Genomic DNA, 56,110 nt, shown 5'->3' with positions numbered 1-56,110 from the left:
TAGTTATTTGATGGAGATAGTCTTTCCTAATATTTTTTAGCCTTCTTCGTGTTTTTAGAACAAGGTGTTCTAACTTTTTAATGTTGTTAGTTTTTCTGTAACGGTGTTCACCTCCCTCTGTTTGTATTTTATTTAACTCATATTTTTTAGATAGTTTTCGTTGTAATCGTTTTTGTTTTTTCTCTAACTTCTTAACTTTCCTTGATTTATTTATGTTTTTGTACTTTTGTCCTGTACTTATTGTAGCTAAATCTTTTACTCCTAAATCTATACCTATACCCTCTGTATATTCTTTATTCTTATTTTCTACTTCTTCTACTCCTATTGTTAAGTACCAATTAAGTCCGTCAAATGTTACCCTTGGGTTGTAGTATTTAATATGATCACCCGTTGGTATTCTACCTTTTTCTGCTAGTTTAATCCAATTTAGTTTTTGCTTATTGCTTTTTTTAGAGGTAGTGAGTTTCTCTAGCTTTACATGGGTTTGGGTTATCTTTATTTTTTCTATATCTTGGTAGAAACTTTGTTTATTTTTTTTCTTACTTTTAAATTTTGGTGGGTTTGCCCTTCCTTCAAAAAAGTTTTTATATGCTATACAGGCATCCTTTATTGCTTGTTTGGTTATATTGTTTGAGTAATTATTAAGCCATGAATATTCTTTTGTCTTTTTTAATTCGGTTAATATTTTTCTAAGTTCCCTATCATTTAAAAACTTACCACCGTTATTATAATTCTCTTGTTCTGTAGCTAAAGCCCAATTATTGCCCATCTCGATACCCCTGCACATTCCTTTAGTTTAGTTTTTTGTTTATTGTTAGGTAAAAGCATAACTTTATAGGTTTTAATCATTAGATTTATCACCCCCTAACAAATTTATATTTGTAAAGTAATTGTAGATATTTAGATTATTTTATAAATATAGTTTAACTGTTAAAAGCCTCCTTGAGCATATTATATAACAAACATATGTTCTATGGCAAATGGAAAATTTTAAAATGGGGGGATTTTTTATGGTAGATGATATTTATTTAGGTTTAAAGGAAGTATTGGATAAGGTAAATAAATATGAAGAAGATTATTATCAATTAAAAAGTAGGTTGATTGAAGCAGAGACCAAATTGGCTTTAAAAAAAACTGAGTTGATTAATAGTAAAAAAATAACAGGTAGAAATGATATGTTTAGAGAAGCACAGCTAATTCAATTTAATTTTTATATTTGATTTTTTTTTTTGCCTTAAAAAAGGAAGTCACCCTGATTTTGTAGAATAATTTAATAAATTCAGCTAAAACGGGGTGATTAATTTGTTTGCTACAGTTAAAAGTTGTGGATTACTAGGGCTTGAGGCTAACTTAATAGAGGTTGAAGTAAATATTTCTCCAGGACTTCCAGCCTTTGAAGTTGTAGGATTGCCAGATACAGCAGTTAGAGAAGCAAAGGAAAGGGTAAAAGCAGCTATTATAAACTCTGGATTTAATTTTCCTTCACAACGGATTATTGTTAATTTAGCCCCAGCTGATTTGAAAAAAGAAGGGCCTATATATGATTTACCTATAGCTTTAGCAATTTTAGCGGCAACAAATAATTGGCCTAAAGAATTATTGGAAGATATAATAGTTTGGGGGGAACTTTCCTTAGATGGTAGAGTACGGGGAATAAATGGGCTTTTACCAATGCTAATCCATTTAAAAGATAAAGAAAAAGGGAGTTATATTTTACCTGATGCCAATAAGGAAGAAGGAGCTTTAGTTAAAGAAATAAAAGTTTATCCCGTAAAAAATTTAAAAGAAGGGGTATATCACATACTAAAAAAACAGGTAATTGAACAATTTAAGGCAAATATCCCTTTAGAAGAAATTAAAAATCCAGGAGATTTTAGTGAAGTTAAAGGGCAAAAGGTAGCTAAACGGGCATTAGAAATTGCTGCGGCAGGAGGGCATAATATCCTTCTAATCGGCCCACCCGGTTCAGGCAAATCGATGTTAGCTAAAAGATTTTCAACTATCTTGCCCCCATTAAATTATGAGGAAATATTGGAAGTATCTAAAATCTACAGTGTAGCGGGGTTATTAAGAAAGAGGGGTTTAATAAAAAATAGGCCCTTTAGGGCTCCCCATCATACTATTTCTTATGCAGGTTTAATAGGGGGAGGAACGGATTTTCAGTTAATTGCCGCTATGAATCCATGTCCTTGTGGATTTTATCGATCTATGAATATAGAGTGTACTTGTTCAATGGGGGTAGTTGAGAAATACCGCAATAAGATTTCTGGGCCTTTATTGGACAGGCTAGATTTACATATAGAAGTACCACCCGTTAATTTTGAGGAATTGATGAATAATAATATTAAAGAAGAAAGCTCTAAAACTATTTTACAAAGAGTAATAAAAGCTAGAGAAGTTCAGAAAAAGCGTTATAAATACTTAAATATAAAGGAAAATAGTCAATTAACAGGTAAATATATTGAAAGATATTGTAAAATTTCAGATGATGCTAAAAAATTATTAGAAGGGGCATTTTATAACTTAGGATTAAGTGCTAGAGCTTATGATAAAATCTTAAAAGTAGCGAGAACAATAGCTGATTTAGGGGAAAAGGAAAATATCGATGTTAATCATATAGCAGAAGCTATTCAATACAGAAGCTTAGATTTAAAGTAAATTTAGTAAGGAGTTGTTAAAGGTGATTAAAAGAAGTTTAGAGTTTGCAAGACAACTAGTATTTGAAAGTTTAAGGGATGGAGATATAGCAGTAGATGGTACTGCAGGAAATGGTAATGATACATTATTACTAGCAAAGGGAGTTGGAGAAAAGGGGAAGGTTTATGCCTTTGATATTCAACAAGAAGCATTAGATAATACATATAAATTATTAGTTAATAATAAACTAGAAAGTAGAGTAGTTTTAATTAAAGAAAGCCATGATTGTTTAAAACAATATTTGGGTAATCTAAAGGCAAAGGCTATAATGTTTAATTTTGGATATTTACCAGGAGGAAATCATAAAATTATAACAAAACTGGAATCTACAATCCCAGCCATTGAACAAGGCTTAGAAATTTTGCAAAAAAATGGCATAATGTCCTTAATGTTGTACCCTGGTCACTATGGAGGGAAGTGGGAAACTGAAGGTGTGATAACCCTTGCTAAAAACTTAAATCCTAGGCATTATACGGTACTACACTATAACTTAATTAATTTGCAGAATTTTCCGCCTCAACTTATATTAATTCAAAAGAAGATTTAATATATAACAAAAACAAAGCTCACCCTCTGTTATACATCACATATACTGTATTAAAAAGGAGGAGGAGGGTGAGGATAATGTTCTTAAAATTAAAAATAATTGATAGATTATCTTTAAAGGGGATCCCTAATTGTGTAGTAGAACTAAATTGGGAGGATTTTACAGTAAAATATTGTTGTAATGGTGATGTAATTGTTGGTTTGCCTAGAAATTGTGCCAATTATTCCATGAAAATTACTGCCCCCATGTATAAAAGTATTATTTATAAAATGGAAAAAGTAGATAATAATGAACAGGTGGTAGATCTAGAGTTTTTAGATATTTTAGATGAGGATCCTGTAACTGCTTAAAGGTTAGGGGGAGGGACTATGAATTGGCCCAATTTAATAACATTATTTAGGTTGTTTTTAATACCAATTTATTTAACCGTTTTACCTAATATTAGTTACTCATATAAACATTTTTTTTCCCTTTTTATTATTACAATAGGTGCTTTGTTGGATATTTTAGATGGATATATTGCGAGAAAGTATAGTTTAGTAACTGATTTAGGAACTGTCTTAGATCCATTGGCAGATAAACTCCTTTTGGTAACCGTTGGAATTGGGTTATGGTTAAATGAAAAATTGCCTTTATGGCTAATAATTTTTATAATGATCAGAGAAGCTTTTATGATTCTTGGAGGTCTAATTAACTATCTCTACACTAAAGTTGTTATATCAGCTAATTTTTGGGGCAAATTTAACACTTGCTATGTTTATCTTTTAATAATTAGCTATATTTTTAATTGGTCAATAAAAGAATATTTAGCTATAGGTTTTATTGGAATAGTTTTATTAACTACTGGCATATATTTTAAGATTTTTTTATCTAAATTAAAGTTAAAGAGGGTTAATATTTATAATAATGGGGATAAAATAAAGGGTTTTTAAATTTATTGTAGAATTAAATAATATGCCTAAGGGGAAGGCTGAAGGTCTTCTCCTTGTTATATAACAAAATATAAAGGACATAAAGGAGGTTAGAATTTTGGAAACAAAGGATTTTTTACGAGAAATAACTGAAATTATGGGAGTTTCAGGATATGAACTTAAGGTGGGTCTTAAGATAAATGATTACTTCCATAGATTATGTGATCAGACTAAAATAGACAAATTAGGTAATGTTATTGGTTATAAAAAGGGAAGTGGTAATGGGCCTAAAATTATGTTAGCTGCTCATATGGATGAAATTGGTTTAATGATAACAAAAATTGAAGAAGGGGGATTTTTGCGTTTTACATCGGTAGGTGGTATAGACCCCAGAACTTTGCCAGCTCAAGAGGTAACTATTTACGGGAAAGAGAAAGTATATGGTATTATAGGGGCTAAACCACCCCATTTGACAGAACCTGAAGAAAGAACTAAAGCTATAAAAATGTATGATTTATTTATTGATACTGGATTATCGGAAGAGGAAGTTAAAGAAAAAATTGGAGTTGGAGATATTGGGGTAGTTAATAGAAACTTATTAGATTTAAAAAATAATTATGTGTCAGGTAAAGCTCTAGATGATAGGGCAGGGGTAGCAGTAATAATTGAGTGTTTAAAAGAATTAAGAAAAATGGTACATACTGCCGATGTTTATGCTGTAGCAACAGTTCAAGAAGAAGTAGGTTTAAGGGGAGCTATGGTAAGTAGTTATGGGATTGTGCCAGATATAGGGATTGCTATAGATGTTTGTTTTGGTGATATGCCAGGATTATCTGAAGAATACACTTCTAAATTAGATGATGGTCCAGTTCTCGCTATAGGTCCTAATATCCATCCAAAAGTATTTGAAGGCTTGAAAAAAGTTGCAGAAAATTGGAATATTCCTATTCAGCTAGAAACAGCTCCCGGTCATTCAGGTACTGATGCAGGTGCTATTCAAATAGCAAGGGGTGGTATTGCTACAGCAGTGGTTTCTTTACCTCAAAGGTATATGCATACTTCTGTAGAAACCTTGGCTATACAAGATATAAAAAAAGCAGGGAAACTATTAGCCCTCTATATTGCCAATTTGGATAAGAAGGGATTGGAGGAATTAAAATGCTATTAGAAAAGCTTTCAAATGCCCATGGTGTAGCAGGTAATGAAGTAAAAGTAGCAAAGTTATTAAAAGAGGAATTGGGGCCCTATGTAGATGAATTTCAGTCAGATTATTTGGGAAATTTAATTGCCATTAAAGGTAAAGATAAAAAAGGTCCTAAAGTAATGATAGCTGCTCACATGGATGAAATTGGTTTAATGATCACATCTATTGAAAGAAATGGATTGTTAAAATTCAGACCAGTGGGAGGAATAGATCCAAGGGTTTTAGTATCAAAGACTGTACAAATAGGGGATGATTTAATTAAAGGAGTAATCGGAGCAAAACCTATCCACTTACAAAAACCTAGTGAAAGGGAAGTTGCTTTGAGTTTTGAACAACTTTTTATAGATATTGGGGCTAAAAGTGAAGAAGATGCTAAAAGATCTGTAAAGTTAGGGGATTATTGTTCCTTTGATACTCAATTTGCTAAAATAAATGATCAATTATATAAAGGTAAAGCTTTTGATGATAGGGTAGGTTGTGCTATTTTAGCTGAGATTTTAAAAAGTGATTTTCCTTTCCCAATTTATGGAGCTTTTACTGTACAAGAAGAGGTGGGATTAAGGGGAGCAACAGTAGCTGCTTATACAGTCAATCCAGATATAGCTATTGTTTTAGAAGGGACTTCTGCTTCTGATGTCCCTGAAAGTGTAGAACATAGGTTTTCTACCCGTTTAGGACATGGGCCAGCATTATCGGTAATCGATGCTTCAATTATTGTACAAAAAAACATTTTGAAAGAGGTAGTAAAAATAGCGGAAGCAAATAATATACCTTACCAATATCGTCAAACAGCTGTTGGTGGTAACGATGCAGGGAAAATTCATTTAACAAGGGAAGGGATTCAAACCTTTACCATCTCAGTACCTTGTAGATATATCCATTCTCCCGTATCCTTAATGAATGCCCAAGACTTTGAAAATACTACTAAATTAGTTAGTGCTATTTTAAAAGAAATTTCTGAAGGAGGTTTAATATAATGGAATTATTGAAACGTTTATCAGAAAGTTTTGGACCCTCTGGTCATGAAAAAAGGGTAGCTGATTTAATTATTGAAGAAATTAGAGACTATTGTGATGAAATCTTTGTTGATAAACTAGGTAATGTTATTGCACTAAAAAAAGGTCAAAGTGATAAAAAAATCATGTATGCCAGCCATATAGATGAAATCGGTTTATTAGTTACATACATAGAAAAAGAAGGTTTTTTAAGATTTACTAATATTGGAGGGGTTTCCCCTTATATTCTTTTAGGTCAAAGGGTAAAATTGGATTGTGGAATTATTGGAGTTATAGGCAGTGAGAAAATAACAGATATTCCAAAATTAACTTTAGACAAAATGTTTATTGATATTGGAGTTAATTCAAAAGAGGAAGCAGAAAAGTTAATAAGTATTGGGGAAGTTGCAGTAATTCATAGGGAATTTGAAAACAAAGGTGATAAAGTTATAGGTAAAGCTTTAGATGATAGGGCAGGTTGCTGGGTATTGATTAACGCATTAAAACAAATTAAAAACCCTGAACATAATTTATACTTTGTCTTTACCGTGCAAGAAGAAGTTGGATTAAGGGGAGCTAAAACGGCAGCTTATAGGATAGACCCAGACTTAGCTATAGCTGTAGATGTCACAGCAGTAGGTGATACCCCTAAAGCTCATAGGATGGCTGTTGAACTTGGTAAAGGGCCAGCTATTAAGATTAAGGATATGTCTATAATGGTTCATCCTATGGTTAAAGATATGTTGATTCAAAAAGCAAAGGAATTATCTATTCCATATCAACTAGAAGTCCTTGAATTTGGTGGCACTGATTCTGGAGCTATCCACGTTTCTAGAGAAGGGGTATGGGCAGGTGTTGTTTCAATTCCCTGCCGCTATATACACAGTCCTTCAGAGATGGTAAGTGTAGATGATTTAAATAATGCTGTGAAATTAATTGTCGCTTCTACAGAATTTGAATTTTAATTTATCTAGAATTAAACAAAGCCCCTAAGGGCTTTGTTTAATATCCTATAATTATGAGGGAATCAATGTTTTTTAATAAATGAACACTATTGTTAATAATACGTTGATAAGTAAGTTGGAAGGTATTTTCAACTTTAGATTTTGAGTATTTAATACTAGGAACCATAATGATTCCATGTTTAATTTCCTTTGACTCTAATTGTTTATATAAAGCTAACCATACTTTACTGTAAAGATTACTTTTTTCTATTTCAATGGCAATTTTATATTGAGGGTGGTAAAAATCTACTTCAAATAAACTACCCTTTTTGAAAAGGGGATAAATATCATTAGTTACCGAATGTAAAAAACCTAATTTCTCAAAATCATCTTTAACTAATATTTCAATTTTTTTGCTTTTTTCATTTTTAGTATCTCTGAATTTTATAATTTCTTCTCTATGTTTTGCCAAAACGCCAGTTAATTGATATAATGTTTCTTTAGAAAAGTCTTTGCTTTTTATGTAGTAAATGTTTGGATACATATTTTCACCTTGCTTAGGAGGAATGTTGGATGAATATAGCTTTAATAGCCCATGATAGAAAAAAACAACAAATGGTTAATTTTTGCATAGCTTATCAAAAAATTTTAGAAGCCCATACCCTATATGCCACAGGAACTACAGGTAAAAAAATATCAGATGCTACAGGACTTAAGGTTAACAGATTTTTATCCGGTCCTTTAGGGGGAGATCAGCAAATAGGAGCTAAAATTGCAGAGAATTCAATGGATCTAGTATTATTTTTTAGAGATCCCTTAATGGCTCAGCCCCATGAACCTGATATTACAGCATTACTGAGACTATGTGATGTACATAATATACCAGTAGCTACAAATATAGCTACTGCAGAAATTTTACTAAAGGGTTTAGAGAGAGGAGATTTTCATTGGAGGACAATATAATATTGACTTTTATTAGTATATCCTCACATTAATAATTTTAAATATATAATTTTTTAATGTTATTAGTAAATACTAATTTTGAAAGGCGGTAGACTATGGATAAATATAAAAAGGTCATTAGTGAAATATTAGAAGGATTAACAGGATTAAATAGACAGGAAATATTTGATTTAATAGAACAACCAGATAATCCTGAGTATGGAGATTTAGCTTTTCCTACATTTTCATTAGCAAAGACTTTAAGAAAAGCTCCTGCTATTATTGCACAAGAGTTAGTGGAAAAAATAGAAAAACCTGAAGGTTTTTCTAAGGTAGTAAACTTAGGACCATATGTTAATTTCTTTATTGATACAACAAAGCTTATGGAAGAAACAATAAAGGAAATACTAGAGCAAGGTGATAAATTTGGAAGTTCTAATTTAGGGGAAGGAAAAACTGTTGTTATAGATTTTTCATCTCCTAATATCGCTAAGCCTTTTGGTATTGGCCATTTGAGAAGTACAGTTATAGGTAATAGCCTTTATAAAATCCATAAATTTCTAGGTTTTAATGTTGTTGGCATAAATCACATCGGTGATTGGGGTACTCAATTTGGTAAAGTTATTGTGGCCTTTGATAAATGGGGAGATATAGAAACTTTAAATAATTCAGAAGATCCCGTTAAATACCTTTATGATTTATATGTTAAATTCCATGAAGAAGCAGAAAAAGACCCATCTTTAGAAGATCTTGCTAGAGATACTTTTAAGGATTTAGAAAATGGCGATGAAGAAAAGATGGCTAAATGGCAAATGTTTAGAGATATTAGTTTAAAAGAATTAAAGCGGATTTACGATATCTTAGGAGTACATTTTGACAGTTATAAAGGAGAACAATTTTATAATGACCTAATTCCTGAGACTTTAGAAACCCTGATAAATAAAGGAATAACTGAAATAAGTGAAGGAGCTTTAATCGTAAATTTAGATAAATTTGATTTACCTCCTATATTATTAAGGAAAAAAGATGGGGCCACCTTATATGCTACTAGAGATATTTGTGCAGCTATTTATAGATATAATAACTATAAATTTGATAAAATGTTATATGTTGTTGGAGCAGAACAATCTCTCCACTTCAAACAAGTTTTTAAGACTTTAGCTATAGCAGGGTTTGAGTTTAGCGAAAACTGTGAGCATATACCTTTTGGCCTTTTTAGATTTCAAGAAGGTAAAATGTCTACCCGTAAAGGTAATTTAATATTTCTAGATGATGTAATTAAAAAGGCTATTAGTTTAACTAAAGAAATAATATTAGAAAAAAATCCTAATCTAAAAAATAAAGATGAAGTTAGTAAACAGGTGGGAGTAGGTGCTATAATTTTTGGAGACTTATACAATGATAGAATAAAAAATGTTATTTTTGATTGGGATAAGATATTGGATTTCAATGGTGAAACTGGCCCGTATGTTCAGTATTCCCATGCTAGAATTTGTAGTTTGTTAAGGAAAAGTGTTGCTGAGGAAGTAAACCCAGATTTTGCTGCATTAAATAGCGAATATGAAGATGGTTTAGTGAAAAAATTAAGTCAATTTCCTGATATAGTTAAAAATAGTATACAAGGATATAAGCCATCGGTAATTGCTAGGTATTTAATTACTGTAGCTAAAGAGTTTAACAGATACTATCATTATTGTCCTATCAATAAAGAAGAAAATCCACATATTAGACAGGGTAGACTGATGCTGGCAAAAGCCACTGCTCAAGTTATTAAAAATGGTTTAAATTTATTAGGAATAGAAGCTCCGGAAGAAATGTAGAATATCAAAAAAATTGAAACACGAAAGATTTTAAGTTATAATGTAATTTGGAGGTGGTAGAATGAATGAAATTAATAAAAGAGAGGTGTCATTAAAAAGAGCTGCTGAATTAAAGAGTCGTATTCAAGATTATTTAGATGTTAAAGATAAAATACCGGTAGGATATGGTATAGAAGAACAGTACAATCAGCAGAAGGCTAAACTTCTTCAGATGCTAGGGGGGACTGAAGAGGATTGGAATAATTGGAAATGGCAAATCAAACATAGAATCAGTGATGTAGAGACTTTATCTGCCATTTTAAATTTAACTGATAAAGAAATAGAAGAAATAAAAAAATCTGGAGAAAAAAATAGGTGGGCTATATCACCTTACTATGCAGCTTTAATGTCTAAGGATGATCCAACCTGTCCTATTAGATTACAATCTTTACCTCAGTTGGCGGAAATTCTAGATGATTCAGGACATGAAGATCCAATGGGAGAGCAATATACATCTCCAGCTCCTGGTATTACTAGAAGATATCCTGATAGGTTAATTATAAATGTAACTAACCAGTGTGCTATGTATTGTAGACATTGTCAAAGGAGAAGAAATATAGGAGAAGTAGATAAAAATTTACCTAAGGATCAATTATTAGAGGCAATTGAATATATTCGGTCAAATAGTGAAATTAGAGATGTATTAGTGACCGGTGGAGATGCCTTGATGTTAGCAGATAGTACACTAGATTGGCTTTTAGGAGAATTGAGGAATATTCCCCATGTGGAAATTATACGAATTGGTACAAGGGCATTAGTAACTATACCACAAAGAATAACTAAAGAGCTTTGTGAAATTTTAGAAAAATATGCTCCCATTTATCTTAATACTCAATTTAATCATCCTAAAGAAATAACTAAAGAAGTTAAAAAAGCTACAGATATGTTGGCAAAAGCAGGGGTTGTTATGGGGAATCAGGCGGTTTTATTAAATAAAATCAATAATGATCCCCATATAATGAAAAAACTTAATCATGAATTATTAAAGGTAAGAATAAGACCATATTATATTTTCCATGCTAAGAGTGTTAAAGGAACAACCCATTTTATGACAAGGGTAGAAGAAGGGCTGGAAATAATGGAGAAATTAAGGGGCTATACCAGTGGTTTAGCTATTCCAACATATATTGTCAATGCTCCCAAAGGGTATGGTAAAACTCCTATGTTACCTAATTATTTATTGGAAGTAGATGAGGATCATATTAAATTGCGGACTTGGGAAAATCGAGAGTTAATTTATAAATATGATGAGTAAAGAACGGGAATTTTACCCGTTCTTTTTTTGTAAATTAGAGGAATTATCGAAATTTAGTAGAATTATCAACTAAAGGGGTGAGTTTATATGAAAGATAAATTGGAATTATTGCTTTTATTAACTTATGTAAAAGGTATAGGGCCTAAAAAAATGGAGTTGATAACAACAAAAGTAAATTCAATAGTGGAACTTAAAGAAAAATTCAAGGAAACATCACTCCAATTAGATAATCAAACAAAAGAAAATTTAGAAAAAATTATGAATAATTTCTGTATAGAGGAAACTATATTAAAATATAAAGAAAAAAATATAAAGATTTTAATTAAAGAAGATCCTGATTATCCTATGCTATTAAAAGAAATTTACGACCCACCTCCAATAATATTTTGTAAAGGAAATACTGACTTGCTTAAAAATCTAAACAATATAGCTATTGTAGGGTCTAGAAAAGGAACTTGGTATGGGAAAAAGGTGGCACAGGAAATGGGGGAATTTCTAAGTAAAAATGGCTATACAATAACTAGTGGGATGGCTAGTGGGATAGATGCTTGGGCCCATAAAGGAGCTTTGGAAGGTCAAGGGAGTTCCATTGGAGTTTTAGGTTGTGGTCTAGATGTAATTTATCCAAAACAAAATGAAAAGTTGTATAGGGAGATGGAGGAAAAAGGATTATTGTTAACTACTTTTCCATTAGGGACTTTACCGTTATCAGGGAATTTTCCTGCACGGAACAGGATAATAAGTGGTTTAGCTAAAGGGGTCGTTGTAGTGGAAGCTAGTTTAAAAAGTGGTTCATTAATAACTGCCGATTTTGCCCTTTCTCAAGGTCGAGATGTTTTTGCAGTGCCGGGAAATATCAATAGTGTTCTTAGTACAGGTACTAATAAATTGTTGAAAGAAGGTGCAATAGTTGTTAGTAAATATGAAGATATATTATCTGAATATAACGTACAATATAGTTGTAATCAACAAAGAGGGGATATTAATTTAACTTCTGTAGAAAAAGAAATAGTTAAAGCTACAATGGGACAAGAATTTTCCGTTGAATATTTAGTATTAACTACAGGATTAGAGATTTCCCAAATATTATCTAATTTAATTACCCTTGAAATAAAGGGTTTAATTAAAAAAATCGGGTTTAATACATATCAATGGGTGGGAAAAGTTGACTTTTAGTAAAAAATTAAATAAAATTATAAAGTCATTTCCCGTGAGGAGGGTTATTATGAATTTGGTAATTGTGGAGTCACCATCTAAAGCAAAAACTATAAAAAAATTTTTAGGCAAAAATTATGATGTTAAAGCATCAATGGGCCATATTATAGATCTACCTAAAAGCCAGTTAGGTGTGGACTTAGAAAGTTTAGAAGTTAAATATATAACAATTAGAGGGAAAGGTAAAATATTGCAGGAACTAAAAAAGGCTGGCAAAAAAGCAGATAAAATTTTTCTAGCTACAGACCCTGATCGAGAAGGAGAGGCTATTTCATGGCATCTTGCTAATAGTTTTGGAATAGATACAACGGAAAGATGTAGGGTGGTATTTAATGAAATTACTCCCAAAGCTATTAAGGAAGGTTTTAAAAATCCAAGAAATATCGATCAAGCTTTAGTCGATGCGCAACAAGCTAGAAGAATTTTAGATAGAATAGTAGGATATAAAATTAGTCCATTGCTTTGGAGGAAAGTAAAAAAGGGTTTAAGTGCAGGACGGGTTCAATCGGTAGCTGTTAGATTAATAGTTGACAGGGAAAGGGAGATAAGAGACTTTATCCCCAAAGAGTATTGGACTTTACAAGTTGAATTACAAAATGCTCAGCAAGAAATATTACAGCCTAAATTAGTAAGTTATAAAGATGATAAAATAGAAATCAATACTAAAGAAGAAATGGACAGGATAGTTTCTGTCATCGAAAAAGGTCAGTTTTTAGTTGATAAAGTTAAGGAAACAGAGAGGCAGAAACATCCTTCTCCTCCTTTTACTACTAGTAATTTGCAACAAGAAGCAGCTAGAAAACTAAATTTTTCTCCTAAAAAAACTATGATGATTGCTCAACAGCTTTATGAAGGAATAAAACTAGGTAAAAGGGGTTCTGTAGGTTTAATTACTTATATAAGAACAGACTCAACTAGATTATCCGATGAGTTTATAAGAAATTTAAGAAATTATATAGTCAATAATTATGGTGAAAAATATATTAGTAAAGAGATAAGGAAATATAAAAGCAAAAAAAATGCACAAGAAGCCCATGAGGCCATAAGACCTACAGATTTAAACAATAATCCCGATGAAATTAAAGAGTTTTTAACTAATGATCAATATAAGTTATATAAATTGATTTGGTTAAGGACTATTGCTTCTCAAATGGCTTCAGCTGTTTATAATGTTCTTACTATAGATATAAAAAATTCAGATTACACTTTTAGACAAACTGGTTCAATTCTAAAGTTTTCTGGTTTTACTGAAGTTTATCTTGAAGGTCAAGATGAAATAGAAGATGAAGAGTTGGTTTTCAAAGGGATTGTTAAAGAAGGTGAGATATTAAATCTTTTGAAAGTTGATCCTAAACAACATTTTACTCAACCACCTCCAAGATTTACTGAGGCAATGTTAGTTAAAACTCTAGAAGAAAAAGGAATTGGAAGACCAAGTACATATGCACCTATAATCGATACAATTTCTAATCGTGGTTATGTAATAAAAGATAAAAAAGTTTTTGTACCTACAGAATTAGGGGAAATAGTTACAGATTTAATGTTAGAACATTTTCCTAAAATTGTAGATATATCCTTTACAGCCCAAATGGAAGATAAATTAGATAAAATTGAAGAAGGGAAAGAATCTTGGGAAGATTTAATAAAAGCTTTTTATGAAGATTTTCAGAAAGATTTACAAAAAGCAGAAGCCCAAATACCTCAAGTTGAATTAGAAGATGAAATAAGTGATGTTGTTTGTGAAAAATGTGGTAGAAATATGGTTTATAAATTAGGTAAGTTTGGAAGATTTTTAGCTTGCCCAGGTTTTCCTGAATGTAGAAATACAAAAACCTTAGTTGAGGAATTAGGAATTGTTTGTCCTATTTGTAAACAAGGTAAAGTTGTGATAAGGAAAACCAAAAAGGGAAGACAATTTTTTGGCTGTTCTAGATATCCAGAATGTGAGTTTCAATCATGGGATAAACCAATTGGGGAAATTTGTCCTAAATGTGGAAGTTATTTAGTGGAAAAAGGTAGAGGAAACAATAAAAAATTTGTTTGTTCTAGTGAAAAATGTGGCTTTGTTAAAGACAGGAGTTGAAAATATGAATAAAGTAATAGTAATTGGAGCAGGATTGGCAGGTTCAGAGTGTGCTTGGCAGTTAGCTAATCATGGTTTTAAAGTTGAGTTATATGAAATGCGGCCAAAGGTTAATTCCCTTGCACACCATACTGACCTATTTGGTGAATTAGTTTGTAGTAATTCCCTTAGAGCCGCCAGTCTTACCAATGCCGTTGGACTATTAAAAGAAGAACTCAGATTACTTAATTCTTTATTGATGGAATGTGCTGATCAAACTAAGGTTCCGGCAGGAGGGGCTTTAGCGGTAGATAGACATTTGTTTGCAAAAATGATTACTGAAAAAATAAAAAATCATCCCAATATTACTGTTATAAATGAAGAGGTTACAGATTTGAATTTTTCATATCCTACAGTAATAGCTAGTGGACCTTTAACTACCGGTAAATTGGCTGAAAGTATAAAAAGTTTAACAGGGGATGAATACTTATATTTCTACGATGCTGCAGCTCCTATAGTGACAAAGGAATCTATAGATTTTTCCAAAGCTTATTTTGCTTCTAGATATGGTAAAGGAGATGGGGAGTATATTAACTGCCCAATGAATGAAGAACAATACCAAAGATTTTACCATGAATTAATTAACGCAGAGGTTGTACCAATTAAAGAATTTGAAAAGGAAATCTATTTTGAAGGATGTATGCCAATAGAAGAAATGGCAAGGCGGGGAGAAAAAACACTACTTTTTGGTCCGTTAAAACCTGTAGGTTTAGAACATCCAGAAACAAAGGAAACCTATCATGCAGTGGTGCAGTTAAGGCAAGATAATAAAGAAGGAACTTTGTATAATTTAGTAGGTTTTCAAACCCATTTAAAATGGGGTGAACAAAAACGGGTATTTAGGCTAATTCCCGGTCTAGAAAAAGCAGAATTTGTACGGTATGGAGTAATGCATCGTAATACATATATAAACTCCCCTTCTTTACTAAATAATAAACTGCAGTTAAAACACAATCCTAATTACTATTTTGCTGGACAGATTACAGGATCTGAAGGTTATGTGGAAGCTATAGCTACAGGATTGGCTGTTGCTTATAGTATTATTTTTGATAAATCTTTTCCTAGAGAAACGGCTATAGGTTCCTTAACTAATTATTTATCTGATTCAAGCATAAAAAATTTTCAGCCTATGAATATTAACTTTGGACTTTTTTTACCACCGGAGAAAAAAATAAAAGATAAAAAACAAAAATATGAATATTATAAAGACAGAGCCCTAGAAACAATTATAAATTTTACGAAAAGTTTATAATTTCCCTTGAAAAAAATAATTTACTTTGATATTATATAAGTGTAGGTGGGAATATGAAAATGTGGGTAGATGAATTTTTACAAGGGTATTCTGTTGAAAAAAACTGTTCTCCTCATACCATAACTAATTACAGAGTGGATTTAGAACAGTTCCTAAGCTTTCTAGAACAAGGTGATGAGGGACACAAATCAGTTAGTCATTTAACTATTAGAAGATTTTTAGCATATCTTCAAAATCAAAATTACTCTAAGAAATCAATAAATAGAAAACTGTCAGCCATTAGATCCTTTTTTAAGTACTTAGTAAAACATGGTTATTTACAAAATAACCCGATAACTAAACTACATTCACCGAAAACAGAAAAAAAACTACCTAAGTTTTTATATCAACAACAAATTGCAGAATTAATAGAAGCACCAGATATAAACGAAGAACTTGGCTTAAGGGATAGGGCTATAATGGAGTTGTTATATTCTTCTGGGCTAAGGGTAAGTGAATTGGTAAATATTACTTTGAAAGATTTACAACTTGCTAGGGGTTTAATTTTGGTCAATGGTAAAGGAAATAAACAGAGGTATGTTTATGTGGGCTCAAAAGCTTGTGAGTTTATCCGTCTTTATCTGGAAAAATCTCGAGTAAAGTTAATGAAAAATAAAAAACACCCTTATTTATTTGTCAATAAGTTTGGAGATGCTATAACCGATAGAAGTATTAGAAGAATTATTGATAAATATGTGGAAATACTAGCTATTAAATTTAATGTGTCTCCTCATACCTTTAGGCATAGTTTCGCCACACATCTTTTGGACAATGGGGCAGACTTAAGGGCAGTTCAAGAGATGTTAGGCCATACAAATATTAAAACTACCCAAATTTATACCCACATTACAAAAGACAAACTTAAAAATGTCTATCTAGCCAATCATCCTAGAGCCTAACTTTAAACATAGAGAAGACATAATTAGCCCCAAAAGATATTGTAATTAGCTTACTTAATCTGCACACAATAAATTATATTAATAGGAGGAATAGAAGATGCAAGAATTACTAAAAAAGACTAGAAAAATTAACAGGTTGTTACAAAGGAGTACTGCTCAAGCAGTAGATTTTAATGAAATGGCTGAAGTTTTAAGGGATATTATTTCTGCTAATGTTTATGTGGCTAGTAGAAAGGGTAAAATTTTAGGCTCTGCTATAGTTAAAGAATTTGAATGTGAAGTTATGAAAAACGATGTTTTACCTACAGGAAAATTCCCAGAAGAATATAATGAACAACTTCTTAGAGTTACTGAAACTTCTCCAAATTTAAAATCTAAAAATGTATGTGTTTTTGATGGAGAAGAAAAATGCTTGTTTGAGGATAATATTACAACTATTGTCCCTATTATAGGCAATGGAGAGCGGTTAGGTACCCTTGTATTAGCGAGATTTACAGAGGAATTTACCGATGAAGACCTACTATTAGCTGAGTATGGTGCAACAGTAGTAGGAATGGAAATTATTAGAGCAAAAGCCAGTGAAGTTGAGGAAGAAGCAAGAAATAAAGCTATAGTACAATTAGCCATAGCTACATTATCATATTCTGAATTAGAAGCTATTGAACATATTTTTGAAGAATTAAATGGTAACGAAGGTTTATTAGTTGCAAGTAAAGTAGCAGATAGAGTGGGAATTACTAGATCAGTTATAGTAAATGCCCTAAGGAAATTTGAAAGTGCTGGAGTTATTGAGTCCCGCTCATTAGGTATGAAAGGTACTTATATAAAAATTAAGAATGAAAAGCTTTTAGAAGAATTAAGGAAATTAAGAAATAGTTAAAAATTAAGCAAAGTCTTCCTTTCTTAAGAGGAAGACTTTGTTCTTTTTATTATTCATTACTTTTTAAGACTAAAGTATTAATATTTATTTTAAATAAAAAAAAGGATTTTGGCGAAAAAACTCGAATTTTTAATAAGGATTTGTTTTAATACACAAATAGTTAGTTAAAAAGGGGTGAAAAAATGAATGGGTTATTTTCTAGTCCGATTTTTAAAGTTCTAGAAAAATCTATAGAGGGTTCAACTGTTAGACATCAGGTTTTATCTAATAATCTTGCAAATATAGATACTCCTGGTTTTAAAAGAAGTGATGTTGAGTTTAAATCATTACTTAGGCAAAGTTTATCAAATAAAGGGATTAGAGGTAACTTGACAAATCCGAGACATATCCCTATTGGGAGAAAATCCCTTAATGATATTTATCCTAAAATATATAGAGATAATAGTACCACAATGAGATTAGATGGAAATAACGTAGACATTGAACTTGAAGGTGCAGAAATGGCCAAAAACACCATTTATCATTCTGCTATGGTACAACAGTTGATTAAAAAATTTAATACCCTTCAAACTGTTATTAGTGAAGGAAGGAGGTAGTAAAAATGTCTCTTTTTAATACTATGAATATAAGTGCTTCAGGGTTAACAGCTCAAAGGTTAAGATTAGATATTATCTCAGAAAATATTGCTAACATCAATACTACCCGAACTCCCAATGGTGGGCCTTATAGAAGGAAAGAGGTAGTATTAGCGGCAAGGGGAGAAAATACCTTTGATAGCTTTTTTAGAAGCAGTTTAGTAAGGGTTAACCAACAAAGGGGAGTTAAAGCAGTAAAAATTGTAGAAGATCCTTCTCCTTTTATAGAAGTATACAATCCCTCTCATCCAGATGCCGATGAAAACGGGATTGTAAAAATGCCCAATGTAGAAATTGTCCAAGAGATGGTAAATATGATTTCCGCAAGTAGGGCTTATGAAGCTAATATAACGGCATTAAATAATACTAAATCTATGGCTTTAAAAGCTTTAGAAATAGGTAGATAGGCAGGTGATTTATAATAATGATTGAAAGAATTGGTGCTAATTTAAATTTGTCCCAAAAGCAAGGGACTGCTAACAATAATAAAGGATTTGGCTATTATCTACGAAATGCTTTAATGGAAGTTAATAGATTAGAAAAGGAAGCAGATACTTTAACTAAAAAATTAGCGGCTGGGGAAAATGTCGATTTACACGATGTTATGATAGCTACGGAAAAAGCAAATATTGCACTACAGTTAACGGTACAGGTGCGGAATAAAGCTGTAGATGCATATAATGAGATAATGCGTATGCAAGTGTAATTAGGTTACCCAGTTTATTTTAAATAAGGGGTGAAGGAATGAATCTAGTAAATGGGAATATAGCTGAGCAGTTAAGGGAATTTTGGACTGCAAAATCAGCTAAAGATAAAACAAAAATTATAGCAATTATATTTTTTACTATTACCACATTGACCATGTCTTCCCTACTGTTGTTTACTTCTGATTTAGAAACAGTTTTTACCAATTTAAGTAGTCAAGATGTAGCTGAAATAACAATGAAGCTGAGGGAAAGAAACATAAAATATAAAGTTATAGATGGCGGTACAGGAATTCAAGTTCCTAAAGACTTAGCAGATGATGTTCGTATACAAATGGCCAGTCTACAACTGCCAAGGAATTCTGGAGTAATTGGTTATGAATTACTAGAAAATATTAGCCGTTTTGCACCGGAATCTGAAAGACAGATGCTATACTTGCAAGCTTTACAGGGAGAAATCCGCAGAACCATTGAGTTATTTGAAGAAGTTACTAGGGCTCAAGTCTTGATTACTCTCCCTAAAGATTCTATATACATACGGGAACGGGAACCAGCTAAAGCTGCTGTAACCCTATTTCTTAAACCGGGGGTAAGATTAAGTCCAGGTCAAATAAGTGGAATTAAACATTTAGTTGCCCATAGTGTTGAAGGCTTAACTTATGATAACGTTTTCCTAACAGATCAAAATATGCGGCCATTAGATGGTGATTATTCAAATGATTATACTGACATTAATGAAAATATTAGAAAAAATATGCAAATTAAAGAAGAATTTGAAAAGAATTTGGAAAATAGTTTAACTTCTTTGTTGAAATTATACTATGGTGAAGTTGCCGTTAAAGTAAATGCTGAATTGAATTTCGATAGATTGGTAAAGGAAACCCAATTATTTGATCCACTGACTAATGGAGAAAGAATTATAAGAAGTATGGAGGTATTAGAGGAATACTACCGTAATTATGGTGAATATACCCCAGGTGATGGAGAAATTCCCTATTACCCTGGGATCAATGACGGTAGTAGCGAGGCTGAACGTAGACAAGAAATTATAAATTACGAAATAAATCAAGTCAAGGAACATTTAGTGGTAGCTCCCGGTGCAGTGAAACGGCTATCAGTGGCAGTAATGCTTAATAAAGAATTAGAAGATGAAGAAAAGGAAATCATAAGTGATTTTATTGCTGTTGCTGCAGGCCTTGATACAGTAAACAGAATGGATCAAATAAGTGTAATAGGTAAAGAATTTACTTCTTCAGATGTAGGAGTGGATCAACCTCCAATTACTATTAAAATGCCTTGGTTAACTAAAGATGTGGCATTGATTTTAGGTACTATCTTAGGGGCAGTAGTTGTATTAGGACTATTGTTATTCCGAAACAAAAAGAATGATTATGAAATACCTCCTATTGCAGCAACTACAGATGTAAGTGAAGAAGAAATAGAAATTAATCCAAAAGATAAAACAGAATCATTAAAGAGACTAGCGAAAAAGAATCCAGAAGGATTTTCAAAGGTTTTAAGAACTTGGCTAGCGGAGGAATAGGGGTGAAAGGATGTTAAGGCAACAAGGAATTTCAGGGAAAAAGAAAGCTGCAGTTTTGTTAATTAGTTTAGGACCTGAAGTTTCTGCAGAGATATTTAAACATTTAACCGATGAAGAAATCGAGCAACTTACCCTTGAAATTGCCAATGCCCGTAAGATTACCAACGAAGAAAGGGATGCCATTTTACAAGAGTTTCAAGAATTATGTATGGCTCAAGAAATTATTACCCAAGGTGGTATCCAGTATGCAAAGGAAGTTTTAGAACGGGCTTTAGGCAATCAAAAAGCTTTAGATATTATCAGTAGATTAACTGCTACTTTACAGGTTAAGCCCTTTGATTTTGTCAGGAAAGCAGATCCTCAACAATTATTAAATTATTTAGCTAATGAACATCCCCAGACTATAGCATTAGTCCTTTCCTTTTTGCAACCGGAACAAGGAGCCATTGTTTTATCTGGTTTATCTCCTGAAAAACAAAGTGATATTGTTAGGAGAATTGCTCAGATGGATCGAACATCACCGGAGGTTATTAGGGAAGTAGAGGGGATTTTAGAGCAAAAACTTTCTTCATTGTCAAATCAGGACTATACGAGGGCTGGAGGAATTGATGTTATTGTTGATATAATTAACAAAGTTGATCGAGGAACTGAAAAGACGATTTTTGAGAATTTAGAAATTGAAGATCCAGAACTGGCGGAAGAAATCCGGAGAAAGATGTTCGTCTTTGATGACATAATCAACCTCGATGATAGGGCAATACAAAGGGTTATAAGGGAAGTAAATAATCAAGAACTTGCTTTATCTTTGAAAATTGCTCCAGAACAGGTTTCAAATAAAATATTTAAGAATATGTCTAAACGTCAAGCTGAATTAATTAAAGAAGAAATGGAATATATGGGTCCAGTTCGTTTGAGGGATATAGAAGAAGCCCAACAAAAAATAGTTAATTTAATTAGAAAATTAGAAGACACTGGAGAAATTATTATCGCCCGTGGCGGGGGAGGGGATGAAATAATTGTCTAGAATAATCAAAGGAAATTTTGCTAAGGCAGTAGATTATAGGAAAATTGAAACATTAAAATTTCCATTAATCAAAGATAATAGAGAAAAAAATATTGAAGAATTGCCCCCCAGTATAGATTATGAAGAATTAATTCAGCAAGCTTTAAGGGAGAAGGAAGCTATTTTACAACAAGCACATCAAGAAGCCCAATATTTAAGGGAGCAAGGGATAGAAGAAGGTTTTCAAAAAGGTTATCAAGAAGGCTTTAATCAAGGGAAGGAAAGACTCCTTCAATTAGAGACAAGCTTTACTCAGCGTTTTAATAATTTGGTAGAGGAATTTAATTTATACAAAGAGAAAGCTTTGGAAGAAGCAAGTTCAGAAGTCCAGGAAATAGCTTTATATATTACTAAAAAGTTAATAGATCAACTAATAGTAGAAAAAGTTGATTTAATCATAGACCTTTATAAATTACTACTTCCTATGGTCTCAGATAAAAAAATAACTGAGATTGTTACAAATCCTCAGGATAATAATATACTGATAGAATACTTAAATTTTACCGGACAAGAAGGAATCAAAGTATCTTCATCCCAAGAAATCCCCAAAGGGTCAATTAAAATAATTACAGAACAGGGATATATAACCTATGATTTAAAAGAAAAGCTAGATGAGATTATTAAGGAATTGAGGATGTCAAATGCCTAGTAATCTGTTACATATTGATAAGATAAAAAAGAGAATAGATAATTTATCCCTTTTAAGACCAGTGGGAGTTATTGAAGAAATAGTAGGTTTAGTTATAAAGTGTAGAGGACCATGGGGTAACATAGGGGATACGTGTATTATACGAAATTCCAAGGGAAATGTAATTTACGGGGAAATAGTGGGATTTCAGCATAATACGACGTTAATAATGCCTTTAAGTGAAATATTCGACATAGGACCAGGTTGTAAGGTTGAATGTTTAGGTCATGGAATGAAAGTCTTAGTGGGAGAAAGTTTGCTAGGCAGAGTATTAAATGGATTGGGGCATCCCATTGATGATTTGCCATACCCTGATGATTTAACTCTATTTAATGTAATGAATTCCCCTCCTAACCCATTAACACGTCCGAGAATTACAGATATTTTACCAGTTGGAATTAAAGCTATTGATGGATTATTAACGGTAGGAAAAGGGCAAAGAATGGGAATTTTTGCAGGAAGTGGTGTTGGGAAAAGTACTTTGATGGGTATGATTGCAAGGAACACTCAAGCTGAGGTCAATGTTATAGCTTTAATTGGTGAAAGGGGTAGAGAGGTAAAGGATTTTATCGAAAGGGATTTAGGAGAAGAAGGGTTGAAAAGAAGTGTTTTAATAGTAGCAACTTCTGATCAACCTCCTTTGGTGAGATTAAAAGCAGCCTTTGTTGCTATGGCTATAGCTGAGTATTTTAGAGATAACAATAAAGACGTAATGTTGCTTATGGATTCTGTTACAAGGCTAGCTATGGCACAGAGGGAAATAGGATTATCTTTAGGGGAGCCTCCTACTAGTCGGGGTTATACACCATCAGTTTTTGCCCTTTTACCTAAATTATTTGAAAGATGTGGTACAAGTCACAAAGGAACTATAACAGGTTTTTTCACCGTTTTAGTTGATGGAGATGACTTTAATGAGCCTATAACCGATGCAGTTAGGGGGATATTAGATGGTCATATCTTTCTATCCCGTAAAATAGCTGCCCAAAACCATTATCCTGCTATCGATGTTCTCAATAGTATATCCAGACTAATGGCGGAAATAGTAACACCACAACATTTAAACTTTGCTGGTAATTTAAGAAAGCTGTTAGCAAACTACTATAATGCTGAAGATTTAATCAATATTGGAGCATATAAGACAGGGAGTAACAAAGATATCGATGAATCAATTAAAAAGATCAATAAAATCAGGGAATTTTTACAACAAAAGGTTGAAGAAAAATATTCCTTTAATGAAATAATGTCAAAGCTTGAAAGTATTTAATTTAAAAGGTGATAAAATGCAAAAGTTCCATTTTAAGCTCCAAAAACTTTTAGACTATAAAAAAATCTTACTTAATGAACAAGTAGCTAAAATTAGTACTTTAACTAAAGAAATAAGTGATTGCCAAAAAAAAATCGATGATATAAATGGAAGAATAATAACTCTATCAAAAGTCACTTGTGAAAAAAACAAGATAGTTACAGGACACTTCTTATTTATTCATAAAAGGTATATTAATGATTTAAAAGCTTTGATGAATAACTTAGTTAGACAGAAAGCATTATTAGAAAATAATTTGCAACAGGCAAAGGATAAAGCAATTTCTTTGGAAAAGGAATATAAAACTATTAATACATTAAAGGAAAAGAAGTTTGAGGAATATAAGAAAGAATTATTATACCAGGAGCAAACAATCCTTGATGATTTAGTGATAAGCAGGAAGTTTTTAGGAGGGGCTTAGATGATTAGTATTCCAAGAATAAAAGCGATCTTTTATATTGTATTAGTTCCCCTTTTGATAGGATCTGTAATTTTTACTTTATTAGCAGGTAGTCTAGGGATTATTAAAGTTCCTTTTTTAAAATTTACAGATCATAATGAGCAGATAGAAGAGTTAAATAAGCAAATTTCAAACTATGAAGATACTATCACTTCTCTACGAAAAATTATAGAAAATCAAAAAGAAGAAATTACTAAGATTAAACAAGAATACTTGAAAAAAGAACAGGAATTATTAAGTAGAGAAAGGGAATTAAAAGAATTTGAATTACAATTAAAAGAAAGGGAAGAAAATTTAAAGTCTGAAGAAGAGAGGTTAGAAAATTTAGCAAAAAACTTGACAACCATGCGGGCGAAGGATGCAGCAGCTATTTTAACCCATATGCCAGATGAGGAAATAATTAAGATTTTTAATTTCATGACTTCTCAAAAAGTATCAGAAATACTATCTGCTTTAGATAGTCAACGGGCTGCAGCCTTAATCCTTAAAATGATGTAATATCTTTTAATTTAGAAAGGAGGTGAAGTTTGTGAAGGTAGAATTTGAAACATTACAGCTCTTTTTTCCATTAGATAAAAAGGAGAATGAAGAAGAGATTTTTGATTTATCCTTTTTAGCTGTTTTTCAACAGCAATTAGACCAACCTTTACAACAATTAGAATTAGAACCCTTACAACAATTAGAATTAGAACCCTTACAACAATTAGAATTAGAACCCTTACAACAATTAGAATTAGAACCCTTACAACAATTAGAATTAGAACCCTTACAACAATTAGAAATATTAGAGTCTGTAAAAGAACCCTTTTCCTTACCAAAACCAGAGTATAATTTAAAAACAGACAATAATCTATCAGACAATGATCTTATTTTAAAGTATTTAGAAATAGATCAATACAAAGAAATTAAATTTGAAAAACAATTTGACGGAATCAATTTAAATCTACATAACAAAGATAATTTTTCTGAAAAAGGTATACCGACTTTTATTGAAAATAGCCTTAAAGAAAATTTGAATAATAATTTATTGGGTGTTTTAAATCAACCAATAAGTATTAATGGAACTGAAAAGTTAAAAATGGATTCTAATGTTCAAGTAGGTTGGCAAAAGTTTAAAACAGGTCTCTTTTATCGAAGTGAAGGGAATATTAAGGAAGTTATTAATAATACAAAAGTTGTAAGAGTTGAAGGTGAAAGTTCTAAAGATATTATTAACACTGATTTTCCAAACAGTATTAATGAAATGATGACAGATTTTCCTCAAAATTCCCTTGATGTAGATTCTTTCAACATCCAAGATAATTTTCAAACTTTATTTCAATCATCAGTGGAACTTTTAAATCGAGATTTCCAAATTATTAAAGAAAAAGGGACAACAAAAACTACAATCAAGCTTCATCCAGAAGAATTAGGGGAAGTAAAAATCCATCTTTCCTTAGATAAAGGGATATTGAACATTAAAATAGTAGCATCAGAACAATTAGGATTTAATTATTTAAGGGATAATGAACAAGAACTACAACAAAGGCTTACTAACAACTCCTTTGAATTTGAACAAGTTAACTTAGAATTTGTTATGGATGATTATAGAGGAAATGAGGATAAGGGAAGAAAAGAACACCAAGTTTTAAGTCAGTTTAAGTTTAATGTTAAAGAATTAGAAGATTTAGAGTTACCCCAACAAATATCTGATTTAATCACAACTAAATACAATTATAAGGTTTAGGAGGTGAATAAATGAAAATTCAATCAAGCTATGTCACTAACTTTCAAAAAGTGAATGAAACAGGAACTCTTACACAAGGGGATTTCTTAAAGGTTTTAGTAGCCCAGCTCAGGTATCAAGACCCCCTTTCACCGACTAACGATAAAGAGTTTATGGCTCAAATGGCACAATTTAGTGCTTTAGAACAAATGGTTAATTTAAATAACAATTTTTCTAAAATGTTCTACCTCTTAGGAGTAGGTTTTGATTCTGTAAATGCTTTTAACTTAGTAGGTAAGTTTGTAGAAATTCAAACTGGAGATCACACTATTTCCGGATTAGTAGATAAAGTATTGCAAAAAGGTGGAGAATTTTTTGTTGAAGTAAATTCTAGACAATATAAATTAACAGAGATTATCTCAGTGGCTAGGGGGGACGAAAATGACAAAGATCATTAACCCTCAATTGTTACCTTATAATCAACAAAAGGTTAAATTAGTTAATTCAACTATTAAATCTGAAAATTTTAAAACTGTTTTTCAACAAGAGCTAGCTAATTTAACAATCTCAAAACATGCCAATGGAAGGTTGGAAAAAAGGGGAATTAATTTAGATGCCATAGAATTGGCAAAACTTAATTTGGCAATGGACAAGCTTAAAGAAAAAGGAAGTAAAGATTCTTTAGTGTTAGTAAATGGCAATGCTTATATAGTAAATCCTCAAAAACGGGTAATTATCACTGCCATAGACAAGGATAATTTAAAGGAAAAAATTTTTACAGAAATTGATAGTGCCTTAATACTTTAATCAGCTGGACCTTTATAGGAAGCTGAGTAGGTATGGATCGACAGAAATACCTACAGGTTTAACAAATAATAAATTGAAGGAGGATATTAATGTTAAGGTCATTATTTTCAGGTGTAAGTGGTTTGAGGAATCACCAAACGAGAATGGATGTTATTGGTAATAACATCGCCAATGTCAATACATTAGGATATAAAACTAGCCAAGTTAATTTTAAAGATATATTTAGCCAAACATTAAAAGGTGCTTCTGCACCAACAGGTGGTAGAGGAGGAACAAACCCAATGCAAGTGGGTTTAGGGGTATCCATCGCTAACATATCGGTAAACCATACCCAAGGGAGTTTACAATCAACAGGGAGAATAACTGATTTAGGTATTGAAGGAGATGGATTTTTTATAGTTTCTATTGGAGACGAAAAGTACTATACTAGGGCAGGTAATTTTGAATTAGACAGTGAGGGTTACTTAGTATCTGCCACCAATGGTTACTATCTACTAAGGGGAGATATTCCTTTAGATGATGATGATAATCCTCTGTATACTACATTAGACGAAGTGCCAAATGATGAAAGGCGTATTCAAATTCCGTCTGATGCCATTTTTATTATTGACCAAGCTGGTGATGTCAACATAGTAAATGATGATGGAAGTTTAACTAAAATTGCCACAATAGGTTTAGCTAAATTTAATAACCCAGGAGGACTTTTAAAAACCGGTGATAACTTATATGTTCCTTCAAATAACTCTGGAGTAGCATTAGAAGGTATTCCAGGTGAAAATGGTTCAGGAAGTATTATGCCAGGTACTTTAGAAATGTCTAATGTGGACTTAGCTCAAGAGTTTACTGATATGATAATAACTCAAAGGGGATTTCAAGCTAATTCAAGGATAATTACTGTATCTGATGAAATTTTAAATGAATTGATAAACCTTAAAAGGTAGATAAAATTTATACATCCCCACATCTTGTGGGGATGTAGATAAAAAAAGGTGATTAAAATGATCCAAGTAACTAGATTAAATAATAAGAAATACTATGTGAATTGTGATTTGATTGAGATTATTGAAAGTACTCCTGATACAGTTATAACTCTCACTAATGGTAAAAAATTTGTAGTTAAAGAAAGCTGTGAAGAAGTAGTAAATAAAGTGGTAAAATTTAAAAGACGTATTCATCGACCTGAGAGAGAGGTGTAATTATGCTGGATTTATCAACAATAATTGGACTTGTTAGTGGTATTGTCCTATTTTTGGTTGCCTTAAGGGCTGGAGGGCCTTTAGGAACATTTTACTCGACTTCTTCCTTGTTAATAGTTTTAGGTGGGACAATTAGTGCAGCTATAATTAGTTATCCTTTGGAACAGATAAAACAGATGGTAAAAACTATTAAAAAAACGATAAGTAAAAACAACTTTTCTTCAAGTGAAATTATTAGCCTTATGGTTAGATTTTCAGAAAAGGCAAGGCGGGAAGGCTTACTTTCACTAGAAGATGAAATAACAGAAATAGAAGATAATTTTATTAAAAAAGGTGTACAACTGGTTGTAGATGGTACTGATCCTGAATTAGTTAGAAATATCTTAGAAACAGAACTTGCCTTTTTAGAAGATAGACATAAGTTAGGTAGAGGATTATTTGAGACTATGGGTTCCTATGCTCCAGCCTTCGGAATGGCGGGAACTTTAATTGGTCTGATTAGGATGTTAGAAAATCTAGATAATCCAGAAACCATTGGCCCAGGGCTAGCAGTAGCTTTAATAACAACTTTTTATGGCGTAATTTTAGCTAATCTTTTCTTTAACCCTTTAGCTGCAAAATTAAAAGTGAAAAGTAGTGAAGAAATTTTGCTCAAGGAAGTTGTTATTGAGGGTTTATTATCAATCCAAGCTGGGGAAAACCCAAGGATTGTTGAAGAAAAACTGAAAGCCTTTTTAGCTCCTAGCGATAGGGAAAATTTAAGAAATAAAAAAGCTGGAGATGAATTAGATGAGGCGGCGTAAAATTCAAGAAGAAAGTAGTAGTCAACATAATTGGCTATTAACATATAGTGATGTTATTACTTTGGTTTTATGTATGTTTGTCATGTTGTATTCCTTTTCAACTATAGATATGCAAAAGTTTCAACAATTAGTAGCTTCATTGAATCAAAGCTTATCTGGAGTTTTAGATGGAGGAAAAATAATAGATATAAATGATCTAGATAATTTACCAATAGACGATGATGAAGATCAAGATCAAAAGGATCAAGATGATGAATTGTTAGAGACTTACCAACAGCTCGTAGGTTTAATAAAGGAATATGGCTTAGAAGATAGTATTTATGTCGGTATAGAGACAAAGGGAATAGAAATAAGGTTTAAAGATAGTATACTTTTTGATTCAGGTAAAGCAGATTTAAAACCCAGTGCCTTTGAGCTGCTCAATAAGTTAACTTTAATTTTACAAAAAATAGATAACGAAATTTTAGTTGAAGGTCATACTGATAATATTCCAATAAATACCCTTATTTTCCCTTCAAACTGGGAATTATCTGCGGGAAGGGCAATTTCTGTAGTAAAATATTTTGTAGATCAAGGGATTTCTCCTAATAGGTTAGGAGCTTTAGGTTATGGAGAATATCGCCCTATTGCGACAAACAAAACAAGGGAAGGAAGGCTAGCAAATAGAAGGGTGAATATAATAGTTCTGCGGTCTACTGTAAATTAGGAAAAGGAGAGAGGTTATGGAAAAAGAATATACATTGTTCAACTTGAGTTTCTTAATCATAGTAGGTCTTATTTTAATTGTATTGTCAGCCTCAATATCTTATATAGTTGCAACGAGATTAGTTTTACCTAAAAACAATGGTGAAGTTCCTAATGATAAGGATATTGTTGATTTTACAGGAATAACTTACAATTTAGGTACTTTCACCACTGATTTAAGGGATACTAACAGGACTAGGATAATAAAAGTTGATATCTATATTGAATTAGAGGATAAAAAAGCTGTTCAACAAATTGAAGAAAGGAAAATACAGCTTCAAGATAAAATTATAACAATTTTAAGATCAAAAAGTGCTGAAGAATTAAAAGGAAATGAAGGAAAACAAATGTTAAGTGACGAAATAAAAATAGGGTTAGAAAAATTTTTGTCTTATAAAATTATCAATGTCTATTTTAATGAATTTATCATAGCCCAATAAAGGTAAGGGAGGTGGTCAGGTGTCTGAAGTTTTATCTCAATCAGAAATAGATGCACTACTTTCAGCTTTATCTTCTGGAGAAATTGATGTAGAAGAGGTTAAAAAAGAGGAAACAAAAACTAAAATTAGGGTTTATGATTTTAGACGACCTAACAAGTTCTCAAAGGATCAGACAAGAACTTTACAAATGATCCACGAAAACTTTGCCCGCCTAATCACTTCTTATTTATCAGCTAATTTACGGAGTGTAGTCCAGGTTAGTGTGGCTTCCGTTGATCAAACAACCTATGAAGAATTTATCAGGTCAGTACCTAACCCAACTATAATTAATCTATTTTCCATCAATTCAGGGGAAGGGCAAGCACTACTTGAAATTAACCCTAGTATTGCTTATACAATTATAGATAGATTACTCGGTGGTCCAGGGAAAACTATTAAAGACTCACGTCCCTTATCAGAAATTGAACAGAGAATTATTAAGTTGGTAACAGATAGAATATTAACAAACTTAAATGAAGCATGGCTTAATGTAACTAATTTAAAAGCTAAAACTACCAAAATTGAAACAAATCCCCAATTTTTGCAAATTGTCTCACCTAATGAAACCGTTGCAGTAATCGTTTTTAAAGTAGTCTTAGGGGAAAGTGAAGGTTTTATGAATATCTGTATACCGTATATATCTATTGAATCTATGATAGATAAATTAAATGCCCATTTTTGGTTTTCCCAATCTATCAAGAAAATACCAGAAAACCAAGCTAATGTAGAAGCAGGTTTGAAAAAATCTTATTTACCTATAGCAGTAGAGCTAGGTAAAGCAACTATTACTATAAAAGATATGTTAGAATTACAAGTTGGTGATGTAATCACTTTAGACCAGCTTACCACAGAACCATTGTTCGTTAAAGTTCAAGATAAAGTTAAATTTTTAGGTACTGTGGGATTATTAAAAAATAAATTAGCAGTACAAATTACAGAAACTATAGCAGAAGAGGAGTGGGATTATGAGTGATATCTTAACTCAAGAAGAAATAGATGCATTATTATCGGCAGATAGTAGCAAAAGTGAAGAAGTGACTTTGACTGAATGGGAGAAGGATGCTATAGGTGAAATAGGTAACATATCTTTTGGTTCTGCTGCTACAAGTCTCTCAAACTTGTTAAACCAAAGGGTGGAAATAACAACACCTTATGTAGAGTTAACTACAAAAAAGAAAATTTCTGAAGATCATCCTGTTCCTTGTTTAGTAGTTGAAGTAAGTTATACTGAAGGATTACATGGAGCAAATGTCTTGATAATTCAACAAAGGGATGCTAAAATTATTGCGAATTTATTGATGGGGGGAGATGGAAACTTAGAATCTGATGAACTTACAGAACTTGATATCAGTGCAGTATCTGAGGCTATGAATCAAATGATGGGTGGGGCTGCTACTGCCTTGTCAACTATTTTTGGGACAATGGTCAATATTTCACCGCCAATAACCAAGACATTAGACCTTTCTCAAAGTTCTATCAATGGAATATTGTCTAGTGAAGAGTTAGTGGTAAAAGTAGCCTTTAGAATGGTAGTTGGTAATTTAATTGATAGTGTAATAATGCAAATACTTCCAATAAACTTCTTTAAAGAATTGGTGGGTAGGTTATCTGAACCACAACCTGAGGAGGTATCTAAAGGTGTGAAAGATAAAAATATAAATAATAATACCCAAGGATCAATAGAAAAGGATAGAAACCAAGAGATTCAGCAAAGGGATATTTTAGAGCAAAGGCAAATTCAATATCAAAAAGCTCAATTTTCTGAATTACAGCCAGTGGAAGTTGGACAACATAGCCATAATATAGGGCTAATTATGGATGTTCCACTGGAAATAACAGTGGAATTAGGAAGAACTAAGAAAAAAATTAAAGATATTCTTTCCCTTGGGACAGGCTCTATAATAGAATTAGAAAAAATGGCGGGAGAACCTGTGGAAATATTAGCCAACGGAAAGGTGATTGCCAAAGGAGAAGTAGTAGTAATTAATGAAAATTTTGGAGTTAGAATAACTAGTATTTTGACACCTATTGAAAGGGTACAAAATTTACAATAAATACAGCTAAATGGAGGTAGAGATAATGAGTAAAAAAATTATGATTGTAGATGATGCAGCTTTTATGAGAATGATGATTAAAGATATTTTAGTTAAAAATGGTTATGAGGTAGTTGGAGAAGCGGCCAATGGTGTTGAAGCTGTGGAAAAATATAAGGAGTTAAAGCCAGATTTAGTTACAATGGATATTACAATGCCGGAAATGGATGGAGTAACTGCCCTAAAAGAAATCAAAAAAATTGATCCTAACGCAAAGGTTATAATGTGTTCTGCAATGGGTCAGCAGGCTATGGTTATAGATGCTATCCAGTCAGGAGCCAAAGATTTTATCGTTAAACCATTTCAGAATGATAGGGTAATAGAAGCTGTTAGAAAAGCGGTTGGTTAAAATGGGTAATCAAATTAAGTATATGTTTCAAGGTTTTCTGTTCGTACTAATATTTCTTGGTATATTAGTACTTACATATTACGCTTTAAGATTTATCAATAAAAAAATGAGTATATCTTCTAATAATACAATGGAAGTGATTAGCGGACTGCCTTTAAGTCAAAATAAAGGAATTTATATAATTAGAATTCTAACAAATTATTACATTGTGGGATTAGGAGATCAAATAACTTTACTCTCTCAAATTACTGATGAACAAGAATTAGAAATTTTAAAAAATATACAAAGTGGGGGAGAAAGTATAGGTACAGATTTTGCTAAAACTTTATCAGAACAATTTTCTAAGTTTTCAAATAGTACCAGGGGAGAGGACCAGTGAAGAATAAATTATTTATTCATTTAGTAATGTTATTGATATTGATTTCCCTATCTACAACTGTTCATGCTGCTGGAAAAAACTACGCTTTGCCTACATTAGAAATCGGGGTAACTGATTCTGAAGAACCTGAGCAAGTGGCTACAAGTATTAGAATTCTTTTCATTTTGACCATTCTTTCCTTAGCTCCTGCTATTTTAATTTTAATGACCTCTTTTACTAGAACTGTAATAGTTTTATCCTTTATCCGTAACGGTTTAGCAACCCAGCAAATGCCTCCTAATCAGGTATTGATTGGTTTAGCACTATTTATTACTTTTTTTGTTATGGCACCAACTTGGAATCAAGTTAATGATAAGGCTTTACAACCCTATCTAAATGGAGAGTTAAGTCAAGATGAGGCTATCCAAGCAGGATTAGAACCTATCAGAGAATTTATGTTTAAATATACAAGGGAAAAGGATATCGCCCTTTTCTTGAATTATAGTGAAATAGAAGAACCAGAAACCCAAGATGATGTACCCACTTTAGTACTAATACCTGCTTTTGTAATAAGTGAACTTAAAACTGCCTTTCAAATCGGATTTATAATATTTATCCCTTTTTTAGTTATTGATATGGTTGTTGCCAGCACCTTGATGTCCATGGGTATGATGATGCTTCCACCAGTGATGATATCATTACCTTTTAAAATTTTACTATTTGTATTGGCAGATGGTTGGAACCTAGTAATTAGGTCTCTACTCCATAGTTTTTAAGGGGTGAAGGGAATGAGTCCAGATTTTATAATTGATCTAGGTAAAGAGGCTTTGATGATGATATTGTTGTTAGCAGCACCAATGTTAGGTATAGGTTTGGCAGTGGGGTTGCTTATCAGTATTTTTCAAGCTACCACCCAAATTCAAGAACAAACCCTCACCTTTATACCTAAAATTATTGCCGTATTACTTTCAATACTATTTTTCGGCCCATGGATGTTAAACCTAATTGTAGATTTTACAGTTAATTTATTTTCTAATATACCAAACATAATAGGGATGTAATTATGGAACTATATAATATTATTAACGATCATTTCTATACTTTTATTTTATTGACAGTTAGGTTTACAGGACTTTATTTAGGCTCCCCTATCTTCGGTGGGAGAAATATACCTAATCAAGTTAAAATAGCTTTGGCATTGATTTGCAGTTTAATAATAACACCTTTACATAGTGTGGGAATAACAATAGAACAAATAGATCTCTCAATAATATTATTAGGTATAAAAGAGTTAGTAGTAGGATTAGTTATTGGTTATATTGCGATGTTAACTTTTACTGCCATTCAATTTGCAGGCCAGTTCATAGATGTCCAAATGGGTTTTGGGATTGTAAATGTAGTAGATCCCCAGTTTGGCAATCCTATACCAATCATAGGTAATTTTAAATATATCATTGCAATACTACTCTTCTTAACTGTTAATGGCCATCATTTATTGATAGATGCCCTTTTTAAAAGCATTGAACTGGTTCCGATAGGAACAATAACTTTTGGAGATAATGTAATAATTTATATATTTGGATTATTTGTTAGATTATTTTTAATTAGTTTACAGGTAGGTCTACCAATTATTGGAACACTATTTATTGTAGATGTAGGATTGGGAATCGTTGCAAGGACTGTACCTCAAATGAATGTTTTTGTAGTTGGTATCCCCTTAAAGATTTTAGTAGGTTTTACAATTATTATCATGATTTTCCCTTTATATATAAGAATGTTACTGTCGTTATTTGAGGTATTACATGCTAATATCTATAAATTTATTCAGATATTAGGGGGATAAATCCATGACCTTTGAATTTAATCTTCAGCTATTTTCTCAGGAAAAAACAGAAAAGGCTACCCCTAAAAAAGGCAAGAGGCGAGAAAAAAAGGTCAGGTTCTAAAGTCTCCGGAAGTTAGTTCAGCCTTAGTATTACTAATAGCCTTTGTTATTCTAAGAATCTGGATCCCCTTTATTTTCGAAAGGATAATAGGTTTAATTGAGTATGTATTAATTTATTATTTTACAGAAGAAATTACTATTCATTGGACAGGCAGGCTGTCTTTACTAATATTTGAAGAATTTTTAATACTCTTTGGACCTGTAGGATTTGGAGTATTATTGATTGGAATAACTGCTAATTATATCCAAGTAGGACCGTTATTTACCATTGAACCATTAAAAATGAAATTAAGTAGAATCAATCCAATTGAAGGATTTAAAAGACTGTTTTCTAAAAGAAGTATAGTTCAGTTATTAAAATCACTATTGAAAATTGGAGCCATAGGTTATATGGTCTATATAAATATTAAAAAACATATAAGAAATATCCCTAATATAATGGAAATGGATTTATTGACAATTATTTCTACCATTGGTTCTACAGTATTCTCCTTAGCAATCTACAGTGGAGCTGTTATGATATTTGTCGCTATATTAGACTATTTCTATAGTTGGTGGGAATATGAAAATAATCTAAAAATGAGTAAACATGAGATTAAAGAAGAGTACAAACAAATGGAAGGTGATCCACAAATCAGGGGAAAAATCAAAGAAAGGCAAAGGTTATTGGCAAGTCGAAGGATGATGCAAGAAATTCCTAAAGCTGATGTGGTTATCACTAACCCTACCCACTTTGCTGTAGCACTGAAGTATGACATTAACTCTGGACAAGCTCCTATTGTTATAGCAAAAGGACAGGATCTAATTGCTCAACAAATTAAAGAAATTGCTAAAGAACATGATATAGTTTTGTATGAAGATGTTCACTTAGCTAGAAGCCTTTACAAAGCTGTGGAAATAGGTGAACCTATCCCCTTTGAGTTTTTTAAAGCGGTGGCAGAAGTCTTAGCATATGTTTATAAAGTTAAAGGAAAAGTTGTTAATCTATAGTAGGAGAGGGTACCATGAACAAATTTGGTGAATATAGTTTTGTTGTATTAGTAATATTTATTGTAATAATGATGATTATACCTATACCCACTATGCTGCTAAATTTATTGCTAATTTTAAATATATCATTGGCTTTAACAATTTTATTAGTTACTATGTACGTCAAGGAGCCATTAGAATTCTCAATATTTCCATCGGTATTGTTAGTAACAACATTATTCCGCTTAGCTCTAAACGTTTCTTCTACAAGATTAATACTCTTAAATGGTTATGCCGGGGAAGTAATTGAAGCTTTTGGTAATTTTGTTATCGGTGGAAATGTAGCAGTAGGATTGATAATTTTCATTATTTTGGTAATCATTCAATTTATTGTAATTACTAAAGGTTCAGAAAGGGTAGCAGAAGTGGCAGCCCGTTTTACTTTAGATGCTATGCCGGGAAAGCAAATGGCCATTGATGCTGATTTAAATGCAGGTTTAATCAATGAGCAACAAGCAAGGGAAAGAAGGAAGATTATTGAAAGGGAAGCGGATTTTTATGGTGCAATGGATGGTGCCAGTAAATTTGTTAAAGGAGATGCTATAGCAGGGATTATTATTACATTTATTAACATTGTTGGGGGATTGGCCCTTGGTGTCCTCTCTTTTAACTTAACTATTGGTGAAGCTGCGCAAAAATATTCCCTATTATCTGTGGGGGATGGTCTGGTAAGTCAAATTCCAGCCCTTTTAATTTCAACTTCCACAGGTATTATGGTTACTAGGGCTGCTTCTGAAAGTAACTTAGGTGATGATGTAATAAGCCAATTATTTAAAAATCCTAAGGTAATGTACATTATTGCAGTTATATTAGTTATTCTCGGTATTTTCCCAGGATTACCAACTTTTAATTTTTTAATTATGTCTCTCTTTTTTACTATTATCGGCTACTTTTCCGCTAAAAAAGTTAGTGAACTGGAACTTATAGAAAGGGAGAAGGAAGTAACAGCAACAACTGAAGATATTGACTCTAGTAGCCCAGAAATGGTGTATAATATGTTGCAAGTTGACCCCTTAGAGTTAGAGTTTGGCTATGGACTTATAGCTTTATTTGATAAAGACCAGGGGGGCGACCTATTAGATAGAGTTGTTATGATAAGAAGACAATTGGCGGTAGATTTAGGAATGGTTGTACCTATAATTAGGATACGGGATAATATCCAACTTCCAGCAAATGACTACTTAATTAAAATAAAGGGGGTAGAAGTATCCCAAGGAACTGTATATCCAAATAAATTAATGGCCTTGGACCCAGGAACTGTTACTGAAACTATAAAAGGAGAAGAAACTATTGAGCCAGCTTTTGGGTTACCTGCCCTATGGATAGGAACTAATGAAAGGGAAAATGCAGAAAATAAAGGCTATACTGTTGTAGACCCTCCGTCGATAATTGCCACCCACTTGACAGAGGTTATCAAAAACCATGCCCATGAATTATTGGGAAGACAAGAAGTCAAAGCATTATTAGATAATCTAAAGAAGACTAATTCGGCAGTAGTAGAAGAGTTAGTTCCATCGATATTAACATTGGGAGATGTTCAAAAAGTTTTAGCAAATCTTTTACGGGAAGGTATCAGTATTAAAAATTTACCAACAATACTAGAAATATTAGCAGATTACGGGTCACTAATTAAAGATCCTGATACATTGACAGAATATGTTAGACAAGGATTATCGCGGCAAATTTCAAGTTATTTAAAAGGGTATGGTACACCACTACCAGCAATAACCTTAGATGGATCAATAGAGCAGTTAATAAGTGATTCTATTCAAAGGACAGAACATGGAAATTATTTATCTATTGATCCAATGAACACCCAAAGGATAATTGAGAGATTAAGGGAGGTTTATGAAGATTCCTTAACTCAAGGTTACAATCCTGTAGTAATTACAGCCCCTTTAGTTAGATTGTATTTTAAACGTTTGGTAGAAAACAGTTTCCCCCATTTAGTGGTAATTTCATATAATGAACTTGATTCGAAGTTAGAAGTGCAAATTATCGGGACGGTGAAATTATGAGAATTAGAAAATACATAGTAAATAAAATAGATGAAGCTAAACCACAGATTATTAGAGATTTAGGAAAAGATGCTATCATAATTCATACTAATAAAATTCGGGCTAAAGGAATAAAAGGTTGGTTTGGAAAACATTATTTTGAAATTCTCGCCGCTGCCGATGAAAAGAGCCAGAGGGAAAATCTTAAACCACAACCTAACAGACAACCTACTCCTCCTTTGGAAACTAAAAATAGTGAACTTGAAGAAATCAAGGAACAATTACTAGAGAATCAAAAATTATTAAATAATGTTTTAGATGGTTTAGAACACATACCATCCCACTTTCCCCCAGTATATAGTAAGATCTATAAATTTCTTATAAATGAGGGGATTAGTCAAGAGAAGGCTAAAAAATTAGTAAACAAATTACGGGAAAAGGGCCAAGAAAATGATTTGATCCAATCTCTGAAAAAAATAATGCTAAAGGAAATACAGCCAATTTTAGAAAAAGGAGTAATTCCTAATGAAAATAAGGTTTTTAGGTTTGGTTTGGTAGGACCAACTGGGGTTGGTAAAACCACAACAATAGCTAAATTAGCTGCCCATTCATCATTAAATGAAAGGAAATCTTTAGGTTTAATTACTTTAGATAATTTCCGGATAGCAGCTGCGGAACAGTTAAAAGTTTATGGTAATATCCTCGATGTCCCAGTTTATGTAGCTAATAATTTAGAAGAATATGAACTTGCCCTTAAAAGGTTAAATGATAAACAACGGATCTATGTAGATACAGCTGGAAGGAGCCACAAAAATCTTAAGGAATTACAAGAATTAAAAAAATATTTTGATAAACTTTCCTTAGATTATGTCTTTTTAGTTTTAAGTGTAACTACCCAGATCGATGACTTGATACCTATATACAAAACATTTAGCCTTTTTAATCCAACAGGTCTAATCTTAACAAAATTAGATGAAGTTGATCGTTATGGTAACCTTTATAATATAATTACCCATTTTAAGAAGCCTATTTACTACTTTACCACAGGGCAAAATGTTCCAGATGATATAGAAGTATTAACTGCTGAAGATATCATAGATAAAATTCTAGGTGGTTATCATGCATGATCAAGCGGAAAAATTAAGGTTACTTAAATCAAAGGTAGAAAAAGGGTTTAAGGAACCGGAAGTAATAACCATTACCAGTGGTAAAGGTGGAGTAGGGAAGAGTAATACTAGTGTTAATTTAGCCCTTGCCTTAGGAGAGTTAGGAAAAAAGGTTTTGTTAGTAGATGTCGACTTAGGCTTAGGGAACACAGATCTTTTATTAGGTGTTTATCCCAAATATAATCTTTTTGATTATTTTAAGAATAATATCCAATTATCTGAGTTGATTTTTCCTGTAAATGAAAATGTAGATTTATTAGCTGGAGGTTCTGCATTATCAGATGAAGAAATGTTAGAAAAAATTAATCCTAATACATTAAGGGCTGACTTACAAACACTAATGGGATATGACTATATATTATTTGACACTGGAGCTGGGATTAATAGAAACGTTACATATTTTGCTTTATCGGCAGATCAAGTAATTTTAGTAACTACCCCTGAACCTACAGCCATAACCGATGCATATGCATTATTAAAAACTTTATACGGGAAAAAGCATAATATCAAAATAAATATTCTCGTTAATAGAGCAGCTGATTTTGCTGAGGGGGAGTATATTGCCAATAAACTAATTAAAGTAGCCTATAATTTTCTAAAATCAACTCCTAATTTTTTAGGCTTTATTACAGATGATAAACATGTTCAACAGGCGGTAAAACTACAAAAACCCTATATAACTTTATATCATCAATGTACTGCCTCCAAAGATGTAAAGAGAGTCGCCAATAAAATTTTAGGAAAACAGGAATATAAGGAAAGAAAAGGGCTGTTTAATATATTTAGGTTATTTAAATAGTTAGGGGGGGTAAAATGGAGAAAAGAAATTTTTATAGATTTCAAATGAGTAAAGAAATAGAATTCAGTATTTTGGATCCTGATACAGTTGAAGTTGTTTCTAATCCCTATAAAGGGATTTTGCGGGACTTAAGTGGAGGTGGCCTTTGTTTTACCACCGATATTTCATTACAAAGGGATACATTGCTGGAAATTAGATTTTTTGATGATGATAAGTTATTCGTACTAATAGGAAAAGTTCTTAGAATTATGGAAATAGATAATTCGAGAGTTTATGCAGTGGAATTTATGTATTTAGATAGAAATACACAAGATCAGTTAGTACAGTTAATTTTCAAGTTAGAAAGTAGATGGAAGAAATAACGCAGGAGGTGGACCTTATGGATATGAGTAATTATTTACCAATATTTTTTGAAGAAAGTGAAGAAAATTTGCAAATAATCAATGATAATTTATTAAGTTTAGAGAACAATCCTAAAGACATTCAAGCAGTAAATGAAATTTTTAGAGCTGCCCATACTTTAAAGGGGATGTCGGCAACTATGGGTTTTCAAGCTATTGCTGAAATAACTCATAATATAGAAAATTATTTAGACGAAATAAGAAAAGGGGAAAAGGAATTAACGGTTACTATATTAAACACCCTTTTTAAAGCCTTTGATATACTTTCCCAGGCCTTAAACGATATCCGTCAAGGAAAAAATACAGATCTTGATAAAAAAATCTTAGATGATTTATTTAATCATAAAAATGAACAGCAAATGATTATCCAAGAAGATAGTACTAGCAAAATAGTTAAAGACTATGAACAATATGTAATTTCAAATGCATTAGCTCAAGGTTTTAATGTTTATCACCTAAAAATAGAACTAAGTAAAGAGTGTATTCTAAAATCAGCTAGAGCATTTATAGTATATAAGCAGTTAGAAGAGTTAGGTGAAATAATTAAGACATCTCCTACAGTAGAAGATATTGAAGAAGAACGATTTGAAGATACTTTTGAAATTTGGCTAATTTCAAGAAATAGAAAAGATGAATTAGAAAAAGTTAAAGAAATACCTGAAGTGGCAAGGGTTGAAATAATATCCCTTGATGAGAATACTAAAGAAATCCGGGTTAAGGAAAAAAAGGATGAATCTCAAAATAGTACAAAATCTTTAGAAGTAAATGGACAAGCTAATAATTTCAAAAATCAAGCAACAATTAGGGTTGATATAAATCGCTTAGATGCCTTGATGAATTTAGTATCTGAATTAGTTATTAATAAAACAGGTTTAAATCAAAGTGTTTCAACAAATAATCAGGCACTGGCTTTAGAAGGATTAGAACAATTACATAGGATAACTACAGAGTTACAAAATGTAGTGATGAGTTTAAGGATGGTTCCCATAGATAGAGTATTCAGTAGATTTCCCCGGATGGTAAGGGATACTGCTAAAGACTTAGGTAAAGAAGTTGAATTAACCATTATCGGTAAAGAAACGGAACTAGATAGAACCATTATCGATGAAATAGGTGATCCTTTAGTTCACTTGATTAGAAATGCTATAGATCACGGTCTTGAAGATAAAGAAGAAAGAAAGAAGTTAGGGAAATCAGAAAAAGGAAAGATCGAGTTAAAGGCTTATCAAAGTGGTAATGAGGTATTTATTGAAGTTAGTGATGATGGAAAAGGAATAGATTATAAGAAAATAGGTCAAACAGCAGTTAATAAAGGCATAATTAACAATAATCAATTAGCAACATTAGATCCCCACAATATATTACAATTAATCTTCGAACCGGGATTTAGTACAAAAGAAGTAGTTACTGATTTATCAGGAAGAGGTGTTGGTCTTGATGTTGTTAAAACATCAATTGAAGCTTTAGGTGGAGGAATAGAAATCCAAACTGAAATTGGAAAGGGAACTAAATTTATTATTCATTTACCCCTTACACTAGCTATAATTCAAGGTTTATTAGTAAAAGTTGGTGAAGAAAAATACGCAATCCCTTTAGCTTCAATAGTTGAAACAGCTGCCTTTGACAGTAGAAATATTAAAAAAGTTGGTAATCAGAAAGTTTTAATGTTTAGAAATTCTGTATTACCATTAGTTGATCTAGCAGATGTTTTAGAATGTAAAAGAAAAGCAAATTCCGAACTTTCTATGGTAATTGTCAAAAAAGGTGATAAGCAAATTGGATTAATTGTAGATGACTTAATAGGACAACAAGAAATTGTAATTAAGCATTTAGGTGACTTCTTAAGTAATATTAAAGGTTTTGCTGGAGCAACTATTTCGGGAGATGGAGAAGTAATATTAATTTTAGATACAAACTCATTATTTTTTAATTAAATTCTAAAGGAGGAATATTACAATGAATGAGCAAAAATTTGTTATTTTTCGATTGGATACTGAAGAATACGCTTTAGATATTTTGAAGGTTCAAGGAATAGAAAGGATGCTTCCAATTACAAGGGTTCCTAAAACCCCTAAATTTGTAGAAGGAGTTTGTAATTTAAGGGGCAGTATCGTTCCAGTAGTAGATTTACGTCAAAGGTTTAATCTGCCTGAAAAAGAAAAGGATGATAATACAAGAATTATTGTAGTTAGCTTAGCGGATGTTAAGGTCGGTTTAATAGTAGATTCTGCCAATGATGTAATAACTTTAAAATCTGAAGATATTGAACCTACCCCCTCAGTTATTGACTCCATCGATACAAAATTTATTAGCGGTGTAGGGAAATTAGGGGAAAGATTGATTATTATTTTAGATTTAGAAAAAATTCTCAATAAAGAGGAGATTGTTGAAATAAAAGAGATAAAAGAATAAATAAGGGGGATGACTGGTTGAACATTTATTCATTAAAACCTATGCAGATAGATTTGCTTAAAGAATTAGGAAATATAGGTGCTGGAAACGCAGCAACTGCTTTATCTAAAATTATTTCTAACAAAATTGGTTTAAGTGTTCCGGAAGTGAGTTTAGTTTCTTTTCAAGAGGCATTGGAGTTTGTTGGCGGAGAAGATCAAGTAGTTGCATCTATCTATTTTCGGGTAGAAGGCTCACTTCCTGGCAATATCTTGTTAATGTTACCCTTAGAAACAATAAAATTTATTTTAGAGTACTTACTTAATGATAAAAATATAGATTACTATAATTTAGATTCCTATCAAACATCTGCTATCTCTGAAATTGGCAATATGCTATGTGGTGCTTACTTAACAGCATTATCAAATTTTACCCAACAAAATATGTATCCATCAGTTCCAGCTTTATCTGTAGATATGGCGGAGGCAGCCCTTAGTTTACCTTTAATCCAAATGGGTGAGATGGGAGATGTGGCATTATTAATTAAAACAACCTTTACCCATGAAGGTAAAGATGTATCTGGAAACTTCTTTTTTATCCCTGAGATACAGGCCTTTGAAAAATTAATGAGTTACTTTGGTGTTGCCAATGAATAGAAAAGTTATAAAAGTGGGAATGGCAGAAATACACCATTCATTTTCTCCAGATATATTGAAAACTACAGGGCTTGGATCTTGTGTTGGGGTATGTATTTATGATAACTTTAAAAAAATAGGTGGCATGGCCCACGTTATGCTCCCAGATAGTAAAAATTCTAGGCATACTACTACGATATTAGGCAAATTTGCAGATACTGCTATAGAGGAACTAATTAAAAGGATAGTTAATGCAGGGGCTGGGGATAAAAATTTAGTAGCTAAAATAGCTGGGGGAGCTCAAATGTTTTCCTTTGCTGGTAGTAGCGATATTATGAAAATTGGCCAAAGAAATATCGAAGCAGTAAAGGAAAATCTAGATAAATTTAATATAAAAATAGTGGCAGAAGATGTTGGGGGAAATTATGGAAGGACCATTGAATTTGATTTATTAACAGGGCAATTGTATGTAAGGACTATCAGTCAAGGAGAGAAAATAATTTAAAGGGTGGTTCCATGGATAATGTGAGTTTATTGTGGCAGCAATATAAACAAGGTTCAAATAAAGCAAAGAATAAACTAATAGAAACTTACTGTAATTTAGTTCATATAATAGTTGGACGAATTTGTATAGGTAATAAATATGGAATTTTTGACAAGGAAGATTTGTATAATTATGGAATCATCGGCCTTATTGAAGCAATCGAACGTTTTAACCCTCAACAAGGGGTAAAATTCGAAACCTTTGCAAGTATGAGAATAAAAGGACAAATTATAGATAACATTAGAAAATCAAATTGGTTGCCCAAAGACGTCCAAAGGAGTATACAAGAACTAGAAAAAGCTTATGAAGAATTGGCTGTAGCAGGAAAACCTTTAACAGACGAAAATTTAATGTCTATGATGGGAATAGATAAAGAGAAACTAAGGAAAATCTTAAATTACGCAAATCAAAGTAATTTATTATATCTAGATAATTTTGTGCAAAACTCAGAAGAAGATAGATTTATTGATATTCTACCAGATGAGGGAACAAATCCTCTTGAAAACCTTGTGAACCAAGATATCCTTGTAAGGTTGACGGATGCTATTAAAAAACTTAGTGTTAAAGAACAAATGGTATTAAATTTATATTATTATGAGGAATTAACACTAAAAGAAATAGGACTGATATTAAACTTATCGGAAGCAAGGATATCCCAAATCCATTCAAAGGCAATTAACCGATTAAGGTTAATGCTCAAAAAAGAAGCAGGTTAAGGGGGGAATCAAGATGAATGGAAATAAGTGGTTTAGAATTAACATAACAAAGGATAAATTGGCTGCCTTTTTAGAACTTTCTAAACCTGGAGTTGAACTTAGTGAAATAGAGTTAGAAGAGATTGTAAATGAAATTAGAAAAAATAATTTAATTGTCCAATCTCTAGAAATGGTAAAAGAAAGAATTAAAAGGAGTACAGGGTTAGAAGAAATCCAGATTGCCACTGGAACACCTGCCGTTTCCGGTAAAGATGGTTATGTTAAAATTCATTTTCAAGAAAAGGATGGAAAACCCGTTATATTAGAAGATGGAAGGGTAGACTTTTATAACTTAGAAAAGATAATTAACATTAAAAAAGGTGATACTTTAGCTACTATTTATCCTCCTGAACCTGGAATAGATGGGTTATCTGTAACTGGAGAAATTATCCCTTTTAAACCGGGGAAACCTGCAAAACTTCCTTTAGGGAAAAATGTTCAATTACAAGGTGACAATACTATTATTGCAAGTGTTGATGGAAAATTTTCTTTAATTGAAGGAAAGCTTAATGTTTTTCAAATTCTAGAAGTAGAAGAAGTTAATTTTAAAACGGGGAATATCGACTTTATCGGCAGTGTAATTGTTAAGGGTGATGTCAAAGAGGGTTTTACTATCAAAGCCCAAGGTGATGTTACTGTTAAAGGAACGATAGATAGTTCATATATTTATTGTGAAGGAAACTTAGTAGTAAATGGTGGAATACAAGGGCGAAATAAAGGAGTAATAAATTCTAAAGGTAATATTGTTGCAAGATATATAGAAAACTGTGAAGTTAAAGCAGGTGGATCAGTCATAATAAAAGATGCTATTATGTATAGTAAAGTCCATGCCTGTGATAGGGTAGTTGTTACTGAAGGTAAAGGCTTAATTGTTGGGGGAATTGTAGGGGCAGAGCAAGAAATTTTAGCTAATATTGTTGGTTCCCCTAAAGGTACAAAAACTGAGTTAGAAGTTGGAGTCAATCCTGAACTTCGTCATAATTTACAAATGCTAACAAAGGAATTAACTATAAAAAGTGAAGAATTAAAAAAAGCTAAACAAGCTCAAAGAATCCTTAAGTTAAAAGAAGAAAAGGGACAACTTTCCAAAGAACATAGATGTTTACTAGAACGTCTAGAGGTTACAATAGAAAGTTTAACCGATTATTTAGAGGATAAACAAAAATTACAAAAAGAAATGTTAGATAAATTGTTAAATAATGTAATGGGTAAGGTAACGGTTAATAAAATTGTATATCCTGGAGTTAAAGTTACCATTGGAACCAGATATCGAACTATAACCGATGAAACTAAAACTTCCAATTTTATTATTGGGCCCGATGGTGAGATTATGATCACATAGAGGTGATTTTATGGGATTCAGACCCATCGATTTACAGATTTCTATACCTAGAAGTGGTGAAGTAGTAAAGGTGCATAATAACCAAAACTCACAATTTCATCAGGAATTTACTCAACAACAGCAGTTACAATTAGCTTCACAGAGACAAAAACAAGTTAATGAAAGTCATAAATCAGAAAATAATAATATAGGAAAAGAACATGGTAGTAATAAAGAGCAAAAAGGGCAAAAGGATCAAGGGAAAAAAGAAAAGAAAGAAGAAAAGAAAAAGGTCTTCGATCCCGTTAGAGGTAAATATATCGATATAAACATTTAGAAATAATAGAAGGTGAATTCATGGGTACAAATATATTATTTTTAATCATTGGAATTATTATAGTTTTGATAGGAATTTTTTTGATGTTTAAGGAATCGTCGGGGAAAAGGTATACCTTTGAGATAGAAGAAATTTTAGTAGCTATTAGTTCACTAGAAAATAAGTTAGATTTGGTATTAGAAAAAATAGAAGAAGAAATTGAGACAATTAAGGAAATGAAGTCTCCTTCTAATGAAAATTGGCCAGTAGATCCAGTAATTGAACAGAGTAATTCTAAAGATAAAATTATTCAGAAACACAAAGAAGTTTATACTTTATACAATCAAGGTTTATCAGCAAAAGATATCGCTATGAAATTAAATAGGGGTGTAGGGGAAATTGAAACAATAATAGCTTTATTTAACTTTGAGGGGGATTATAATGGGTAAAAATCTGATTTCTTTAGGAATAGGTATTATAATTACATCTTTGTTTTGGATGAATCAATCTTTAACGGATCAAGAAATTATTACTAGAGCTAAAGAGATGGGAATGGTTTTTCAATCTGAAGTAGAAGAAGAACTTTATCAAAAAATAAAAAATACAATAAGAATTGAAATTGAAGAGGAAAAATCTGACGAAATACTATTGTCAATACCTAAAGGTGTAAGTACTCAATATATTGTAACATTGTTAAAGGAAAAGGGATTTAATGGCGATGAATTTTTAAGGGAAATAGAAAAAAGGGGACTTACTTCTAAAATTAGATATGGTGATTATATAATTAAATCAAATGCAAGTATTGAGGAGATAATTTCTTTATTGACAAACTAAGTTTTTGGGCATATTTTACCTTTCTATTGGTATAATAATTAACTAATAGGGGTGGTAAATAATGTTTAAAAAATTTAGTTTGTCTTCTTTTTTTATAGGATTTTTTGTAGGTTTTTTCTTATTAATAATTGCCTTTTCTTCTATCACTTATTTTACTTTTTACAAAGGGTTAATATTAACTATTGATACTAGAAGCATAACTCCTGTTATTGCAGAGCAAGTTTCTGAAATAGTTGAAATACAGCTTCCCCACTATGTAGATGCATTAAAAACTGAAATACCATATATTGTTGATAGCGAATTGACAGGACAAATTAAAAGTGCCAGTATCAAAATTGGTGATATGGAATATCCCCTTCCCCCCGATACTGTAAAGGGAATCGAAGAAACCTTTAAAAGTCAAGTAAAAATTGCCATGGTACGGCTTTTAGAAGGTTTAGATGAAAAGGTAATTGCTCAATCAATTTCTCGGGATATCTCCATCAAAATTGACGAGTTAATAGACAATAACTTAAATAGTAAAACAATTCTTTTTGATCCAATAAAAATACTAACAATCCCTATAATCATCGACATTCAAGATCAAGGAGAAGAGCTAACATCTATTTTTACACTGACATTAAATAAATAATTTTTAAGGTGAAAAAAGTATAAAAAAATAAATAAAAAGTTGTTTTTTGGATACTAATATGATATACTACATTTGTTGTAAAAACACACGCTTAAAACAAGGGAGCTGGTCCTTATATATTTAAGGTTGATCCCTTTAGAATTTTAAGCGGAGGAAAAACCAGAGAGGAGGTCATTTTAATGGCTATTATTTCAATGAAACAATTATTAGAAGCAGGTGTTCATTTTGGACATCAAACACGCCGTTGGAACCCTAAGATGGCTCCTTATATCTTCACTGAAAGAAACGGCATTTATGTTATTGACCTACAAAAAACAGTAGGAAAAATTGAAGAAGCATACAATTTCGTAAAAGAGGTTGCTTCTCAAGGAGGAAAAATTCTCTTTGTAGGTACAAAAAAACAAGCACAGGAAGCAGTAGAAACTGAAGCAAAGCGCTGTGGTATGTTCTGGGTAAATCAAAGATGGTTAGGTGGTATGTTAACTAACTTTGATACCATTGGAAAAAGGATCAACAGGCTAAGGGAATTAGAGCAAATGGAGCAGGATGGAACCTTTGATGTTCTTCCTAAAAAAGAAGTTATTAAACTTCGTCATGAAATGGAAAAGCTCAACAAAAACTTAGCTGGTATCAAAGACATGGCTAAACTTCCAGATGCAATCTTTATTGTGGATCCAAGAAAAGAAAGAATTGCAGTAGCGGAAGCTAGAAAATTGGGTATACCAATTGTAGCTATAGTAGACACTAACTGTGATCCAGATGAAGTAGATTATGTAATTCCTGGAAATGATGATGCTATCCGTGCTGTGAGCCTAATTGCTTCTAAAATTGCCGACGCAGTATTAGAAGGCAATCAAGGAGTACAAGAATAGTATTTTAAAATGGGTAAGGGGACAGCGGAGGGCATAACCTTTGTTTCATCCTTACCCTTAATATTAGCTTAAAAATAAGAAAGGGAGGTACTACGATGGTATCTGCTAATTTAGTTAAAGAGTTAAGGGAAAAAACAGGTGCAGGTATGATGGACTGCAAAAAAGCTTTAGCTGAAACTAATGGTGATATGGAAAAAGCTATTGAATATTTAAGGGAAAAAGGTCTTGCTGCTGCAGCAAAAAAATCTGGTAGAATTGCTGCTGAAGGTCTAGTTGATGCTTACATACATGGTAATGGAAGAATAGGTGTATTAGTTGAAGTTAACTGTGAAACAGACTTTGTTGCTAAGAATGCTGAATTTCAACAACTTGTTAAAGATATAGCTATGCAAATAGCTGCTGCTAATCCATTATATATTAGAAGAGAAGAAGTGCCAGAAGAAGTAATCAATAAAGAAAAGGAAATCCTTATGGCTCAGGCTATTAACGAAGGAAAACCAGCAAATATTGCAGAAAAAATGGTAGCTGGTAGAATTGATAAATATTTTAAAGAAGTTTGTTTATTAGAACAACCTTTCATCAAAAACCCTGATCAAACAATTCAAGAACTTTTAAATGAGAAGATTGCTAAAATCGGAGAAAATATGACAATCCGTAGATTTGTTCGCTTTACTTTAGGTGAAGGAATTGAGAAAAAAGAAGAAAACTTTGTAGAAGAAGTAATGAAAGCTTCTCAAGTAAAATAAGTAGGAAGAGCACAGGGTTTGTGCTCTTTTTTAAAGAGTAAATAAATTTTGCTAATTATTGATTAACATGTTAAAATATTGGCAGGAAAATATTAAATTATGTAGAATAATATAGGGGGGTACAAAGTGGCAAAATATAAAAGGGTAATACTTAAACTTAGTGGCGAAGCCCTTGCAGGTGAACAAGGTTTCGGAATTGATAATGAAGTCCTTAAGTCAATAGCAGAACAAATTAAAGAAGTAAGGGATATAGGAGTTGAAGTTGCAATTGTAGTAGGTGGTGGTAATATTTGGCGGGGAGCAACAGCTAGCCATAAGGGTATGGAAAGGGCTACCGCTGATTACATGGGTATGTTGGCCACAACTATTAACAGTTTAGCGTTACAAGATGCTCTAGAATCAATTGGAGTGATCACAAGGGTTCAAACGGCCATTGAAATGAGGCAAATCGCAGAGCCTTATATTAGAAGAAGGGCAATTAATCACCTTTCCAAGGGCAGAGTAGTGATTTTTGCTGCAGGTACTGGTAACCCTTATTTTTCAACAGATACAACAGCTGCATTAAGGGCAGCGGAAATTGGAGCTGAGACTATATTGCTAGCTAAAGGAAAAGTAGATGGTGTTTATGATAGTGATCCACTAACTAATCCTGATGCTAAAAAGTTTGATGAACTTACATATATTGAAGTGTTAAAAAGGGGATTAGGAGTTATGGATTCAACGGCAACTTCCCTTTGTATGGATAACAATATTCCCCTTATCGTTTTTGCCTTATCTGAGAAAGGTAATATTAAAAAAGCGGTAATGGGAGAAAAAATAGGAACAATAATTAGGGGGGATAAAAATGATTAATGACATTTATAGTGAAATGAAAGAGAGAATGACAAAGGCTGTGGAAGCATTAAAGAAAGAATTTGCTTCCATTAGGGCTGGTAGAGCTAGTGCATCGCTACTTGATAGAATTACTGTAGATTATTATGGAGTTCCAACACCAATTCCTCAAATGGCTTCAGTAACTGCTCCAGAAGCTAGATTATTAGTTATTCAACCTTGGGATAAAAACATGATATCAGAGATTGAAAAAGCAATTATGAAATCTGACCTTGGTATAACACCTAATAGTGATGGTAGTGTAATTCGTCTAGTATTTCCTCAGTTAACCCAAGAGCGGAGAAATGAGCTGGTAAAAGTTGTGAAAAAGAAAGGGGAAGAAGCTAGAGTAGCTGTCAGAAATATTAGGCGTGATGGAAATGAAATGGTAAAAGAGTTAGAAAAGGCAAATGAAATTTCGGAAGATGAAAGCAGAAGGGCTCAAGAGGAAATTCAAAAAATAACCGATGGATTTATTAAAAAAATTGATGAAGTAATCTTGAAAAAAGAACAAGAAATTATGGAGATATAATGGATTTTATAGCTTTAACATTAAAAGAGGCAAATGAATTAATTTTAAATAGAGGAATTAAAGCTCAATTTAGATTAATTTATTCCGATGGTAATGAACAAATTCTTGAAACAGTAGAGATTTCGCCTGAATTAGAAAATTGGCGAGTAGTAAAGGAAGAAGAGAAACAAGGGGTAATAATACTGTACTTAATGATATAAAATATCCCCCCTCGCTATTTAATATCCTCTAAATTTGGGGAAATTAGCAGAGGGGGGATAAAATTTAAATTAGGGGTGGCAAAATGTTATTTAAAAGAAATCTCCTAGAGAAAGTAAAAAAACAAGGTAATATTCCTAAAACAATAGCAATAATAATGGATGGAAATGGTAGATGGGCCCAAAGGAGGGGCTTACCCCGTACTGCAGGGCATAAAATGGGTGTAGAAACTGTTAAAAAAATAACGGAAAGTTGTATTAAATTAGGAATTGAAAATGTCATCCTTTATGCTTTTTCTACAGAAAATTGGAAAAGACCTAAAGAAGAAGTAGACTTTTTGATGAAGTTACCAGAAGAATACCTTAGCAATGAATTAGATAAAATTATTAAAAATAATATCAAAATAGAAACCATTGGTGATTTAGATAAATTACCAGTAAACACTAAAAATACCATAGAAATTGCTAAAAACAAATCTGTAAATAATAATGGGTTAAATTTAATTTTTGCCATCAATTATGGTTCCCGCAAAGAAATTCTAGATGCTGCGGTAGAATTCAATAAAAACTTTAAGGAAGAAGATCTTAATGACCTAGAGGAAGCAGATTTAGGAAAATTTCTTGAAACAAAGAGAAAGGGTATACCTGACCCAGATCTTTTAATAAGGCCTGGTGGGGAATTAAGAATTAGTAATTTCCTATTATGGCAACTTGCATATACAGAACTTTATTTTACTCCAGTATTATGGCCAGATTTTACAGAGAAACACCTTTGTGAAGCAATTATAGATTATCAAAAAAGAAATAGGCGATACGGTGGATTAAAAAATAAATAAAATAGGTGATAATTATGTTAAAAAGGATAATTACCGCAATTTTGGGAATACCAATAGTTTTTTTTGCCCTTCTAAAAGGGGGGATTATTTTCAATCTATTAACCCTTATAATTTCTCTAATTGCCATTTATGAATATTATAAAATTACCAATATTCAAGACAAAGTTATACTATTTTTTTCTTGTATATTTTCAATAATATTACTATTACAACTCAATTTAGACCTTACTATTTTCTCCGTATTATTTTTGTTTTCCTTTGCAATATATATTAGAATTATAAATTTTTCCAATACAACTTTAAAGGAATTGAGTTTAATTACATGGGGAATACTCTATATTTTCTTACCACTATATTATCTGCGGGAATTGAGAAACTTAGATAAGGGAATAGAGATAGTGTTTTTTTTGTTAATACTAACATGGCTTACTGATTCTGGTGCATATTTTTCAGGATGGATTTTTGGTAAAAACAAATTAGCTCCTAATATTTCCCCTAAGAAAACTGTTGAAGGTGCCATTGGTGGGACAATATTAGCAGTAGTTGGTGCTATTATTTTTCACACCTTCTTTCCATTAGGAGAGTCTTATTGGATAATCCTTTTTAGTTTAATTGGAAGTATTTGTGCACAGGTTGGAGATTTATTTGAATCGGCTATTAAAAGGGAATATAATGTTAAAGACTCAGGAAATATCCTACCAGGCCATGGCGGAATATTAGATAGAATTGATAGTTTGTTGTTTTTAATACCTATAGCATATTTATTCTTTATGTACATAATATAAATGGGGTGCTTTTTTATGAAAATATCTGTATTAGGTTCCACAGGTTCAGTAGGAACACAAACATTAGAAGTTGTAGAATTTAATTCCCATATCCAGGTATTTAGTTTAATAGCAAATAAAAATTGGCAAAAAGTCTATGAACAATGCCTAAAACATCGACCTAAAATGGTAGGGATGTTTGATGAAAAGGCAGCAAAGGAATTAGAGTTAAAATTAAAGGGAACAGGTATCAAAGTTCTTTCAGGAATTGAAGGAATTATAGAATGTTGTTGCCACGATGAAGTAGATACAGTAGTTTCTGCTATAGTGGGAAAAGCTGGACTTTTACCTACATATCATGCTATCTTAAATAACAAAAATATAGCTTTAGCAAATAAAGAAACTTTAGTAATAGCAGGTCATATTATTACAGAGTTAGCCACGAAAAACAAGGTAAAGCTAATTCCTGTAGATAGCGAACATTCTGCAATTTTCCAATGTTTACAAGGTCAAAATAGCCAAATAGAAAAAATTATTCTAACTGCATCTGGTGGTCCCTTTAGGGGTAGAAAAATATCTGAATTAAAAGATGTTACAATTGCCCAAACATTAAAACATCCTAATTGGTCAATGGGTAAAAAAATATCCATAGATTCTGCTACCTTGATAAACAAAGGATTAGAAGCAATAGAGGCTAAATGGCTCTTTGATGTGCCCTTAGAAAAAATACAAATTACCATCCATCCCCAAAGTATTGTTCACTCTGCAGTACAATTTATAGATGGCAATATAATTGCCCATTTAAGTCCACCAGATATGCGTTACGCCGTTGAATATGCTCTAAATTACCCCAATAGAAGGCCTAGTAAACTTCCGAGACTAAATTTATTCAATCAGAATTTGACCTTTGAAGAACCGGATTACGAAACCTTCAAAGGATTAGGGTTATGTTTAGAATGTGGTAAAAAAGGTGGTAGTGCACCTATTATTTTAAATGCCAGTAATGAGGTTTGTGTCCAAAGCTTTTTAGAGGGTAAAATTAGTTTTCTAGAAATACCTGAAATTATTGAAAAAACCGTTAGTTTACATACCTATGTAGAAAAACCTAATTTAGAAGAAATCTTAAACCTAGATCAATGGGCAAGGGAAAAAACAAAAGAGCTTATCTATTAAAGGGGTGAAATTGATGACAATTTTTTTAGCTTTAATTGTTTTTGGACTATTAGTATTAGTTCATGAGTTAGGTCATTTTCTTACTGCTAGGGCGGTGGGAATTGAAGTTGAGGAATTTGCTATAGGATTTGGGCCAAGAATATTTAGTTGGAAAAAAGGTGAAACCAAGTATTCACTACGTTTTTTTCCATTAGGTGGTTATGTAAAGGTATTAGGGGAAGAAAAAGGAGATCATGACAAAGAAGGAAGTTTACAAACTAAATCAGTTTTACAGCGTTTTGCCTTTGTCTTTGCCGGTTCCTTTATGAATTTTGTTTTAGCTTTTGTGTTGTTTATTATAGTTTTTACTGGTTTTGGATTAGCGGCCAATATACCTGAAATTGGCGTAGTGGAAGAAGGAAATATAGCCTATCAAGCGGGATTAAAAAAAGGAGATTATATTTTAGAAGTTAACGATATTAAAATAAATACTTGGGAAGAATTAGTAGTACAAATTAGTAGTAACCCAGATAAAACCCTAAATTTAAAAGTATCCCGGGATGGTAATATATTAAATATACCTGTAACACCTAAATATAATCCAGAAACTGAAAGGGTGATGATCGGGATAGGCCCTGCATATAAAACTTTACCTTTTTTCCAAGCTATTAAAGAAAGTATTTATCAAACCTTTTCTTTAAGCACTCAAATAATTAGTGGAATAATTTTAATGATAACAGGTAGAATAGAGCCAGAAATTGCAGGCCCAATTGGTATTGTTTCTATGGTAGGAGAATCTGCAAAATATGGTTTATCTAGTTTGCTAATATTTACTGCTTTACTTAGTGTAAACTTAGGGGTATTAAATTTATTGCCCATACCAGCTTTAGATGGAAGTAGATTAGTATTTTTATTAGTAGAGGCATTGAGAGGAAAGCCAGTTGACCCTGAAAAAGAGGGTACAATACATATAATTGGTTTTATAGTTTTAATAATTTTTATGATATTTATCATGTATAAGGATGTAGTAAGATTTATTCTATAATTGATAAATAGTAGGATGTGGGTATAATGATAAATCGCAAAAGAACTAGAGAAATTTCCATCGGCAATGTTAAAATTGGCAATTTCAATCCAATTGTTATTCAATCTATGACAAATACCAAGACTGAAAACATAGCTGATACTGTAGAACAAATTAAAAGATTAGAGGATGCTGGCTGTCAAATTGTTAGGGTAGCAGTTCCCAACTTGCAAGCTGCAAAAAGTATTGAAGAAATTAAAAAAAAGACTAATATTCCCTTAGTTGCTGATATCCATTTTGATTATAGGTTAGCCTTAATGGCTATGGAAAATGGTATTGATAAAGTTCGGATTAATCCTGGTAACATCGGTAGTGAGGACAATATTTTAAAAGTTGTTCAGGAAGCTAAAAGGAGAAAAATACCTATCCGGATAGGAATAAATAGTGGTTCATTACCTAAGGATATTCTAGAAAAATACGGTAGGCCATCACCTGAAGCAATGGTGGAAGGGGCGCTACGGGAAATTAAACTTTTAGAAAAACATTCCTTTGAAGATATATGTGTTTCTCTAAAATCTTCCGATGTGCTAGATACAGTTCAAGCTTATACATTACTATCAGAAAAAGTAGACTACCCTTTACATATAGGAATCACTGAAGCAGGGTTAAAGAAAGTAGGGGCAATTAAATCTTCCGTTGGTTTAGGTATCCTGCTATTTAATGGAATTGGTGATACTATTAGAGTTTCACTAACAGGGGATCCTATTGAAGAAGTAGCTGTTGCATATAATATTTTAAGAGCTTTAAAACTACCTACCCTTTGGGAAAGACCTGAAATTATTTCTTGTCCAACTTGTGGAAGATGTGATGTCAACTTAGAGGCTTTAGCAAAGGAAGTAGAAAAAAGAGTAGCTAATCTAAGAAAACCTATAAAAATAGCTGTTATGGGTTGTGTTGTCAATGGACCTGGTGAAGCAAAAGAAGCAGATTATGGATTAGCTGGAGGGAAAGGAAAAACAATAATTTTTAAAAAAGGAGAAGTTATAAGGACTGTACCTGAAGAAGAAGCTATAAATACATTACTCCAAATAATCAATTTTGATTAAGTCAGTAATAGTAAATTGTCATAGTGTAAAATTATTGTAGGAAAATTTGATAATAAAAATTTAAAAGGGATTACGCCTCTGGTAAAATAGAAATTGGCAAAAAACAAATTAACCAAGGAGGCGAATCCCTATGAATAATATTATACACGAAATTGCATTAAATGAGTTAAAAAATATTGAAAAAGATAGTGTCAATATACTGTAGGAAAAAATTTTATGGATTACCCCCTGTTTGTTAACTACTTTCAAAAATAGTTCAAAAAATACCTTTCTTAATAGATTGTGATTTTTATCACATGTAATTTTATCGGTATATAAACATATTTCATTTATTCTAAAATAAACATCTACCAAGCATATCTCAAGGCATTTACAGCAAAATATGAACCATTTCTTTTGCCATATTTTATTACAGGGATATCAGCATTTATATCTGTTATATTCTTTTTTAGATTTTTTCTAATTTCTTTTATATACTTTTCAGGCAACTTCACTTTTTCTTTTTTCTTGTTTTTTAATACTAACTCATAAATATCGCCACCATTGTATTTATAGG

General features: G+C 31.9%; 68 protein-coding genes and 1 pseudogene. 65 read left to right on the top strand and 4 right to left on the bottom strand.

Translation table 11 applies throughout. The features are described 5' to 3' along the window. Positions 1–769, bottom strand: a 769-nt coding sequence (locus BMX60_RS04015; protein ID WP_242945704.1) for an RNA-guided endonuclease InsQ/TnpB family protein, incomplete at its 3' end; no start/stop codon positions are given. After that, positions 748–849 carry a helix-turn-helix domain-containing protein gene (locus tag BMX60_RS12260; RefSeq protein WP_242945702.1) on the bottom strand — a complete coding sequence of 34 codons (102 nt, stop codon included), beginning with the start codon at positions 847–849 and terminating at the stop codon, positions 748–750. The genes BMX60_RS12260 and BMX60_RS04015, both read right to left, overlap by 22 nt. Positions 850–1,010: 161 nt before the next feature. Between BMX60_RS12260 and BMX60_RS04010 the strand changes: the two genes are divergently transcribed. The 8 genes from BMX60_RS04010 to BMX60_RS03975 all read left to right on the top strand — a co-directional run bounded on the left by BMX60_RS04010 (position 1,011) and on the right by BMX60_RS03975 (position 7,319). Further along, the gene (locus tag BMX60_RS04010; RefSeq protein ID WP_091349434.1) at positions 1,011–1,220 is read left to right on the top strand and encodes a hypothetical protein; all 210 of its coding nucleotides are present in this window, start codon (positions 1,011–1,013) and stop codon (positions 1,218–1,220) included. A 73-nt stretch (positions 1,221–1,293) separates the two neighbouring features. Further along, positions 1,294–2,658 (top strand): YifB family Mg chelatase-like AAA ATPase, encoded by a 1,365-nt coding sequence (locus tag BMX60_RS04005; protein WP_341422907.1) that lies wholly within the window; start codon positions 1,294–1,296, stop codon positions 2,656–2,658. A gap of 22 nt (positions 2,659–2,680) precedes the next feature. Then, positions 2,681–3,244 carry a tRNA 5-(aminomethyl)-2-thiouridylate-methyltransferase MnmM gene (gene mnmM / locus BMX60_RS04000; RefSeq protein WP_091349431.1) on the top strand — a complete coding sequence of 188 codons (564 nt, stop codon included), beginning with the start codon at positions 2,681–2,683 and terminating at the stop codon, positions 3,242–3,244. 77 nt (positions 3,245–3,321) lie between these two features. After that, on the top strand, positions 3,322–3,594 hold the full coding sequence (locus BMX60_RS03995) for a hypothetical protein (protein ID WP_091349430.1): 273 nt from the start codon (positions 3,322–3,324) through the stop codon (positions 3,592–3,594). Between the two features lie 18 nt (positions 3,595–3,612). After that, complete coding sequence (locus tag BMX60_RS03990; protein ID WP_091349428.1) at positions 3,613–4,176, top strand: CDP-alcohol phosphatidyltransferase family protein; 564 nt, start codon at positions 3,613–3,615, stop codon at positions 4,174–4,176. 97 nt (positions 4,177–4,273) lie between these two features. Beyond that, positions 4,274–5,323: a M42 family metallopeptidase gene (locus BMX60_RS03985; RefSeq protein WP_091349426.1), complete on the top strand. Its 1,050-nt coding sequence runs from the start codon at positions 4,274–4,276 to the stop codon at positions 5,321–5,323. Continuing rightward, on the top strand, positions 5,314–6,336 hold the full coding sequence (locus tag BMX60_RS03980) for a M42 family metallopeptidase (RefSeq protein ID WP_091349424.1): 1,023 nt from the start codon (positions 5,314–5,316) through the stop codon (positions 6,334–6,336). Before BMX60_RS03985 ends, BMX60_RS03980 begins: the two co-directional genes overlap by 10 nt. Beyond that, positions 6,336–7,319, top strand: a complete 984-nt coding sequence (locus BMX60_RS03975) for a M42 family metallopeptidase (RefSeq protein ID WP_091349422.1) — start codon at positions 6,336–6,338, stop codon at positions 7,317–7,319. Before BMX60_RS03980 ends, BMX60_RS03975 begins: the two co-directional genes overlap by 1 nt. A 37-nt stretch (positions 7,320–7,356) precedes the next feature. On the opposite strand, the gene BMX60_RS03970 is transcribed toward BMX60_RS03975, so the two are convergent. Then, complete coding sequence (locus tag BMX60_RS03970) at positions 7,357–7,842, bottom strand: hypothetical protein (protein WP_091349420.1); 486 nt, start codon at positions 7,840–7,842, stop codon at positions 7,357–7,359. A gap of 29 nt (positions 7,843–7,871) precedes the next feature. On the opposite strand from BMX60_RS03970, the gene mgsA reads away from it, so the two are divergent. The 57 genes and pseudogenes from mgsA (at position 7,872) to ispG (ending at position 55,554) form a co-directional block, all read left to right on the top strand. Next, on the top strand, positions 7,872–8,261 hold the full coding sequence (gene mgsA, locus BMX60_RS03965) for a methylglyoxal synthase (protein WP_091349418.1): 390 nt from the start codon (positions 7,872–7,874) through the stop codon (positions 8,259–8,261). A gap of 95 nt (positions 8,262–8,356) precedes the next feature. Further along, entirely contained in the window at positions 8,357–10,060 is a 1,704-nt protein-coding gene (gene argS / locus BMX60_RS03960; protein ID WP_091349416.1) for an arginine--tRNA ligase, read from the top strand. Between the two features lie 61 nt (positions 10,061–10,121). Beyond that, positions 10,122–11,354 carry a glutamate 2,3-aminomutase gene (eam, locus tag BMX60_RS03955; protein ID WP_091349414.1) on the top strand — a complete coding sequence of 411 codons (1,233 nt, stop codon included), beginning with the start codon at positions 10,122–10,124 and terminating at the stop codon, positions 11,352–11,354. 87 nt (positions 11,355–11,441) lie between these two features. Next, positions 11,442–12,530 carry a DNA-processing protein DprA gene (gene dprA / locus BMX60_RS03950; RefSeq protein ID WP_091349413.1) on the top strand — a complete coding sequence of 363 codons (1,089 nt, stop codon included), beginning with the start codon at positions 11,442–11,444 and terminating at the stop codon, positions 12,528–12,530. Between the two features lie 49 nt (positions 12,531–12,579). Further along, positions 12,580–14,652, top strand: coding sequence for a type I DNA topoisomerase (gene topA / locus BMX60_RS03945; protein ID WP_091349411.1), 2,073 nt, complete (start codon positions 12,580–12,582; stop codon positions 14,650–14,652). 4 nt (positions 14,653–14,656) lie between these two features. Next, positions 14,657–15,943, top strand: a complete 1,287-nt coding sequence (gene trmFO, locus BMX60_RS03940; RefSeq protein WP_091349409.1) for a methylenetetrahydrofolate--tRNA-(uracil(54)-C(5))-methyltransferase (FADH(2)-oxidizing) TrmFO — start codon at positions 14,657–14,659, stop codon at positions 15,941–15,943. A gap of 53 nt (positions 15,944–15,996) precedes the next feature. After that, entirely contained in the window at positions 15,997–16,881 is an 885-nt protein-coding gene (gene xerC / locus BMX60_RS03935; RefSeq protein WP_091349407.1) for a tyrosine recombinase XerC, read from the top strand. Between the two features lie 97 nt (positions 16,882–16,978). Continuing rightward, positions 16,979–17,761, top strand: a complete 783-nt coding sequence (gene codY / locus BMX60_RS03930; protein WP_091349406.1) for a GTP-sensing pleiotropic transcriptional regulator CodY — start codon at positions 16,979–16,981, stop codon at positions 17,759–17,761. Between the two features lie 182 nt (positions 17,762–17,943). Then, positions 17,944–18,357, top strand: coding sequence for a flagellar basal body rod protein FlgB (flgB, locus tag BMX60_RS03925; RefSeq protein ID WP_091349404.1), 414 nt, complete (start codon positions 17,944–17,946; stop codon positions 18,355–18,357). A gap of 5 nt (positions 18,358–18,362) precedes the next feature. Continuing rightward, positions 18,363–18,803 (top strand): flagellar basal body rod protein FlgC, encoded by a 441-nt coding sequence (gene flgC / locus BMX60_RS03920; protein ID WP_091349402.1) that lies wholly within the window; start codon positions 18,363–18,365, stop codon positions 18,801–18,803. Between the two features lie 17 nt (positions 18,804–18,820). After that, positions 18,821–19,102 (top strand): flagellar hook-basal body complex protein FliE, encoded by a 282-nt coding sequence (fliE, locus tag BMX60_RS03915; RefSeq protein ID WP_091349400.1) that lies wholly within the window; start codon positions 18,821–18,823, stop codon positions 19,100–19,102. 38 nt (positions 19,103–19,140) lie between these two features. Continuing rightward, positions 19,141–20,643 carry a flagellar basal-body MS-ring/collar protein FliF gene (fliF, locus tag BMX60_RS03910; protein ID WP_091349398.1) on the top strand — a complete coding sequence of 501 codons (1,503 nt, stop codon included), beginning with the start codon at positions 19,141–19,143 and terminating at the stop codon, positions 20,641–20,643. Between the two features lie 10 nt (positions 20,644–20,653). Further along, positions 20,654–21,667, top strand: coding sequence for a flagellar motor switch protein FliG (gene fliG / locus BMX60_RS03905; RefSeq protein ID WP_091349397.1), 1,014 nt, complete (start codon positions 20,654–20,656; stop codon positions 21,665–21,667). Further along, positions 21,660–22,355 carry a FliH/SctL family protein gene (locus tag BMX60_RS03900; RefSeq protein WP_091349395.1) on the top strand — a complete coding sequence of 232 codons (696 nt, stop codon included), beginning with the start codon at positions 21,660–21,662 and terminating at the stop codon, positions 22,353–22,355. The genes fliG and BMX60_RS03900 overlap by 8 nt, the downstream gene beginning before the upstream one ends. Next, the gene (fliI, locus tag BMX60_RS03895) at positions 22,348–23,658 is read left to right on the top strand and encodes a flagellar protein export ATPase FliI (RefSeq protein ID WP_091349392.1); all 1,311 of its coding nucleotides are present in this window, start codon (positions 22,348–22,350) and stop codon (positions 23,656–23,658) included. The genes BMX60_RS03900 and fliI overlap by 8 nt, the downstream gene beginning before the upstream one ends. A 16-nt stretch (positions 23,659–23,674) precedes the next feature. Next, complete coding sequence (gene fliJ, locus BMX60_RS03890; protein WP_091349391.1) at positions 23,675–24,118, top strand: flagellar export protein FliJ; 444 nt, start codon at positions 23,675–23,677, stop codon at positions 24,116–24,118. After that, positions 24,119–24,655 (top strand): MotE family protein, encoded by a 537-nt coding sequence (locus BMX60_RS03885; RefSeq protein ID WP_091349389.1) that lies wholly within the window; start codon positions 24,119–24,121, stop codon positions 24,653–24,655. It abuts the gene before it with no gap. Between the two features lie 31 nt (positions 24,656–24,686). Then, positions 24,687–25,883 (top strand): flagellar hook-length control protein FliK, encoded by a 1,197-nt coding sequence (locus BMX60_RS03880; RefSeq protein WP_091349387.1) that lies wholly within the window; start codon positions 24,687–24,689, stop codon positions 25,881–25,883. An 11-nt stretch (positions 25,884–25,894) separates the two neighbouring features. Next, positions 25,895–26,320 carry a flagellar hook capping FlgD N-terminal domain-containing protein gene (locus BMX60_RS03875; protein ID WP_091349385.1) on the top strand — a complete coding sequence of 142 codons (426 nt, stop codon included), beginning with the start codon at positions 25,895–25,897 and terminating at the stop codon, positions 26,318–26,320. After that, positions 26,304–26,669, top strand: coding sequence for a TIGR02530 family flagellar biosynthesis protein (locus BMX60_RS03870; RefSeq protein ID WP_091349383.1), 366 nt, complete (start codon positions 26,304–26,306; stop codon positions 26,667–26,669). The genes BMX60_RS03875 and BMX60_RS03870 overlap by 17 nt, the downstream gene beginning before the upstream one ends. An 89-nt stretch (positions 26,670–26,758) precedes the next feature. Then, a complete protein-coding gene (gene flgG / locus BMX60_RS03865) occupies positions 26,759–27,610 on the top strand; it encodes a flagellar basal body rod protein FlgG (RefSeq protein ID WP_091349382.1) in 852 nt (283 codons plus the stop codon). Positions 27,611–27,667: 57 nt separating this feature from the next. Next, positions 27,668–27,865 (top strand): flagellar FlbD family protein, encoded by a 198-nt coding sequence (locus BMX60_RS03860; RefSeq protein WP_091349380.1) that lies wholly within the window; start codon positions 27,668–27,670, stop codon positions 27,863–27,865. A 2-nt stretch (positions 27,866–27,867) separates the two neighbouring features. Next, complete coding sequence (locus BMX60_RS03855) at positions 27,868–28,668, top strand: flagellar motor protein (protein ID WP_341422891.1); 801 nt, start codon at positions 27,868–27,870, stop codon at positions 28,666–28,668. Next, entirely contained in the window at positions 28,655–29,374 is a 720-nt protein-coding gene (locus tag BMX60_RS03850; protein WP_091349378.1) for an OmpA family protein, read from the top strand. Before BMX60_RS03855 ends, BMX60_RS03850 begins: the two co-directional genes overlap by 14 nt. 16 nt (positions 29,375–29,390) lie before the next feature. Beyond that, entirely contained in the window at positions 29,391–29,852 is a 462-nt protein-coding gene (locus BMX60_RS03845) for a flagellar basal body-associated FliL family protein (RefSeq protein ID WP_091349376.1), read from the top strand. 19 nt (positions 29,853–29,871) lie between these two features. Further along, positions 29,872–30,864, top strand: coding sequence for a flagellar motor switch protein FliM (gene fliM / locus BMX60_RS03840; RefSeq protein WP_091349375.1), 993 nt, complete (start codon positions 29,872–29,874; stop codon positions 30,862–30,864). Then, entirely contained in the window at positions 30,857–31,945 is a 1,089-nt protein-coding gene (fliY, locus tag BMX60_RS03835; RefSeq protein ID WP_177159687.1) for a flagellar motor switch phosphatase FliY, read from the top strand. Before fliM ends, fliY begins: the two co-directional genes overlap by 8 nt. Before the next feature lie 25 nt (positions 31,946–31,970). Further along, complete coding sequence (locus BMX60_RS03830; RefSeq protein ID WP_091349372.1) at positions 31,971–32,333, top strand: response regulator; 363 nt, start codon at positions 31,971–31,973, stop codon at positions 32,331–32,333. Between the two features lies 1 nt (position 32,334). Then, positions 32,335–32,712 carry a FliO/MopB family protein gene (locus BMX60_RS03825; RefSeq protein WP_091349370.1) on the top strand — a complete coding sequence of 126 codons (378 nt, stop codon included), beginning with the start codon at positions 32,335–32,337 and terminating at the stop codon, positions 32,710–32,712. A gap of 26 nt (positions 32,713–32,738) precedes the next feature. Next, positions 32,739–33,467 carry a flagellar type III secretion system pore protein FliP gene (gene fliP / locus BMX60_RS03820; protein WP_091349436.1) on the top strand — a complete coding sequence of 243 codons (729 nt, stop codon included), beginning with the start codon at positions 32,739–32,741 and terminating at the stop codon, positions 33,465–33,467. 12 nt (positions 33,468–33,479) lie between these two features. Then, complete coding sequence (gene fliQ / locus BMX60_RS03815; RefSeq protein ID WP_091349369.1) at positions 33,480–33,752, top strand: flagellar biosynthesis protein FliQ; 273 nt, start codon at positions 33,480–33,482, stop codon at positions 33,750–33,752. 2 nt (positions 33,753–33,754) lie between these two features. Then, positions 33,755–34,534 (top strand): flagellar biosynthetic protein FliR, encoded by a 780-nt coding sequence (gene fliR, locus BMX60_RS03810; RefSeq protein ID WP_091349367.1) that lies wholly within the window; start codon positions 33,755–33,757, stop codon positions 34,532–34,534. A 78-nt stretch (positions 34,535–34,612) separates the two neighbouring features. Continuing rightward, positions 34,613–35,626, top strand: a pseudogene (flhB, locus tag BMX60_RS03805) (flagellar biosynthesis protein FlhB); the annotation flags it as partial. A gap of 14 nt (positions 35,627–35,640) precedes the next feature. Continuing rightward, on the top strand, positions 35,641–37,683 hold the full coding sequence (gene flhA, locus BMX60_RS03800) for a flagellar biosynthesis protein FlhA (RefSeq protein ID WP_091349366.1): 2,043 nt from the start codon (positions 35,641–35,643) through the stop codon (positions 37,681–37,683). Further along, positions 37,680–38,789 carry a flagellar biosynthesis GTPase FlhF gene (flhF, locus tag BMX60_RS03795; protein WP_091349364.1) on the top strand — a complete coding sequence of 370 codons (1,110 nt, stop codon included), beginning with the start codon at positions 37,680–37,682 and terminating at the stop codon, positions 38,787–38,789. Before flhA ends, flhF begins: the two co-directional genes overlap by 4 nt. Continuing rightward, on the top strand, positions 38,782–39,627 hold the full coding sequence (locus BMX60_RS03790) for a MinD/ParA family protein (RefSeq protein ID WP_091349362.1): 846 nt from the start codon (positions 38,782–38,784) through the stop codon (positions 39,625–39,627). Before flhF ends, BMX60_RS03790 begins: the two co-directional genes overlap by 8 nt. 14 nt (positions 39,628–39,641) lie before the next feature. Further along, positions 39,642–39,989, top strand: a complete 348-nt coding sequence (locus BMX60_RS03785) for a PilZ domain-containing protein (RefSeq protein ID WP_091349360.1) — start codon at positions 39,642–39,644, stop codon at positions 39,987–39,989. A gap of 17 nt (positions 39,990–40,006) precedes the next feature. Further along, positions 40,007–41,962, top strand: coding sequence for a chemotaxis protein CheA (locus tag BMX60_RS03780; RefSeq protein ID WP_091349359.1), 1,956 nt, complete (start codon positions 40,007–40,009; stop codon positions 41,960–41,962). Between the two features lie 22 nt (positions 41,963–41,984). Next, a complete protein-coding gene (locus BMX60_RS03775) occupies positions 41,985–42,440 on the top strand; it encodes a chemotaxis protein CheW (RefSeq protein WP_091349357.1) in 456 nt (151 codons plus the stop codon). Positions 42,441–42,457: 17 nt separating this feature from the next. Next, positions 42,458–43,075, top strand: a complete 618-nt coding sequence (locus BMX60_RS03770; protein WP_091349355.1) for a chemotaxis protein CheC — start codon at positions 42,458–42,460, stop codon at positions 43,073–43,075. Further along, a complete protein-coding gene (locus BMX60_RS03765) occupies positions 43,068–43,559 on the top strand; it encodes a chemotaxis protein CheD (protein ID WP_091349353.1) in 492 nt (163 codons plus the stop codon). The genes BMX60_RS03770 and BMX60_RS03765 overlap by 8 nt, the downstream gene beginning before the upstream one ends. Positions 43,560–43,570: 11 nt before the next feature. Then, positions 43,571–44,314, top strand: coding sequence for a sigma-70 family RNA polymerase sigma factor (locus tag BMX60_RS03760; RefSeq protein WP_091349351.1), 744 nt, complete (start codon positions 43,571–43,573; stop codon positions 44,312–44,314). A 13-nt stretch (positions 44,315–44,327) separates the two neighbouring features. Next, complete coding sequence (locus BMX60_RS03755) at positions 44,328–45,695, top strand: DUF342 domain-containing protein (RefSeq protein ID WP_091349349.1); 1,368 nt, start codon at positions 44,328–44,330, stop codon at positions 45,693–45,695. 10 nt (positions 45,696–45,705) lie between these two features. Continuing rightward, on the top strand, positions 45,706–46,011 hold the full coding sequence (locus tag BMX60_RS03750) for a hypothetical protein (RefSeq protein ID WP_091349347.1): 306 nt from the start codon (positions 45,706–45,708) through the stop codon (positions 46,009–46,011). A gap of 20 nt (positions 46,012–46,031) precedes the next feature. After that, complete coding sequence (locus BMX60_RS03745; protein WP_091349345.1) at positions 46,032–46,439, top strand: DUF6115 domain-containing protein; 408 nt, start codon at positions 46,032–46,034, stop codon at positions 46,437–46,439. Beyond that, on the top strand, positions 46,432–46,824 hold the full coding sequence (locus BMX60_RS03740; RefSeq protein ID WP_091349343.1) for a hypothetical protein: 393 nt from the start codon (positions 46,432–46,434) through the stop codon (positions 46,822–46,824). Before BMX60_RS03745 ends, BMX60_RS03740 begins: the two co-directional genes overlap by 8 nt. A gap of 61 nt (positions 46,825–46,885) precedes the next feature. Continuing rightward, complete coding sequence (locus BMX60_RS03735; RefSeq protein WP_091349341.1) at positions 46,886–47,455, top strand: hypothetical protein; 570 nt, start codon at positions 46,886–46,888, stop codon at positions 47,453–47,455. 179 nt (positions 47,456–47,634) lie between these two features. Next, on the top strand, positions 47,635–48,327 hold the full coding sequence (gene rpsB / locus BMX60_RS03730) for a 30S ribosomal protein S2 (RefSeq protein ID WP_091349340.1): 693 nt from the start codon (positions 47,635–47,637) through the stop codon (positions 48,325–48,327). Positions 48,328–48,422: 95 nt separating this feature from the next. Continuing rightward, positions 48,423–49,073: a translation elongation factor Ts gene (gene tsf, locus BMX60_RS03725; RefSeq protein ID WP_091349338.1), complete on the top strand. Its 651-nt coding sequence runs from the start codon at positions 48,423–48,425 to the stop codon at positions 49,071–49,073. A gap of 126 nt (positions 49,074–49,199) precedes the next feature. Then, complete coding sequence (gene pyrH, locus BMX60_RS03720) at positions 49,200–49,925, top strand: UMP kinase (RefSeq protein ID WP_091349335.1); 726 nt, start codon at positions 49,200–49,202, stop codon at positions 49,923–49,925. After that, positions 49,918–50,475, top strand: coding sequence for a ribosome recycling factor (gene frr / locus BMX60_RS03715; RefSeq protein WP_091349332.1), 558 nt, complete (start codon positions 49,918–49,920; stop codon positions 50,473–50,475). The genes pyrH and frr overlap by 8 nt, the downstream gene beginning before the upstream one ends. Next, a complete protein-coding gene (locus BMX60_RS03710; RefSeq protein WP_091349330.1) occupies positions 50,475–50,675 on the top strand; it encodes a hypothetical protein in 201 nt (66 codons plus the stop codon). The genes frr and BMX60_RS03710 overlap by 1 nt, the downstream gene beginning before the upstream one ends. An 83-nt stretch (positions 50,676–50,758) precedes the next feature. Continuing rightward, positions 50,759–51,508 carry an isoprenyl transferase gene (locus tag BMX60_RS03705; RefSeq protein WP_091349327.1) on the top strand — a complete coding sequence of 250 codons (750 nt, stop codon included), beginning with the start codon at positions 50,759–50,761 and terminating at the stop codon, positions 51,506–51,508. Positions 51,509–51,522: 14 nt separating this feature from the next. Continuing rightward, positions 51,523–52,293 (top strand): phosphatidate cytidylyltransferase, encoded by a 771-nt coding sequence (locus tag BMX60_RS03700; RefSeq protein WP_091349324.1) that lies wholly within the window; start codon positions 51,523–51,525, stop codon positions 52,291–52,293. A gap of 15 nt (positions 52,294–52,308) precedes the next feature. After that, a complete protein-coding gene (locus tag BMX60_RS03695; RefSeq protein WP_091349321.1) occupies positions 52,309–53,445 on the top strand; it encodes a 1-deoxy-D-xylulose-5-phosphate reductoisomerase in 1,137 nt (378 codons plus the stop codon). A 13-nt stretch (positions 53,446–53,458) separates the two neighbouring features. Continuing rightward, a complete protein-coding gene (gene rseP, locus BMX60_RS03690; protein WP_091349319.1) occupies positions 53,459–54,469 on the top strand; it encodes an RIP metalloprotease RseP in 1,011 nt (336 codons plus the stop codon). Positions 54,470–54,495: 26 nt separating this feature from the next. Then, the gene (gene ispG / locus BMX60_RS03685) at positions 54,496–55,554 is read left to right on the top strand and encodes a flavodoxin-dependent (E)-4-hydroxy-3-methylbut-2-enyl-diphosphate synthase (protein ID WP_091349317.1); all 1,059 of its coding nucleotides are present in this window, start codon (positions 54,496–54,498) and stop codon (positions 55,552–55,554) included. 347 nt (positions 55,555–55,901) lie between these two features. Here the strand turns inward: ispG and BMX60_RS12005 are convergent. Beyond that, a partial coding sequence (locus tag BMX60_RS12005) for a hypothetical protein (RefSeq protein ID WP_177159686.1) occupies positions 55,902–56,110 on the bottom strand: 209 nt, incomplete at its 5' end.

It is taken from the genome of Anaerobranca gottschalkii DSM 13577, assembly GCF_900111575.1.
In the GTDB taxonomy this organism is placed as follows: domain Bacteria; phylum Bacillota; class Proteinivoracia; order Proteinivoracales; family Proteinivoracaceae; genus Anaerobranca; species Anaerobranca gottschalkii.
This window is presented reverse-complemented; position numbering and strand designations above follow the sequence as displayed.

What these genes read in the sequence shown, in the direction of transcription:
- BMX60_RS12260 (WP_242945702.1), bottom strand. Translation starts at nt 849, where the DNA reads ATGATTAAAACCTATAAAGTTATGCTTTTACCTAACAATAAACAAAAA.
- BMX60_RS04010 (WP_091349434.1), top strand. Translation starts at nt 1,011, where the DNA reads ATGGTAGATGATATTTATTTAGGTTTAAAGGAAGTATTGGATAAGGTA.
- BMX60_RS03995 (WP_091349430.1), top strand. Translation starts at nt 3,322, where the DNA reads ATGTTCTTAAAATTAAAAATAATTGATAGATTATCTTTAAAGGGGATC.
- BMX60_RS03990 (WP_091349428.1), top strand. Translation starts at nt 3,613, where the DNA reads ATGAATTGGCCCAATTTAATAACATTATTTAGGTTGTTTTTAATACCA.
- BMX60_RS03980 (WP_091349424.1), top strand. Translation starts at nt 5,314, where the DNA reads ATGCTATTAGAAAAGCTTTCAAATGCCCATGGTGTAGCAGGTAATGAA.
- BMX60_RS03975 (WP_091349422.1), top strand. Translation starts at nt 6,336, where the DNA reads ATGGAATTATTGAAACGTTTATCAGAAAGTTTTGGACCCTCTGGTCAT.
- BMX60_RS03970 (WP_091349420.1), bottom strand. Translation starts at nt 7,842, where the DNA reads ATGTATCCAAACATTTACTACATAAAAAGCAAAGACTTTTCTAAAGAA.
- mgsA (WP_091349418.1), top strand. Translation starts at nt 7,872, where the DNA reads ATGAATATAGCTTTAATAGCCCATGATAGAAAAAAACAACAAATGGTT.
- argS (WP_091349416.1), top strand. Translation starts at nt 8,357, where the DNA reads ATGGATAAATATAAAAAGGTCATTAGTGAAATATTAGAAGGATTAACA.
- eam (WP_091349414.1), top strand. Translation starts at nt 10,122, where the DNA reads ATGAATGAAATTAATAAAAGAGAGGTGTCATTAAAAAGAGCTGCTGAA.
- dprA (WP_091349413.1), top strand. Translation starts at nt 11,442, where the DNA reads ATGAAAGATAAATTGGAATTATTGCTTTTATTAACTTATGTAAAAGGT.
- topA (WP_091349411.1), top strand. Translation starts at nt 12,580, where the DNA reads ATGAATTTGGTAATTGTGGAGTCACCATCTAAAGCAAAAACTATAAAA.
- trmFO (WP_091349409.1), top strand. Translation starts at nt 14,657, where the DNA reads ATGAATAAAGTAATAGTAATTGGAGCAGGATTGGCAGGTTCAGAGTGT.
- xerC (WP_091349407.1), top strand. Translation starts at nt 15,997, where the DNA reads ATGAAAATGTGGGTAGATGAATTTTTACAAGGGTATTCTGTTGAAAAA.
- codY (WP_091349406.1), top strand. Translation starts at nt 16,979, where the DNA reads ATGCAAGAATTACTAAAAAAGACTAGAAAAATTAACAGGTTGTTACAA.
- flgB (WP_091349404.1), top strand. Translation starts at nt 17,944, where the DNA reads ATGAATGGGTTATTTTCTAGTCCGATTTTTAAAGTTCTAGAAAAATCT.
- flgC (WP_091349402.1), top strand. Translation starts at nt 18,363, where the DNA reads ATGTCTCTTTTTAATACTATGAATATAAGTGCTTCAGGGTTAACAGCT.
- fliE (WP_091349400.1), top strand. Translation starts at nt 18,821, where the DNA reads ATGATTGAAAGAATTGGTGCTAATTTAAATTTGTCCCAAAAGCAAGGG.
- fliF (WP_091349398.1), top strand. Translation starts at nt 19,141, where the DNA reads ATGAATCTAGTAAATGGGAATATAGCTGAGCAGTTAAGGGAATTTTGG.
- fliG (WP_091349397.1), top strand. Translation starts at nt 20,654, where the DNA reads ATGTTAAGGCAACAAGGAATTTCAGGGAAAAAGAAAGCTGCAGTTTTG.
- fliI (WP_091349392.1), top strand. Translation starts at nt 22,348, where the DNA reads ATGCCTAGTAATCTGTTACATATTGATAAGATAAAAAAGAGAATAGAT.
- fliJ (WP_091349391.1), top strand. Translation starts at nt 23,675, where the DNA reads ATGCAAAAGTTCCATTTTAAGCTCCAAAAACTTTTAGACTATAAAAAA.
- BMX60_RS03885 (WP_091349389.1), top strand. Translation starts at nt 24,119, where the DNA reads ATGATTAGTATTCCAAGAATAAAAGCGATCTTTTATATTGTATTAGTT.
- BMX60_RS03875 (WP_091349385.1), top strand. Translation starts at nt 25,895, where the DNA reads ATGAAAATTCAATCAAGCTATGTCACTAACTTTCAAAAAGTGAATGAA.
- BMX60_RS03870 (WP_091349383.1), top strand. Translation starts at nt 26,304, where the DNA reads ATGACAAAGATCATTAACCCTCAATTGTTACCTTATAATCAACAAAAG.
- flgG (WP_091349382.1), top strand. Translation starts at nt 26,759, where the DNA reads ATGTTAAGGTCATTATTTTCAGGTGTAAGTGGTTTGAGGAATCACCAA.
- BMX60_RS03860 (WP_091349380.1), top strand. Translation starts at nt 27,668, where the DNA reads ATGATCCAAGTAACTAGATTAAATAATAAGAAATACTATGTGAATTGT.
- BMX60_RS03855 (WP_341422891.1), top strand. Translation starts at nt 27,868, where the DNA reads ATGCTGGATTTATCAACAATAATTGGACTTGTTAGTGGTATTGTCCTA.
- BMX60_RS03850 (WP_091349378.1), top strand. Translation starts at nt 28,655, where the DNA reads ATGAGGCGGCGTAAAATTCAAGAAGAAAGTAGTAGTCAACATAATTGG.
- BMX60_RS03845 (WP_091349376.1), top strand. Translation starts at nt 29,391, where the DNA reads ATGGAAAAAGAATATACATTGTTCAACTTGAGTTTCTTAATCATAGTA.
- fliY (WP_177159687.1), top strand. Translation starts at nt 30,857, where the DNA reads ATGAGTGATATCTTAACTCAAGAAGAAATAGATGCATTATTATCGGCA.
- BMX60_RS03830 (WP_091349372.1), top strand. Translation starts at nt 31,971, where the DNA reads ATGAGTAAAAAAATTATGATTGTAGATGATGCAGCTTTTATGAGAATG.
- BMX60_RS03825 (WP_091349370.1), top strand. Translation starts at nt 32,335, where the DNA reads ATGGGTAATCAAATTAAGTATATGTTTCAAGGTTTTCTGTTCGTACTA.
- fliP (WP_091349436.1), top strand. Translation starts at nt 32,739, where the DNA reads ATGTTATTGATATTGATTTCCCTATCTACAACTGTTCATGCTGCTGGA.
- fliQ (WP_091349369.1), top strand. Translation starts at nt 33,480, where the DNA reads ATGAGTCCAGATTTTATAATTGATCTAGGTAAAGAGGCTTTGATGATG.
- fliR (WP_091349367.1), top strand. Translation starts at nt 33,755, where the DNA reads ATGGAACTATATAATATTATTAACGATCATTTCTATACTTTTATTTTA.
- flhA (WP_091349366.1), top strand. Translation starts at nt 35,641, where the DNA reads ATGAACAAATTTGGTGAATATAGTTTTGTTGTATTAGTAATATTTATT.
- flhF (WP_091349364.1), top strand. Translation starts at nt 37,680, where the DNA reads ATGAGAATTAGAAAATACATAGTAAATAAAATAGATGAAGCTAAACCA.
- BMX60_RS03790 (WP_091349362.1), top strand. Translation starts at nt 38,782, where the DNA reads ATGCATGATCAAGCGGAAAAATTAAGGTTACTTAAATCAAAGGTAGAA.
- BMX60_RS03785 (WP_091349360.1), top strand. Translation starts at nt 39,642, where the DNA reads ATGGAGAAAAGAAATTTTTATAGATTTCAAATGAGTAAAGAAATAGAA.
- BMX60_RS03780 (WP_091349359.1), top strand. Translation starts at nt 40,007, where the DNA reads ATGGATATGAGTAATTATTTACCAATATTTTTTGAAGAAAGTGAAGAA.
- BMX60_RS03775 (WP_091349357.1), top strand. Translation starts at nt 41,985, where the DNA reads ATGAATGAGCAAAAATTTGTTATTTTTCGATTGGATACTGAAGAATAC.
- BMX60_RS03765 (WP_091349353.1), top strand. Translation starts at nt 43,068, where the DNA reads ATGAATAGAAAAGTTATAAAAGTGGGAATGGCAGAAATACACCATTCA.
- BMX60_RS03760 (WP_091349351.1), top strand. Translation starts at nt 43,571, where the DNA reads ATGGATAATGTGAGTTTATTGTGGCAGCAATATAAACAAGGTTCAAAT.
- BMX60_RS03755 (WP_091349349.1), top strand. Translation starts at nt 44,328, where the DNA reads ATGAATGGAAATAAGTGGTTTAGAATTAACATAACAAAGGATAAATTG.
- BMX60_RS03750 (WP_091349347.1), top strand. Translation starts at nt 45,706, where the DNA reads ATGGGATTCAGACCCATCGATTTACAGATTTCTATACCTAGAAGTGGT.
- BMX60_RS03745 (WP_091349345.1), top strand. Translation starts at nt 46,032, where the DNA reads ATGGGTACAAATATATTATTTTTAATCATTGGAATTATTATAGTTTTG.
- BMX60_RS03740 (WP_091349343.1), top strand. Translation starts at nt 46,432, where the DNA reads ATGGGTAAAAATCTGATTTCTTTAGGAATAGGTATTATAATTACATCT.
- BMX60_RS03735 (WP_091349341.1), top strand. Translation starts at nt 46,886, where the DNA reads ATGTTTAAAAAATTTAGTTTGTCTTCTTTTTTTATAGGATTTTTTGTA.
- rpsB (WP_091349340.1), top strand. Translation starts at nt 47,635, where the DNA reads ATGGCTATTATTTCAATGAAACAATTATTAGAAGCAGGTGTTCATTTT.
- tsf (WP_091349338.1), top strand. Translation starts at nt 48,423, where the DNA reads ATGGTATCTGCTAATTTAGTTAAAGAGTTAAGGGAAAAAACAGGTGCA.
- frr (WP_091349332.1), top strand. Translation starts at nt 49,918, where the DNA reads ATGATTAATGACATTTATAGTGAAATGAAAGAGAGAATGACAAAGGCT.
- BMX60_RS03710 (WP_091349330.1), top strand. Translation starts at nt 50,475, where the DNA reads ATGGATTTTATAGCTTTAACATTAAAAGAGGCAAATGAATTAATTTTA.
- BMX60_RS03705 (WP_091349327.1), top strand. Translation starts at nt 50,759, where the DNA reads ATGTTATTTAAAAGAAATCTCCTAGAGAAAGTAAAAAAACAAGGTAAT.
- BMX60_RS03700 (WP_091349324.1), top strand. Translation starts at nt 51,523, where the DNA reads ATGTTAAAAAGGATAATTACCGCAATTTTGGGAATACCAATAGTTTTT.
- BMX60_RS03695 (WP_091349321.1), top strand. Translation starts at nt 52,309, where the DNA reads ATGAAAATATCTGTATTAGGTTCCACAGGTTCAGTAGGAACACAAACA.
- rseP (WP_091349319.1), top strand. Translation starts at nt 53,459, where the DNA reads ATGACAATTTTTTTAGCTTTAATTGTTTTTGGACTATTAGTATTAGTT.
- ispG (WP_091349317.1), top strand. Translation starts at nt 54,496, where the DNA reads ATGATAAATCGCAAAAGAACTAGAGAAATTTCCATCGGCAATGTTAAA.